This is a genomic window from Rhizobium sp. 01N48 (assembly GCF_056399145.1).
Genome location: NZ_JBFTQT010000005.1, coordinates 169,117 through 226,787 on the forward strand (window position 1 = coordinate 169,117; position 57,671 = coordinate 226,787).

Below are 57,671 nucleotides of genomic sequence, written 5' to 3' on the forward strand. Positions count from 1 at the left end.
TCGACCAGGATGGTCTCGACCGCACCGCAAATGCCCGTCCGGCGCATCTTGGCGTTGACGACGATCTCCTTGGCCATGTCTAGATCGGCGGATGCATCGACATAGATATGGCAGAGCCCTTCCAGATGCGCGAAAACGGGCACCCGGGCTTCGTTCTGCACACGCGCGACAAGGCTTTTGCCGCCGCGCGGAATAATCACGTCGATCGCTCCATCCAATCCACGCAACATGGCGCCGACGGCCGCGCGATCCGTGGTCGGAACGAGCTGGATAGCATGCTCTGGAAGCCCGGCAGCCTTCAGGCCGCGCACCATGCATTCATAGATAGCCTGCGATGAACGACGCGAATCCGAGCCGCAGCGCAGGATGACGGCGTTACCCGCCTTGACGCAGAGCGCGCCGGCATCCGCCGTCACATTCGGGCGGCTCTCAAAGATCACGCCGATCACGCCAAGCGGGGTGCGCACGCGCTCGATCTTTAGGCCGTTCGGCCGATCCCAGGCGCTGACCACCTCGCCGACAGGGTCCTTCAATGCAGCGATCGCACGAATGCCATCGGCCATCTCCGCGACGCGCTTGTCGGTGAGCGTCAGCCGGTCGATGAAGGAGGGCAGCATGTCCGAGCCCGCCGCATCCTGGAGATCCCGAGCGTTTTCAGCGAGGATCCGCTCCCTATCCGCCAGGATCGCATCAGCCATGGCATTCAGGGCGGCGTTCTTGGCGTCGGTCGAGGCGAAGGCCAACGGTCGCGCGGCAGCCTTGGCCTTGCGGCCGATGTCATTCATCAGCACGTCAATGTCAGGGCTTTGCACGACTGTATCAAGCATGGGCGGCGTCCTTCTTCTGCCTTTCCGATTTCGAATTGATTTGCGAGGTCATGACCATGTCGTCGCGATGGATCATCGCCGCTCGCCCGGCATAGCCGAGAATGGCCTCGATCTCGCTCGACTTGCGGCCGGTGATCTGGCGCGCTTCCTCGGCATCATAGCCCGCCAATCCGCGCGCGATCTCCCGGCCATTCGGCCCGATGATCGCCACCGTATCACCACGGCTGAACAGGCCGACAACCTTGCGCACACCAGCGGGCAGCAGGCTCTTGCCACCGCCCAGCGCCGTCACCGCGCCGTCATCGACATGGAGCTCGCCTGCCGGCTGCAGCTGACCGGCGATCCAGGTCTTCCGTGCAGTCACGGGCGTACCCGAAGGCGCGAACCACGACGACCGCGCGCCGTTTTCGATCGCAGACAGCGGGCTGTCGGTCTTGCCTGAAGCGATGATCATCGCGCAGCCCGAGGTCGTCGCGATCTTGCCGGCATCGATCTTGGTGCGCATGCCGCCACGCGACAGCTCGGACGCAGCGCCGCCGGCCATCGCCTCGATTTCAGGCGTGATCTCGGCGATCGTCTCCAGGAACTGCGCATCCGGATCGAGATGCGGAGGAGCGGTATAGAGACCGTCGATATCCGACAGCAGGATCAAAAGATCCGCGCCCGCCATCGTCGCGACACGCGCCGCCAGGCGGTCATTGTCGCCATAACGGATTTCGCTGGTGGCAACCGTGTCGTTCTCGTTGATGATAGGAACGGCGCCGATCTTCAGGAGCTGGTTGATCGTCGCGCGCGCATTGAGATAGCGGCGACGCTCTTCCGTATCGCCAAGCGTCAACAGGATCTGGCCGGCGACGATCCTGTCGCGCGACAAGCTCTCGGACCAATCGCGCGCAAGCGCGATCTGGCCGACCGCCGCCGCCGCCTGGCTCTCCTCGAGCTTCAACGCACCCGAGGGCAGATCGAGAACCGAGCGTCCGAGCGCGATGGCGCCCGAGGACACCACGAGCACGTCGACACCCTCGTTTTTCAACTTCGCGATATCGGCGCACATCGCGTCCAGCCAGCTCTTCTTCAGGCCGGTCTTGCGGTCGACGAGCAGCGCGGAGCCGATCTTGATAACGATGCGCCGGTAGCTACCCAGCGCCTTCTGCCTAGTCATTGGCCTCGTCCTCGTCGGCGATCACATCGCGATGACGCACCTTCAAAGCTTTGGCCGGCTTCTCGGCAATGTTGGCTTCTGCATTGGCCTCGACGATGATATCGCGCAGCGCACGCAACACCTCGGTCATGCCCATGCCCGTTGCCGCCGAGATCTGGTAGGGCGTACTGCCGCAGGCCTTGGCCAGTTCCTTGGTCTTCTTCGTCAGCGTCGCCTTGTCGAGAACGTCGATCTGCGACAGCGCCACGATCTCCGGCTTGTCACCGATCTCGTCGCTATAGGCCCTGAGCTCGTGCTTGACCGTCTTGTAGGCCTTGCCGACATTCTCTTCCTGCGCGGAAACGAGATGCAGCAGAACGCGCGTACGCTCGACATGGCCGAGGAACCGGTCGCCGATGCCGACGCCTTCATGCGCGCCTTCGATCAGGCCGGGAATGTCTGCGAGAATGAATTCGCGCTCGTCGATCGTCGCAACGCCAAGATTGGGGTGCAGCGTCGTGAACGGATAATTGGCGATCTTCGGGCGCGCGCGCGTAACGGCCGCGAGGAACGTCGACTTGCCGGCATTCGGCAGACCGACCAGACCGGCATCGGCGATCAGCTTCAGGCGCAGCCAGATCGTCTTCTCCTCGCCCTCGAGGCCAGGATTGGCCCAATCAGGCGCCTGGTTGACCGAGGTCTTGAAGTGCGCGTTGCCGAACCCGCCATTGCCACCCCGGGCGAGGCAATAGCGCTGCCCCTCTTCCGTCAGGTCGCAGATCAGCGTTTCCTGGTCTTCCTCGAAGATCTGGGTGCCGACGGGCACCTTCAGCGTCACGTGCTCGCCATTGGCGCCGGTGCGGTTGCGGCCCATGCCGTGCGTGCCGATCGTCGCCTTGAAGTGCTGCTGGAAGCGGAAATCGATCAGCGTGTTGAGACCGTTGACGGTCTCCACCCACACGTCACCACCGCGTCCGCCGTCACCGCCGTCAGGCCCGCCGAACTCGATGAACTTCTCGCGCCGGAACGACACGGCACCCGCGCCGCCGCTGCCGGATTTGATATAGACCTTTGCTTCGTCGAGAAATTTCATTTTACTTCCATCATTCGGTGTCATTGGACGCCCGTCTTGGCCTGATCGATATAGGCCGTTCAGCCGGAGGTCAAAGATTATCGTTAGGTTTGCGAGCTATAACATACAGTACGGCTTCGGTCTCGACGGCACGTACGATCTGAAACGAATCGCCGACAGTCTTGCCGGCGGCGACATCATCGCGCTCCAGGAAGTCACCCGCGGCTTCGCGCGAAACCGATATCCCGACATGGTGGCTGATCTGAGCACCCTGTTCCCCGACCATTTCTGGGTCTATGGACCTGGCTGCGATTTGCATGTCGCGGAGATCGACGGCCAATCCGCGCCGCGCGGCATGCGCATGCAGTTCGGCAACATGGTCCTCTCGCGTTGGCCGATCCTGTCGACCCGCACGCTGCTTCTGCCGCGCAGCAGGACGCTCACCAAGCTCAACCTGCAACGCAGCGCCACGGAGGCCGTTATCGACCTTCCCGGCGGTGCCGTGCGCGTCTACTCGGTCCATCTCGATCACGTCTCCAGCGACGAGCGCATCCGCCAACTCGCACACCTCAATGAGCGCATCAACGCCTTCCCCCATGAAGGCGGATCGCTGACCGGCGCCCGCGAATTCGAGATCGGGGAGCTCCCGCTGCCCGAAGATTATCTCGTCATGGGCGACTTCAACATGCTGCCGGAATCGCCCGAGTACTGCGCTTTCGCGGGCCGGAAGGACGGATATTACGGCCGCACGGCACGCGTCGGCACGCCTGTTGACGCCTTCGAAGCGCTCAGCGCCTATCAGCCCGACAGCTACAGCTGGATGGATCCCGCAAATCATGGCAAGCGCATGCATCTCGATTACGTCTTCGTCAGTTCAGGCCTTGGAAGCCGGCTAAGATCCGCACGGATTGACACCTCGGCCATGGGGTCCGATCACTTCCCCGTCTGGGTCGAGATCGACAATTGAAGAAGGCGCCCCGACGAATGTGGGGCGCCTCCAATTTTCATCAGGCGCTCTTGCTCTGCTGCAACGCGCCGGGCTTCAGCATGGTTTCGACATGCGTGACCATCGTGTTGCGGGCGAAGCTGAAGACCTCGCTGCAACCGGTCATGCGAAAGCCGATCTTTTCCTGCAGCCTCAGCGACGCCGGATTGTCGGCGAAGACACCGGAATGCACGACTGTCTCGGGCATGCGCCGCGAGAAACGCTCGAGCGTGGCGGAAACCGCCTCGCTCATATAGCCGCGCCGCCAGTAATAGCGGTTCAGCCAGTAGCCGAGATGCCAGCGACCATGACGAAGCTCGATCGACACCACGCCGATATGCGCGTCATCGCCATTGGTGATCGCCATCTGCCAGCCCGGCAGCCGGCCGGCCGTCACCGGCACCAGCCAGTCGAGCGCATCCTGCCGGTCATAGGGTGCAGGCACCCGTGCCAGCATCCGCGTTACCGCGAAATCGGACAGCGATTCCGCGATCGCATCGGCATCGCTTAACCGATGCGCCCGCAGCAAAAGCCGCTCAGTCTTGATGTCGGGCTGCGAACCGGCGGTGGCGACCTGGGGTCTTGGCCTTTCCAGGCTCAGCGCACTCATAATACGCTCCCCCAGCTTCTCAGCGACATCCAGGTCTTGCGGTCGAGCCTGTACCATTCGACCGGCACGTTGCTCCCAAGCGCCAGCGACGCGGCAAGCCCCGATCCCTGGAACTGAAAACCGCACTTTTGGATGACGCGGCGCGAGGCGATGTTCATCACCCGGCAACGAGCGTCGATCTGGTCGACATCCTCGCGGGTGCGGAACACCATGTCGACGAGCGCATGGCAGGCCTCTGTCATGAAGCCCTGGTTCCAGTAGGGCTCGCCCAGCCAGTAACCGATCTCGACGGTGCGACCATCAAGATGCGGTTCGACCCCGCAGCAACCGATAAAGGCGCCGTTTTCGGCTTTGGTAATCGCATAGACGCACTTGCCAATCTCGCCATTTTTCGTGCGTCGCACGAAGTCGGCGGCATCATTGGCCGTATACGGGTGCGGCATGCGCGACACCATTGTGGCGACTTTGGCGTTGTTGGCGAGATGGGCAAGGGCGTCGATGTCTTCTTCGTGGGGCGCGCGCATGACGAGCCTTTCCGACAGTAAGACAGGGCAATCGGTCCTTAACCGCTCAGGCCGCAGCCTCTCTTCGGGAGACCTTTGGTCTCTCCGTAACAATTCGCCTTGCATGGTTCAGTCCTCCTTGAGGGTAAAGAAAAAGGGGAGATGGGTGGTGCCCCATCTCCCCTTTTGTCTTGACTGAACCTGATACGCTCAGCCGGGTCGATGAGACACCGGCTGCTATAAAGCGCTACCGGCTTATTCCGCTGCTTCCGCTTTCGGCATCACGGATACGTATACGCGGCCGTTGGCCTTCGTACGGTAGTTCACATTGCCGGCGGTGAGAGCAAAGATCGTGTGATCCTTGCCGAGGCCGACGTTGGAACCCGGGTGCCACTGCGTACCGCGTTGACGCACGATAATGTTGCCTGCGATGACGTTCTCGCCACCGAACTTCTTCACGCCAAGGCGCTTGGATTCAGAATCGCGGCCGTTGCGCGACGAACCGCCAGCTTTTTTGTGTGCCATTGGAGTTCTCCTTTAAACCTTAAGTCCCGTGATCTTACTTAGCAGCCACGATGTCCGTGATACGGACAACGGTGTGGTGCTGGCGATGGCCGCGCGAGCGCTTCGAGTTCTGACGACGGCGCTTCTTGAAGGCGATGACCTTCTTGCCGCGGTTGTGCTCGACGACTTCGGCCTTGACGGACGCGCCCTTGACGAAGGGAGCACCGATCGCGGCATCGGCGCCTTCGCCGATTACGAGGACTTCGGTGAATTCGATCGATTCGCCAGCGGTTACTTCAAGCTTCTCGATGGTCAGCACGTCGTTTGCTGCCACACGGTACTGCTTACCGCCGGTCTTGATGACTGCGAACATTTTTTATCCTTTCATGTTCGTTCCGGCTCGACCCGCATCAAACAGGTGGCCGTCTTTTTATCAGTCGATGTTAAGCAGGGATTTCAGGGCTTTTGCCCAGGAATTCTGGCTGCCGGTGATGCCCCACGCGGGCGCGGGACGGACAAGGCGCGGACTTATCCACACCTATTGGGTTGCGCAGATACGCGAGCATAAAAAAACTGTCAAGGTAAAAGGATGACAAAAGGATGAAATGGCTTGAGATTACGACTTGCCAGCCCGCCAAACTCTCGCTATGAGACAGCCCGCGCCTAACGGCGTCAACCAGACCGCGGAGAGGTGGCAGAGTGGTTGAATGTACCGCACTCGAAATGCGGCGTGCCTGCAAGGGTACCGTGGGTTCAAATCCCACCCTCTCCGCCATTCTTCCCGACCCGAATGCACAGGTAACCATCCGTACCTAAGACATAGGTGACACCCTCGCGCCGAACGGGTTGTCAGTTGTTCGCAATGTCCTCTGTTCGCGGTCGATATTCTCGAGATCAGATCACAGGACGCTGGCGCACCAAAGGCGACGTCGTCGACCCCACGTGCTTCATCAGCTCGTAATCAAACTCGCAGCTTAGCCTGTGCGGCGCTTGTCACCGAGCAACGAGTTGAATGCCCAATGGCGCAGCGCCGCCGATGATATTGAGCAAGCGGTCGATATTGGGATGGGCGCCGGGGCGGGTTTTCGCGTCGGCGGTGTGCTCGGCGAAGAGCTCGAGGGCGTAGGTTGCGGCTTGCTTGTCGAGCATGCCGAAACATTGCTGCAGATATTGGTAGATCGCGAGCGATCCCTGCTTGCCCGGCTGGTTTTCGATCGTCGCGACAATGACGCCGGCCGGGTCGGTCAGGTCTATGCGAGCAAGGCCTTCGACTGAGGGCAGCAATTGCAGATTGTCCTTGAACGAAGCCGTGGGCTGGATCATCGCGTATTCCTTTTCGCGTGGCAGGTTGGCCCAGCGTCTAGCAGCTTCGGCTCCATATCGCCATGCCCTCAGAGAGGCCGATGCCTCGCCCGCTTACCGCTTCAGCGCGCGACCGCTGCGGCTTTGTGAAATCGCCCGCGACTGCGAACGCTGCACGAGGGCCTGCTGAACCTCGGCCTGGAAAACCATCACCTGATGGCGAACTTCCGCCTCTGGCAGGCCGAGCGATTCGAGTTCGCTCGCCAAGCGCCGGCATTCGGTCTTCCAGTATTGGACGGCATCGGCACCATGCAGGCGCTCGAGTTCGGCGGCGCTGCGATCGATGTCGCCGGCGCGCGAGGCCACAGGAAAAAGGACGATTTCACTTGTGGTCATGGCCTTCAAACTCTTGCTTGTGTTTACCGACATCGATTCGTTCCGTTGTGTTCGACACCATTCCTACCGAAGCATGGTTAACGCTTTCCCCCACCATTCGACGCGTTGTGCCGGGATGGTCGTGACTTGCTAGCGTTTGCGCGAAACCGGGGGCTTTTGATCCGCCTTAAACACGGCTACACATCTTATATGTGTCAGGTGGATGGGGGATCGATTTGGTACGGAAGATGATCGCGGGGCCGGTGGCGACGGCCATCGTTCTGTTTGCGCGCGCCATAACGGCCGTGCGCGCCATTTGGACAAGCGACGGCCCGACAACGGAAAGGTGCATCTATTTCGCCAATCATTCGAGCCATGGCGATTTCATTCTGGTCTGGGCCGTTCTGCCGCCCCGCCTGCGCCGATCCACGCGTCCGGTGGCAGGTGCGGAATACTGGCTGAAGTCGGCGATCACGCGCTTCATCGGCAGCGATGTGTTCGATGCCGTGCTAATCGAGCGCGAGCGGGATAAGCGGACCAGCGATCCGATCGAGGTGATGGCGAATGCGCTGGATGCCGGCTCGTCGCTCATTCTCTTTCCGGAGGGAACCCGCAATCTGACGGAGGCACCGCTGTTGCCGTTCAAGAGCGGGCTCTTTCATCTTGCGTCAGTGCGTCCGGATATCCGCCTCGTCCCCGTCTGGATCAACAATCTCAACCGCGTCATGCCGAAGGGCGAGATCGTTCCGATCCCCTTGATCTGCACCGTCACCTTCGGGGAGCCGATGCACATGCATACCGGCGAAGACAAGCAGGCCTTTCTCGACCGGGCGCGCACGGCCCTTCTCGATCTCTCTCCAAAACAGCCAGGCGGTAGCGAATGAACACGGCCAATTCCGACCTCCTTACGCTCGTCCTCGGTATTCTCGCGGTGCTCGTCGTCGCATCCGCAGTCGGCTATGTGCTGCAGCGCCGCCTCTCGCCCGATGGGGCCAACGCCTCGATCGAGAACCTCAACGCGCGCATCAAGGCGTGGTGGGTGATGGCGATCCTGATCGGCATCGCCTTCATGATCGGCCGGGTCGGCATCCTTGTGCTTTTCGGCTTCTGCTCGTTCGCGGCGCTGCGCGAGTTCATCACGCTGACGCACACCAAACGCGCCGATCACTGGGCGCTGGCGACCGCTTTCTTCGTCGTGCTGCCGCTACAGTATTTCCTCCTCTGGACGAAGCAATACGGCATCTTCGCGATCTTCATTCCCGTCTATGCCTTCCTGCTGATGCCGATCATCTCGGTGCTGCGTGGCGACACCGAGCGCTTTCTCGATCGGATTGCGGAGGTGCAATGGGCGCTGATGATCTGCGTCTTCTGCGCCTCCCACGTGCCGGCGCTGCTGACGCTCGATATTCCGGGCTATGAGGGCCGCAATGTGCTGCTCATCGCCTTTCTCGTCATCATCGTGCAGCTGAGCGATGTGCTCCAATATGTCTGGGGCAAGCTTTTCGGCCGCACCAAGATCGCGCCGAAGCTGTCGCCCTCCAAGACCGTAGAGGGCTTTGTCGGCGGCGTTGCCAGCGCCACGCTGATTGGCGCAGGCCTCTGGTGGATCACGCCGTTCACACCCTTCCAGGCCGGGCTGCTGGCTTTCGTCATCACCATGATGGGCTTCTTCGGCGGACTGGTGATGTCGGCGATCAAGCGCGACCGCGGCGTCAAGGATTGGGGCAACCTGATCGAGGGCCATGGCGGCCTGATCGACCGGCTCGATTCCGTCGTCTTTTCCGCACCGATCTTCTTCCATCTCGTCCGCTATTGGTGGTCGGCCACATGACGACTAGGCTGCGGCGCATCGCCGGCAACAGCATCACCCATCTCGCATTCGCCTTCTGCGCCATGGGCGGCTGGGCGATGTTTGCAAACCGGGATTACCCACCGAGCCGCTTCCTGCTTGCCGGTCTCGTCCAGGGCGCATTGTCAGCCTGCCTGACGCTGTTTCTCAAGACCGCGGTCGAGCAGCTGTCACGCCGGATGAATGGAACGCAGGCCCTCTGGGCGCCGCCGCTGATCGCCTGCCTGGCATCGAGCGCCATTCTCGCAACGATCCACGCGTTGAGCGGCACGCCCGAAATTCTGAAAACAATCGCGCTGCCGCTGGCCGTTTCGACCAGCTACGCGGCGATCTACAACTATTCACTGTACCGGAAGGGGGAGCGGACATGACCGAAACAGGTGACCGCAGGCCGCTGGCGAGCCGCGACACACACTGGGCGCGCTCGACGGCGCAATGGCTGGCGTCGAAATCAATCACGCCCAATCAGATCTCGCAGGCAAGCATGATCGCGGCAGCACTCGCCGGCGGCGCCTTCTTTTTGTCGGGACAGCAAGCGGGCTGGGCGCAGGCGCCCTTCTTCGTCGCGGCTGCGCTCTTTTGCCAGCTGCGGCTGCTCTGCAATCTCTTCGATGGCATGGTCGCGGTCGAGGGCGGGAAGGGGGCGGCCGATGGGCCATTCTGGAATGAATTCCCGGACCGGGTTGCCGATATCCTGATCCTCGTCGGGGCAGGGGCGGGCATCGGGGCGCCGGGGCTCGGCTGGGCGGCGGCGGCCTTTGCTGTGCTCACCGCCTATGTCCGCGAGCTCGGCCGCGCCACCGGCCAGCCGAGCGATTTCTCCGGCCCCATGGCCAAGCAGCACCGCATGGCAACGATAACGGGCGCCGCTATTCTATCGGTGTTTCAGCCGCTCTGGGGTGGCACCAATGAAATCTTGCTTGCCGCGCTATGGCTGATCGCGGTCGGCGCCGCATTCACAGCTCTGCGTCGCGGACGCCGGCTTGTTGCGGGCTTGAAAAGCAGCGGCAGCCGGTCGTGACTGTCTTTCCGCGCCATTTCGCCGGGCGTACCGAAATTCGCGAAACTGCGCTTGCGGAAAGTTAGCGCAGCAATAAAACAGCCGCGTCGCTTCTGTTTTCCCCGAAGCGGCCTTGGACTAGCCTCGCTTCGGCGAGGCATTTTTCTTCCTATCGCCCCCTCACCGCAAAGCCGGCTATCTATAGGCCCTCTCCGAAAACACGCTCATGCCGCTGCGCACCAGAAGCTGGTGCACGAGACGCCGGCGCATCGGATTTTCAAGCCGCGCCGCCTTGGAGCCGAGAAACTCGGTTTCGACATGTTCGAAAGCGGCGAGATCGGGAGAGGCGGCAATTGCCCTGGAATATTCGGCGTGAAATGCCCGGCGGCAGACATAGGTCTTGTATTTGGTAATACAGAAGACCGCGAACTCGCCCTGCTGCTCGCGCAGGAAATCGGCGACGCCAACCGTCACCTCCGGCCATGTCGGGTTGAACGTATCGTCGAAGGCGATGATGCCATGATCGGTCAGCGTATCCGCCGCCAGATGCGTGTCGGACATGACGTGATGCAGCATGTGCCCGCCATCGATGCTGAAGAAGCGGACCGGCCCCACTTTCGCGAAGATATCCGCAGGCTTCAGAAGCGTGCTGTCGCCCTTGATCACCAGGTCTTCCAACACAGGAAGCCCGAGCCGTCGGCCGTTTTCGACAAATTGCAGATACTGCGCACTGCCCTTCGTTGCACTGTCGAGATCGAAAAGATCGATGGCAACGATTCGCTGCTCGTCACCGCAGATGCGCCGAAAGAGGAAATAGGATCGCCCGTAATAGACGCCGATCTCCGCAATCGCCCCTTCAAAACCGGCCAGAGCCTGATGCTGGAGGATCGCCAGGAACACCAGCGCATCCGGGGGATCGATGTAACCCTCGATCGTTTGAAGATCATGAAAGATAAACTTGCGAATAGCTGCATCCATGCGCGATGTTTTTCCAGATATCTTTGAAGTCTATTGAAACAGACATAACAAGACACAAAGCATAGACCATGCATGAAAGMTAAAATAAGGCAGTATCATAGGTAGCAAGATTTCCGGCCACTACCAATGGCGCCAATGATATTGTCGATCGGGAGAACCTTGATCATGCATCGCAGGCGAATAATCCTCATTCGACCGGTCTTCGATCTCGGCTAACAAAATTCGCTAATCGCGTTGGCCAGAAGATGCGGCGAAAGCGGCGTGCAGCCCACTTCGTTCTTTTTATCGCCATGTCGTTGGCCTAACTCTGGTGCTGTCCGATTCCAAATCACAGAAGGTGGTGCATGGCAGGTGAAACAGTTCTGGTCGTTGGTGGTGCAGGCTATATCGGCTCCCACACATGTCTCGATCTCGCCAACAAGGGCTTCAAGCCCGTCGTTTACGACAACTTCTCGAACGGGCACCGCGAGTTCGTCAAATGGGGCCCAGCCGAGGAAGGCGATATCAGGGATCGCGCGCGCCTCGACGAGGTTCTGGCCAAGCACAAGCCCGCAGCCATCCTGCACTTCGCGGCCCTGATCGAGGTAGGTGAATCCGTAAAGGATCCGGTCGCCTTCTACGAAAACAACGTCATCGGCACGCTGACCTTGCTGGCAGCGGCCCAGGCGGCCGGCATCAAGGCCTTCGTCTTCTCCTCCACCTGCGCGACCTATGGTCTGCCGCAGAGCGTGCCGCTGGATGAAACTCACCGGCAGGTGCCGATCAACCCCTATGGCCAGACGAAATACATCGTCGAGCAGGCGCTTGCCGATTACGACAAGTACACCGGCTTCCGCTCGGTCGTGCTGCGTTATTTCAATGCCGCCGGCGCCGATTTCGAAGGCCGTATCGGCGAGTGGCATCAGCCGGAAACCCACGCCATCCCGCTCGCGATCGATGCAGCACTCGGACGGCGCGACGGCTTCAAGGTGTTCGGCAGCGATTACGAGACCCGCGACGGAACCTGCGTGCGCGACTATATCCACGTGCTCGATCTTGCCGACGCGCATGTCCGCGCTGTCGAGCATCTGCTGCGCGGCGGCGAATCGGTTGCGCTCAATCTCGGCACCGGCACCGGCACGACGGTCAAGGAACTGCTCGGCGCGATCGAAGACGTCTCCGCCAAGCCATTCCCCGTCGAATATGTCGGCCGCCGCGAAGGCGATTCGCACACGCTGGTCGCCAACAACGACAAGGCCCGCGAAGTGCTCGGCTGGGTGCCGCAGCATGATCTCTCCCAGATCATCCGCTCGGCCTGGAACTGGCATTCGAAATCCAACCATCACTGATTGGCCAGATCGATGACGGGCAAACCGAACATTCTGCTGATCACCGCGGACCAGTGGCGCGGTGATTGTCTCTCTGCACGCAATCACGCCTGCGTCAGGACACCGAATGTCGATGCGCTGGCGGCCGAAGGCACGCTGTTTGCCCGTCATTTTGCTGGCGCCGCGCCGTGTTCGCCGGCGCGTGCCACGCTCTATACCGGCCTCTACCAGATGAACCATCGGGTTTGCCGCAACGGCTCGCCCCTCGATGGCAGGTTCGACAATATGGCACTGGCGGCACGCCGTGCCGGCTACGAGCCGACCTTGTTCGGCTACACGGATACCGCGCCCGACCCGCGCGGCATCGATACCAACGATCCGCATCTGACCACCTATGAAGGCCTGCTGCCCGGCTTCACCGCGCGGCAACTGCTTCCGGAACATGAGAAACAATGGCTGTCCTGGCTGCGATCGCGCGGCCATGATGACGCGACGAGCCGCGATATTCACATCCCCTTGGGCGCCCGACCCGGCGAAATCTCCAACGCGCCCACCGCCTATTCGAAAGACGAGACGCAGACGGCCTTCCTGACTGGCGAGTTCATTCGCTGGCTGGGCGAACAGGATAATCCGTGGTTCGCGCACATATCCTTCCTGCGTCCGCATCCGCCATTTTCAGCGCCGACGCCTTATAACGACATGTTTTCGCCCGAGGACGGGCCCGCCTTTTCCCGTGCGGCCGATCGACAGAGCGAGGAGGCATCACACCCCTATCTCGCCTACGCGATGCCGCGAAACGACAAGGGCAGCTTCATCCACGGCGCAACCGGCCCGGTCGATGACTGGAACGCCGAGGACATCGCGGCAATCCGCGCCGTCTATTATGGCATGATCGCAGAGGTGGACGCGCAGCTGGGCCGGATCTGGGCCTCGCTTAAGGATGCCGGTGCTTGGGAAAACACGGTCATCGTCTTCACGTCGGATCATGCGGAGATGGCCGGCGATCACTGGACCTTCGGCAAGGGCGGCTTCTTTGACGGGAGCTATCACATCCCTTTGGTCATTCGCGATCCGCGATCGGGCACTCGCGGCGAAACAGTCGAGCGCTTCACCAGCGCCGCCGATATCTTTCCGACGCTGTGCGAGCGCCTGAACGTCGAGCCGGAAAACGGCTTGGACGGGCAATCGCTGCTACCCTTTACCGAGGGGGAGGGCGTCGCGAACTGGCGTGATGCGGCCTTCTGGGAGTTCGATTTCCGCGACGTCGCTCACCAGCATGCCGAGCGGCAATTCGACCTGCGATCCAACGAATGCAATCTCGCCGTCGTCAGGGACGAGAATTTCAAATATGTGCATTTCGCCGGCTTGGCACCGTTGCTCTTCGATCTCAGGAACGACCCAATGGAGCTGCGAAATATCGCGGCCGACCCAGCGCACGCCTCGACACGGCTCGCCTACGCGGAAAAGCTGCTGTCGCTGCGCGCCCGCCACCTCGACCAGACCCTGGCCTACACCGAGCTGACGGAGAAAGGGCCGGTTCGACACCGGCCCTGATTGATCGTCAGGAGAACCGCCCGAGATAATCGAGCTTGCCGACCTGCGCACCCTTGTTGCGCAGGATCGCGTGCGCCATCGAGATGTGGAAATAGAAATTCGGCAGCGCGAAGCTCAAGACGTAATCGTCGCCACGAAAGACCGTTCTGTTGCCGCCGGGAGAAATGACAACCTCGCGGGTTTCGGCACCATCGAGCGTATCCGGCGAAACGGTCGCGAGATAGGCTTCCGTTTTCGCGACGCGCGCCCTGAGATCGGCGATCGTCGTTTCGTTGTCCTCGAATTTCGGCGCGTCCGTACCCGTTAGCCGTGCAATGGCAAGCTTGGCGCTATCGGTGGCCCGCTGGTACTGGCCGGAAAACGGCAGCATGTCCGGTGCCAGCCGCGTCGCGACGAGCTCCACGGGATCGATTCCCTTCTCGCTGGCGAAGGCCTCCGCCTTGTCGAGATAGTTGGTCAAGGTTGTCAGGCCGCGCTGAAATACAGGCACTGTCAGGCGATAGATTGAAATAGACATTGCGCTCTCCGCCGGGGCCGACGATCGGCCACCGTTTCCGCGATAGCATATAGTCAGGCAGCATCTCATTTTCATCGGCCGGCGCAGCATTCTCTGTGTTTTTGGAGAGCCCCATCGAGACCGCAATGCTGCACCTAACCATGGGTTGTCGCTCCAAAATAATCTCAAAAAAGGGGTGGCGTATTCCGCCAGCTTTTCTATTCTGCGCGCTTCGCATCGCCCGCCCTGGCTCTGGGAGCTGGGCTTACAGGAACTGACATGCAATTCGTATTCGACGGCCACAACGACGTTCTCCTCCGCCTCTGGACGCATGAGCGGGAGGGCGGCGATCCCATTGCCGAGTTTGCGAACGGAACGGACGCCGGCCACATCGATGCGCCTCGCGCCAAGGCAGGCGGCCTCGCCGGCGGCCTTTGCGCCATCTACATCCCGTCGGGCGATCTGGTCTTCGCCGATCCCGACAAGGATGGCCACTACGTCACCCCGCTCGCAGCCCCTCTCGACCCATTGCCATCGCTGCGGATCGCTAATGAAATGGCCGCGATCGCACTGCGCCTCGATCGCGCCGGCGCCTGGCGTCTGTGCCGCACGGTCAAGGACATCCGCAAATGCATCGACGACGGCGTCTTCGCCGCTGTCATGCATATGGAAGGCTGCGAGGCGATCGGCACGGATCTGGCCGCTCTGGAGGTCTTCTATGCCGCGGGCCTGCGCTCGCTGGGCCCGGTCTGGAGCCGGCACAACATCTTCGGCCACGGCGTTCCTTTTGCTTTCCCGATGTCGCCGGATACCGGCCTCGGCCTGACCGATGCCGGCTTCGAGCTGCTTCGGGAGTGCAACCGCATGGGCATCATGATCGACCTCGCCCACATCACCGAAAAGGGCTTCTGGGATGTAGCGAAGACGACGGACCAGCCGCTCGTCGCCAGCCACTCGAACGTCCATGCGCTGACACCTGTTGCTCGCAACCTGACCGACAAGCAGCTCGACGCGATCAAGGAAAGCCGCGGCCTCGTCGGCCTCAACTATGCGACCGCCATGCTGCGCGACGACGCCCGCTCGGACGGCGACACGCCGCTCAGCGACATGGTTCGCCATATCGACTACCTCGTCGAGCGCATCGGCATCGATTGCGTAGCGCTCGGATCGGACTTCGATGGCGCAACCATACCGGATAAAATCGGCGACGCCTCTGGCAACCAGAAGCTGATTGATGCGCTTCGGACGGCTGGATATGGTGGCGAGGATTTGAAGAAAATGGCCAGCGAAAACTGGCTTCGGATTTTGTCTTCGGCATGGGGAGAAGAGGCTGCCTGAGACTGCTGACGTGCTTTGACTAAATTCAAAAATGAACAGGGGACGAAAAATATGATGATGACCAGATTGAACCGCAGCTTCCGCGCGCTTTCCGCCGGCGCCGCTCTCTCCATCCTGATGCTGGCCGCGCCCGCCGCCTTCGCCGAGACCCCGAAGGATACCCTCGTCGAGGGCTTCGCGATCGACGACATCATCACCATGGATCCAGGCGAAGCCTTCGAGCTCTCGACCGCCGAGATGACCAGCAACACCTACAGCCTGCTCGTGCGCCTCGACATGGCCGACACGTCTAAGGTCAAGGGCGATCTCGCCGAGAGCTGGACCGTTTCGGATGACGGCCTGACCTATACGTTCAAGCTGAAGCCCGGCATGAAGTTCGCCTCCGGCAACCCGATCACCGCCGAAGACGTTGCATGGTCCTTCGAGCGCGCCGTCAAGCTCGACAAGAGCCCCGCCTTTATCATCACCCAGTTCGGCATCACGGGCGACAACGTCACCGAAAAAGCCAAGGCGACCGACGAAAACACCTTCACCTTCACGGTCGACAAGCCTTACGCGCCAAGCTTCGTCCTGAACTGCCTCACGGCAACGGTTGCTTCCGTCGTCGACAAGAAGCTGGTTCTCGACCACGTCAAGCCGGTCACCCCGTCGGCCGACTACAAGTACGACAACGATTTCGGCAACGAGTGGCTGAAGACCGGCTACGCCGGCTCCGGCGCCTTCAAGCTGCGCGAATGGCGCGCCAACGAAGTTGTCGTGCTCGAGCGCAACGACAACTACTATGGCGAAAAGGCCAAGCTCGCCCGCGTCATCTATCGCTTCATGAAGGAAAGCTCTGCGCAGCGCCTGGCGCTCGAGGCCGGTGACATCGACATCGCCCGCAACCTGGAGCCCGGCGACCTCGACGCCGTCGCCAAGAACGCCGACCTCGCCAGCGAAAGCGCGCCGAAGGGCACCGTCTACTTCATCAGCCTCAACTCCAAGAACGAGAACCTGAAGAAGCCGGAAGTCCAGGAAGCCTTCAAGTACCTGGTTGACTACGATGCGATCGGCGCCACCCTGATCAAGGGCATCGGCGAAATCCACCAGACCTTCCTGCCGAAGGGCCAGCTCGGCGCGCTCGACGAGAACCCCTACAAGTTCGACGTCGCCAAGGCCAAGGAACTGCTCGCCAAGGCAGGCCTGAAGGACGGCTTCTCGGTCACCATCGACGTGCGCAACACGCAGCCGGTAACCGGTATCGCCGAATCCATCCAGCAGTCGGTCGCCCAGGCCGGCATCAAGATGGAGATCATCCCGGGTGACGGCAAGCAGACGCTGACCAAGTTCCGCGCCCGCACGCACGACATCTACATCGGCCAGTGGGGCTCCGACTACTTCGACCCGAACTCCAACGCCGATACCTTCACCAGCAACCCGGATAACTCCGACGCCGGCACGGTGAAGACGCTCGCATGGCGCAACACGTTTGAAGCGCCTGAACTGGACAAGGAAGCCAAGGCTGCCCTGCTCGAGCGCGACAACGACAAGCGCGCGGCGATGTATCAGGACATTCAGAAGAAGTATCTGGCCAACAGCCCGTTCGTCTTCATCTTCCAGCAGACCGAAGTCGCAGGCTACCGCAAGGGCGTATCGAACTTCAAACTCGGCCCGAGCTTCGACACCAACTATGTCGGCATGATCGGCAAGGAATGATCCGGCAGGATTGATAGATTGAGCATCGTCGAAACAAAGACGGAAGCACGGCCGAAACCCGGCCGTGCTCTTCCTTTTGCGAAGGCTGTGGGCCGTTTTCTGGTCGCCGCCGTCACCACCTATCTCGGCCTTCTGGCCGTGACCTTCTTCATCGGCCGCGTCGTGCCCATCGATCCGGTGCTCGCCATTCTCGGCGACCGCGCACCCGCCCACGTGGTTGAACGCGTGCGGCGCGAAATGGGCTTCGACCTGCCGCTCTACCAGCAGTTCTATATCTACCTCAAAGGGATCCTGGCCGGCGATTTCGGCACCTCGGTGCTGACGACCAATCCCGTCATGGTCGATATCAAGCGCGTTTTCCCGGCAACGATCGAACTCGCCACCCTCGGCACCATCATCGGCTCGGTGATCGGCGTGCCGCTCGGTGTCCTCGCCGCCGTCAAGCGCGGCAGCTTCGCCGACCAGATCGTTCGCGTCATCGGCCTGATCGGCTATTCCGTGCCGATCTTCTGGCTGTCGCTGATCTCGCTGGTGATCTTTTACGCCAAGCTACGCTGGGTCGCCTTCCCCGGCCGCATCGACATCGTTTTCGAATACAGCTTCACGCCGGTCACCGGCTTCTATCTGCTCGATAGCGCCATGCAGGGGCAGTGGGACGTCTTCTATGACGTCTTCCGCCACATCATCCTGCCCGCTTCGCTGCTCGGCTATTTCTCGCTCGCCTATATCAGCCGCATGACCCGCAGCTTCATGCTGAACGAGCTTAGCCAGGAATATGTGGTTGCCGCGCGCGCCAAGGGCCTGTCGGAAACCCGGGTGATCTGGGGCCACGCGCTGCGGAACGCTGCGGTTCCTCTGGTCACCGTCATCGCGCTCTCCTATGCCGGACTGCTCGAAGGTTCGGTATTGACCGAGACGGTCTTCTCCTGGCCCGGTATCGGCCTCTACATCACCAACTCGCTGCAGAATGCCGATATGAACGCCGTGCTTGGCGGCACGATCGTCATCGGCACCGTCTTCATCGGCATCAACCTCTTGTCTGATCTTCTTTATCGGACCCTCGATCCCAGGACCCGAACCCGATGAGCATGCAAGCAAACAACACCGCAACCAATGTCAGACCGATGACCCGCCGCGAGTGGCTGCTCTCCGACCGGCCGCAATCGCGCACCCAAGCCCGCCTCGGCCGCGCCTACGTCACCTGGCGACAGTTTACCGCCAACCGATTGGCGGTCGTTGGTCTCTTCATCATCATCGCGCTGCTCGTGATGGCGGCCTTTGCCGATGTGCTGGCCACGCACTCGCCCGTCGTCGGCGATCTCCGCAACGCCCGCCTTCTGCCGCCGGGCGCCGAGGGTTATCTTCTCGGTACCGACGACCAGGGCCGTGATATCTATTCGCGCCTGATTTACGGCTCCCGCCTGACGCTGATGGTCGTCGTCCTCGTCGCCATCATCTCGGCGCCGATCGGCCTTCTGGTCGGCACGGTGTCCGGCTATGCCGGCGGCTGGGTCGATGCCATCTTGATGCGCATCACCGATATCTTCCTCGCCTTCCCGAAGCTCGTCCTGGCGCTCGCCTTCGTCGCAGCACTCGGCCCGGGCATCCAGAACGCCATCATCGCCATCGCCATCACCTCCTGGCCGCCATACGCCCGTATCGCGCGCGCCGAGACCCTGACGGTGCGGCGCTCCGATTACATCTCGGCCGTCCGCCTCATGGGCGCATCGCCGCTGCGTATCGTCGTGCGTCATGTCATGCCGCTCTGCATCTCCTCGCTGATCGTGCGCGTCACGCTCGACATGGCGGGCATCATCCTGACGGCCGCCGGCCTTGGCTTCCTCGGCCTCGGCGCCCAGCCGCCGCTGCCGGAGTGGGGCGCGATGATCGCCTCCGGCCGCCGCTTCATCCTCGACCAATGGTGGGTCGCCGCCATGCCGGGGATCGCCATCCTCGTTGTCAGCCTCGGCTTCAACCTACTTGGAGACGGCCTACGCGACGCGCTGGACCCGAAGGAGAGCGGCCAATGAGCACGCTTCTCACCGTCAAGAACCTAAAGGTCAGCTACCCCACGCGCACCGGCGTCATCGAAGCCGTGCGCGGCGTTTCCTTCACGCTTGGCAAGGAACGCCTGGGCATCGTCGGCGAATCCGGCTCCGGCAAGTCGCAGACCGGCCGCGCCATCATGGGCCTGACGCCGCCGCACGGCATCGTCACGGCCGATACGCTCGATTTCAACGGCATCGACCTTCTGTCGGCCTCGGCCAAGGAGCGCCGGCAACTGCGCGGCAAGCGCATCGCCATGGTGCTGCAGGATCCGAAATATTCGCTGGATCCGGTCATGACAATCGGCAAGCAGATCTGCGAGACGCTGAGAACGCACGAGAAGATTGGCAAGGGCGAAGCACGCGATCGCGCGATCGCCATGCTCGAAGCCGTGCAGATCCGCGAGCCGCAGCGCGTCTTCAATCTCTATCCGCATGAAGTTTCGGGCGGCATGGGCCAGCGCGCCATGATCGCCATGATGCTGATCGCCGACCCCGAATTGCTGATCGCCGACGAGCCGACCTCGGCGCTCGACGTAACCGTGCAGCTCGACGTCCTCAGGATCATGGATCGCCTGGTAGCCGAGCGCGGCATGGGCCTGATCTTCGTGTCCCACGACCTGCGCCTCGTCTCCTCCTTCTGCGACCGCGTCATCGTCATGTATGCCGGCAAGGTCGTCGAGGAGCTGAAGGCCTCCGAACTCAAGAACGCCCAGCATCCCTATACGCAAGGACTTTTGAACTGCATGCCCCAGATCGGCGAAAACAGGCATCCATTGCCGGTGCTGGACCGCAAGCCGGAGTGGGCGGCATGACAGCAGCCCTTTCCGTCGACAATGTCACCGTCATCTACGACCATTTCCACGCGCTGAAGGATGTCAGCGTCGAGATTGCCGAGGGCCAGTCCTTCGGTCTCGTCGGTGAATCCGGCTCTGGAAAATCCACTCTGCTGCGCGCTGTCGCCGGCCTTGCTCCCGTCAAAGCCGGAACCATCAAGATCCACGGTGAGCAGCTCTCGGGTTCCAAGCGCAGCAAGGCCTTCTACCGCAAGGTCCAGATGGTGTTCCAGGACCCCTACGGTTCGCTGCATCCGCGCCAGACCATCGACCGGCTGCTGCTCGAGCCGCTGGCGATCCACGGCATTTCGGACAGCGACACACGCATCGCCCGTGCGCTCGATGAGGTCGGCCTCGGCAATGGCTTCCGGTTCCGCTATCCACATCAGCTCTCCGGCGGCCAACGCCAGCGCGTCGCCATTGCCCGCGCCCTGATCGTCGAGCCGTCGATCCTGCTGCTCGACGAGCCGACTTCGGCGCTGGACGCCTCCGTGCAGGCCGAGGTGCTGAACCTTCTGGAGCAGGTGAGGCGTGACCGGAAACTGACCTTCGTCATGGTCAGCCACGATCTCGGCGTCATCACCCACATGTGCGAAAACCTCGCCGTGATGCGAGGCGGCACCGTGGTCGAACGCCTGACAGCCGAACAGCTCGCCAAGGCCGAGGTTCACGAGGACTACACGAAAAGTTTGATGGTCGCGAGCAAGGGCTTCGTGAAAGTCTGAAGCCCAATCTTTTCAAGTAATTGAAATTTTTAACAATCGGCGGACCGTTAAGAATAACGGTCCGTTAAAACACGACCAATCGACTAGACTATTGACAGTTGCCTTGCTTCTGTCATGATTGCGTTAACGGCTGTTAGCTTTCGTGATCATGGAGATAAAGATGTTCTTTCTCGGCGGCATGACCATGGGTTACTTCGCACCTCCAGCCAAGGCTGCCAAGCGGGCAGCTCCGCTGTTCAAGATGGCAAAGCGGGACCGCAAGATCGTTGCAAAGAAGAAGAGTTCCTACAAGGATAGCGCGGTGGAGCGCTCCCTGATCTGGGCCTGGCACACCATCTGTTAGACCGTCCCTTTTAGGCCGTCCAAGGCAAGACGGATTTTCTCAGCAAGCGACATCTGGTGGAATTTTATCTCTACCATTCAGATAGACTATATAAGAAACTGAGCTCTCAATAAGAGCTGAAAATAGGCGGAGGCAACACATGGCAAACTTGGGTATGTCGCATACTCACGCGGACCACTATCGTTCCGCACGCTCCAAGAAGCCGGCAACGACGCGTGGTCGTTTGCATCTGGCAGCCAATGCGGCGCTGGTCGTGGCCGCGTTCACCTTTCTCGCAGCCGTAGTCTGCGGCGTTATCGGTTAGGGCGCCGAAAACAAACCCTTTTTCACCAGGCACGGAACCAAAAAGGCACATCATCGTTATCTGGTCAGCAACGACTAAATGGAGATGGCAATGCTTTACTACGCACTCGTATTTCTTGTTGTAGCCCTGATCGCCGGCGTTTTGGGGTTCGGCGGCATCGCAGGCGCGTCAGCATCGATTGCCCAGGTACTGTTCTTCATATTCCTGGTGCTGTTTGTTGTATCGCTTGTCGCGCGGCTCATGCGCCGCGTCTAAATCCAGCATAATCAATGAAATCCGGCGTCCAAAAGGCGCCGGATTTTTCGTGCGTTCGCCACTTGCCGAAACCTCTTGACTTGAATTGTCGCAATAGTGTCCAACTTTCCCGATTGGCTTGGCGGGGAGGCGTCGTTCAATCTCACCCACCTCTTTGCCCGGCTGGTCGCAAGATCAAATCTAAATCGATTCGCATTGCCGTTCGATTGCACCTGCCAATGTTTTCAGTGTGGCCGCAAAAGACCGGTATTGTTCATGCGGCAGTCATATTTGGCAGTGCACAAGGCAAACCCTACCGACCATAACTTTGTTTGGATCCAGAACCGAACCCATGTCTATTTCCCCCACGTCTCCGAGCCCGTCCCGCGAGTCCGAAACCAAGCAGATCGATCACAACGACTCGATCCGCGCGACCTATATGTCGATCGAAGACATCAGGGCGATGGGTGCATCCGCAGCCACGTCAGGTGTCAACTCGCTGGTCGCTTTCGCACCCTTCGACTTCTTCGCCCGGCATAAGGAGAATGAGAAGGAAATCCTGCGCGTCTACCGCACAACGGCGGCTGATGTGGAGGCCGGTGAGACGATTACCCCCGCCGCCGAGTGGCTTCTGGACAACCACTACATCGTCGAGGAAGCAATCCAGGAAGTCCGCCGAGACTTCCCCAAGCGCTTCTATCGCGAACTGCCGACGATCGATGTGAACGGCACCAAGATCCCGCGCACACTGGCGCTGGCCTGGCTCTATGTCGCGCACACGCACAGCACCATTTCGCAGGAAAGCCTGACCGCTCTGGTCGATGGATTCCAGGAACATGAGACACTGCGGATCGGCGAGCTCTGGGCGCTGCCTTCGCTGGTGCGTTACGTTCTGGTCGAAAACCTGCGCCGCATCTCGATCCGCGTCGAGCGCAGCCGCCGCATGCGCCGCCGCGCCAATGAGGCAGCCGACGAATTGGTGCGCCTGACTGATCCCGCGAAGGCAGCCGAGTATCTGAAGACGCTTGAACCGCTTGCCGAGGACAACACCTTCTCGACGCAGTTCCTCTACCGCATGCGCGACGGCTCGCAGACCTCGAGCCTCGCCATCACATGGCTGGATGAGCGCCTCGAGGCGCTCGGCCGTGACACCGAAGCGACGACGATGGCAGAACACAGCCGTCTCTCCTCCGGCAACGTCACGATGGGCAACATCATTCGCAGCCTGCGCGAGATCGACGACACCGAATGGTCGGTCTGGGTCGAGCAGGTCAGCCACGTCGACAAGCTGCTCTGGGACAATTCCGACTACGGCCTTCTCGATTCCGGCTCGCGCAACAAGTACCGCAAGCAGATCGAAAAGCTCGCCAAGCGCTCCACCATGACCGAAATGGAGATCGCGCAGCTCGCGCTCGACATGACTGATGAAGCCAAGGCGTCCGCCGACGAGCAACCCCATGAGCCGAACGTTGGCGCATTCCTGGCCGGCGCGCAGCGTCCGAAGCTGGAAGCAAGAGCGACCTACAGCCCGACGCTGGTGCAGCATTTCGTTCGCGCCGTGCGCCGATTCAACTGGCTGTCGATCGCGGTACCGGTACTGCTCCTGACCATTCTCGCGATGGTTATCGTCGGCCATTTCATGGCGAGCGCCGGCATGGCGCCGATCGCGATCATCCTGCTCTTGATCATGTTCTCGCTGCCGGCATCGGAAGGCGCGACGGGTCTATTCAACACCGTGCTCTCCTTCTTCGTCACGCCGGCGCGCCTCGTCGGCTATGAGTTCAAGGAAGGCATTCCGGAGGACGCCCGCACGCTTCTGGTCGTTCCCTGCCTGATCTCGAACCGCGACAGCGTCGACGAACTCGTCCGCAACATCGAGGTTCACTATCTCGCCAACCCGCGCGGCGAAATCTACTTCGCGCTCCTCAGCGACTGGCCGGACAGCCAGGTCGAGGAGACGGCCGCCGATCTCGAAGTTCTCGACTACGCGCGTCGCGAAGTCGCCAACCTCTCGGCGCGCTATGCCTATGACGGCAAGACCCGCTTCTATCTCCTGCACCGCCGCCGCCTCTACAATCCGTCGGAAGGCGCATGGATGGGCTGGGAGCGCAAGCGCGGCAAGCTGCACGAACTGAACCTGCTCCTGCGCGGCGACCGCGACACGACCTATCTGCCGGGCGCCAATATCGTGCCTGAAAACGTGCAGTACGTGATGACGCTCGACGCCGATACGCGCCTGATGCGCGACGCCGTAACCAAGCTCGTCGGCAAGCTCTATCACCCGACCAACCGCCCCGTGATCAACCCGGAAACCGGTCGCGTCGAAAGCGGCTATGGCGTCCTGCAGCCGCGCGTGACGCCGTCTCTGACGACGGGCAAGGACGCCTCGGTCTTCCAGCGCGTCTTCTCGATCAACCGCGGTCTGGACCCCTATGTCTTCACCGTCTCCGACGTCTATCAGGACCTCGCGGGCGAGGGCACCTTCACCGGCAAGGGCCTCTATCACGTCGATGCCTTCGAAGCGGCCCTGAAGGGACGCATCGAAGAAAACTCGGTTCTCAGCCACGACCTGCTCGAAGGCTCGATGGCGCGTTGCGCGCTTGTGACCGACCTCGAACTCGTCGAGGACTTCCCGACCCGCTACGAAGTCGAGACGTCGCGCCAGCATCGCTGGGCGCGTGGCGACTGGCAGCTGCTGCCTTACATGTTCAGCACCAAGCACGGCGTCACCGCGCTCGGCCGCTGGAAGATGTTCGACAACCTGCGCCGCTCGCTGACCCCGATCGCCTGGTTCTTCGCTTCCGTGCTCGGCTGGTACTTCATGGATCCGCTCGGCGCCCTGATCTGGCAGATCGTCCTGATCTTCTGCCTGTTCGTCGCTCCGACGCTGTCGCTGATCAACGGCATCATCCCGCGCACCAGCGATATCGTCGCGCGCGCCCACCTCTATACCGTCTGGTCCGACATCCGCGCCGCCAACGCGCAGGTGGCGCTCCGCATCGTCTTCATCGCCGACGGCGCCTGCATGATGGCTGACGCCATCGGCCGCTCGCTCTACCGCCTCTTCGTAAGCCACAAGCTGATGCTGCAGTGGAAAACCGCAGCCAGCGTCCAGGCCGGCAAGCAGGGCACGATCTGGTCCTACTACAAGGCCATGTGGCATGCACCGGTGCTGGCCGTGCTCGGCCTCGCCTTCGCCGTCGTCTCCGGCGACAAGGCTTATCTGGTCGGCATCCCCTTCGTTGCGCTCTGGATTCTCTCCCCGCTGGTCGCCTATTACGTCAGCCAGTCGGCCGAGACTGAAGATCGCCTCGAAGTTGCCGAATCCGTCTCCAACGATCTGCGCAAGATCGCGCGCCGCACCTGGCGCTATTTCGACACCTTCACCACGGCCGAACAGAACTACCTGCCGCCTGATAACGTTCAGGAGACGCCGCACGTCATCGTCGCGACCCGCACGTCTCCGACCAACATCGGCGTCTACCTCCTGTCAGTGGTCTCCGGCCGCCAATTCGGCTGGTTCTCCTTCGAGGAAACCATTGAGCGCCTGGAGCAGACGATCGCCACCATCGACAAGATGGAGAAATTCCGCGGCCACCTGTTCAACTGGTATCACACCGATACGCTGGAAACGCTTGGACCGCGCTACGTCTCCGCCGTCGACAGCGGCAACCTCGCCGGTCACCTGATCGCGATCTCGTCCGCCTGCCGCAACTGGGCCGAAGCCCCGTCGGCGCACATGCAAGGCAGCCTCGACGGCGTCGGCGACACCGCAGGCATCCTGGCCGAAGTGCTGGCCGACCTGCCGGATGATCGCAAGACCGTGCGTCCGCTGCGCCGCCGCCTGGAAGAACGCATCATCGGCTTCCAGAACGCGCTCGCCGCCGTCAAGCGCGAGCACGAATTCGCATCGATCCGCATCATCAACCTCTCGGTTCTTGCCCGCGACATCCAGAAGCTCGCCGCCAACCTCGATCACGAGGTGAAGTCGGCGCTCAGCGCCGAGGTCACCCAGTGGGCCGAGGCACTGGTGAAGGTCTGCGAAGCCCATATCTCCGACAGCACCTTCGACCTCGCCAACATAGACGCGCTGCGTCCGCGCCTGATCGCGCTCCGCGACAAGGCACGCGATCTGGCCTTCTCGATGGACTTCGGCTTCCTTTTCCGTCCAGAGCGTCGTCTTTTGTCGATCGGTTACCGCGTCGAAAGCGGCGAGCTCGATCAGGCCTGCTACGACCTTCTGGCATCGGAATGCCGCCTCACAAGTCTCTTCGGCATCGCCAAGGGCGACCTGCCGACCGAACACTGGTACCGCCTCGGCCGTCAGGTCGTGCCGGTTGGCTCGCGCGGTGCGCTGGTCTCCTGGTCCGGCTCGATGTTCGAATATCTGATGCCGCCTCTTGTCATGCAGGAGCGTGGCGGCGGTATCCTCAACCAGACCAACAATCTGGTCGTGGTCGAGCAGATGAATTATGCCCGCAAGCTGGGCATTCCGTGGGGTATCTCGGAAGCGGCCTTCAACGCCCGCGACCATAACCTCAACTACCAGTACACGAACTTCGGCGTACCGACGCTGGGCCTGAAGCGCGGTCTCGGCCACAACGCCGTCATCGCCCCCTACGCCTCGATCCTCGCCAGCCAGTACAATCCGCCGGCGGCCATCGAGAACCTCGAACGCCTGCGCAAGCTCGGCGCGCTCGGCAAATACGGCTTCCACGACGCCGTGGACTTCACGCCGACCCGCGTGCCCGAGGGCAAGACCTGCGCGGTCGTCTACAACTACTATGCCCACCACCATGGCATGTCGATCGCGGCCGTCGCCAACGTCGCCTTCAACGGCCATCTGCGCGAACTCTTCCACTCCGATCCCGTCATCGAAGCGGCAGAGCTGATGCTGCAGGAAAAGGCGCCGCGCGACATTCCCGTCATGAGCGGCAAGCACGAGTCCGACACCCCGGCCAGCATCCAGGACGACCTGCTGCGTCCGGAAATCCGCAAGATCTACGATCCGGCCGCACGCGACCGCGAACTTGTCTTCCTCTCCAACGGCCACTACTCGATGATGCTGACCGCCACCGGCGCTGGCTATTCGCGCTGGAACGGCCAGTCCGTATCCCGCTGGAAGCCCGATCCGACCGAAGATCGCTGGGGCACCTTCATCTTCCTGCGCGACACCGCCACCAACGAATGGTGGTCGGCGACGGCGGAACCGAAGAGCATCGAAGGCGAGCAGGTCAAGGTTCTCTTCGCCGATGAAAAGGCGGAATTCACCAAGACCGTCGGCGAGCTCACCAGCGAAGTCGAGGTCATCGTCGCCACCGAGCACGATGCCGAAGGCCGCCGCCTGACGCTGCTCAACACCGGCACGGAAGACCGCTTCATCGAAGTGACCTCCTATCTCGAACCGGTCTTGACCAACGACGACACCGACAACGCGCATCCGGCCTTCGCCCGCATGTTCGTGAAGACGGAGATCGGCAAGCGCGGCGACGTCATTCGCGTCGAGCGCAACAAGCGCGACGGCAACGAGCCGAATATCGCGGTCGCGCATCTGATCGTCGACAATGCCGGCGCGACGCGCCACACCGAGTTCGAAACCGACCGTCGCAAGTTCCTCGGCCGCGGCCGCAGCCTTGCAAACGCTGCCGCCTTCGACCAGGGCGCGACGCTCTCGGGCACCGACGGTTTCACGCTCGATCCGGTGCTGTCGCTGCGCCGCACCGTCCGCGTTCCTGCCGGCAAGAAGGTCAGCGTCATTTTCTGGACCATCGCGGCGCCATCGCGCAACGAGGTGGATCAGGCGGTCGATCGCTACCGTCACGCCGATGCCTTCAACCACGAGCTCGTCCAGGCCTGGACGCGCACGCAGGTGCAGATGCGCCATGTCGGCGTGACCTCGCAGCAGGCATCCGCCTTCCAGCATCTCGGCCGGCACCTCGTCTACCCCGACATGTATCTGCGTGCGGATACGGCAGCGGTTCAGGCGGGCATGCAGTCGCAGTCCTCGCTTTGGCCGCTGGCGATTTCGGGCGACTTCCCGATCTTCACCCTGCGCATCAACGACGACATGGATCTGGATATCGCAAGGGAAGCGCTGCTGGCACAGGAATACCTGCGCTCGCGCGGCGTCACCGCCGATCTCGTGATCATGAACGAGCGTGCATCCTCCTACGCACAGGACATGCAGCACGCCGTCGACCAGATGGCCGAGAACGTTCGTCGTCTCGGTCAGGCCGATGGCCTGCGCCAGCACATCTTCACGGTCCGCAAGGATCTGATGGAGGAGGCGACCTATCATGCGCTGATCTCGGCATCCCGCGTGACCTTCCATGCCAAGAACGGCAAGATCATCGATCAGATCAATCGTGCCGTGGCGCTGTTTGCGCCAACCAAGGAAGAGCAGCAGGAACTCGAGAAGGTCAACGCCACGAAGTCGCGCGCCAAGCGCACGGCGCCGGTCGCCAAGGCGCAGGTCCCGGCATTGGTTGTCGAAGAGCATGGCGATCTGAACTTCTGGAACGGTATCGGCGGCTTCTCCGGCGACGGGCGCGAATATGTCGTCCGCATCCCTGGTGGCCACGCCACCCCGCAGCCGTGGATCAACGTGATCTCGAACGACAAGTTCGGTTTCCACGTCGCGGCGGAAGGCGCTGGTTTCACGTGGAGCACCAATTCGCGTGACTACCAATTGACCCCTTGGACAAACGACGCCGTCATCAACCGCCCGGGCGAAGCGATCTATGTGATGGATCGCGACAGCGGAACCGTGATGACGCCGTTTGCTGCCCTGTCCGATCGTCAGGACATCCAGTTCGAGGCCCGCCATGGCCTCGGCTACTCGGTCTTCTCCAGCGTGCAGAACGACGTTTCTCTGGAGCTGACGCAGACAGTTGATCGCGAGCGGCCGGTAAAGCTGCAGCGCTTGCGCCTGCGCAACAACGGCAGCAGCCAGCGCAAGCTGCGTCTCTACGGCTACGTCGAGTGGGTACTCGGCAACAATCCGCAGAAGACGGCGCCGTTCATCCTCTCCGAGCATGACGCCGAGACCGGAGCCCTGTTCGCCAGCAACAACTACAGCATCGACTACTCCTCGCGCGTGGCCTTCTTCGCAGCCAGCGAGACACTGTCGGGCTACACAGCAAGCCGCCGCGAGTTCATCGGTAAGGCGGGCACCATCAAGGCTCCAGCAGCCCTGAATCCGGCTACCGTTTTGTCGAGCAACATCGATCTGGATGGTGATCCGGCAGCGGCTCTCGCAATCGACATCGATCTCGCTGCCGGCGAGGAACGCGATGTCATCCTTTATCTCGGCGATACCGCGACGAAGGAAGAAGCCCGCACGCTGATCGCCGATATCCGCAAGGCATCCTTCGACGGTGCGGTACAAGCAAATCGGGATTTCTGGCACGCCTTCACCGGCAAGCTACAGATTTCGACCCCTGATCAGGGCATGAACACCCTTATCAACACTTGGCTCCCCTACCAGAGCCTCGGTTGCCGCATCATGGCACGCACGGCCTTCTATCAGGCGAGCGGCGCATTTGGCTTCCGCGACCAGCTGCAGGATACGTTGGCCTTCGTGCTGCACGAGCCGTCGATCGCCCGCAAGCAGATCGTCAACGCCGCTTCGCGTCAGTTCCGCGAGGGTGACGTCCAGCATTGGTGGTTGCCTGGAACGGGCGCCGGCGTTCGCACGCTGATCTCCGACGACGTGGTCTGGCTGGCCTATGCCATCCACCACTATTGCACGGTGACCGGCGACAAGAGTGTTCTCGACGACGAGCTCGCCTTCATCGAGGGTCCGGCGCTTCTTCAGGGACAGCACGATTCGTTCTACCGCCCGGAAAAATCCGAGGACACGGTGAGCGTCTACGAGCATGCCGCCATCGCGCTCGATCTCGCCATCGCCCGCAAGGGAGCGAACGGCCTGCCGCTCTTCCTCGGGGGCGACTGGAACGACGGCATGAACCGCGTCGGCATCGGCGGCAAGGGCACGAGCGTCTGGCTCGGCTGGTTCCTCGCTGGCGCGCTGCGCTCCTTCAGCGCCTTCGCCGACGAACGTGGCGACACCGCCCGCGTCGAACGCTGGGGCAAGCACCTGACCGAACTCAAGGCAGCGCTTGAAACCGCTGCCTGGGACGGCGCCCACTACCGTCGCGGCACTTTCGACGACGGCAGTCTGCTCGGTTCGAAAGAAAGCCTGGAATGCCAGATCGATTCGATCGCGCAGTCCTGGAGCGTTCTCTCAGGGGAGGGCGATCCGGCCCATGCCGCCAAGGCCATGGATTCGGTCCTCGCAAAGCTCGTCGACATGGACGCGCGCATCATCCGCCTGTTCACGCCGCCCTTTGCTAACTCGGCCAAGGATCCCGGCTACATCAAGGCCTATCCGCCCGGCGTTCGCGAAAACGGTGGCCAGTACACCCATGCCGCCACCTGGGTCGTCATGGCTCTGGCCGAGCTCAATCGCGGCGACGACGCACTGCGTTGCTTCGACCTCCTGAACCCGATCAGCCACGCCAAGGACCCTGAAGCCGCCGAGCACTACCGCGTAGAACCCTATGTCATCGCCGCCGACGTCTATGGCGACGGCGCCTTGACCGGTCGTGGTGGCTGGACCTGGTACACCGGTTCCGCCGGCTGGCTCTATCGCGCCGCCGTCGAGGGCATCCTTGGAATCCGACTCAAGAACGGCCGTATCCATGTGAAGCCGTCGCTGCCGACAACGTGGGAAGGCTTCTCCGCGGAAATCGAACACGCAGGAGCTAAATACCTCATTTCGGTCTCAAAATCGTCCCATCCGAGGGGCTACGATTTGACAATCAACGGACGTCAAGTCACCGATCCCGATGAGGGATATCCGGTCGGATAACCGCACTTCTCATGCAAACCATCCGGCGATTCGTTGAGGCCAAAAGGGAAACCTTTTGGCCTCAACTGCGTTTGCAAAACGGAAGCATGGAGAGGTCAATGGTATCGACGCCCGAAAAAACGTTCGGTGCAGAACGCAGAATTGCGACTGCGGCGCCATCGAAACGAGACACGCGGCTGGACGTTCTGCGCGGTCTCGCGCTGATCACGATCTTTATCAACCACGTGCCCGGCCAGATCTTCGAGCATCTGACCACAAAGAATTACGGCTTCTCTGATGCGGCCGAAGCCTTCGTGCTGATCTCGGGCATCGCCGTGGGCATTGCCTACGGCTCGCGCTTCAAGGTCGCCACCTGGTTCGAAACGGCCAAGAAATCGACGAAGCGCGCCTTCACGCTCTATCTCGCCCACATGATCACGACATTCATGACACTCGCGCTGTTCATCGCGGGCGCCTGGCTGTTTCACCGTCCGGGCCTTCTTTGCGAAATCAATATCCTTCCAGTGCTCACCAATCCGCAGGCCGGCATTCCGTCGTTGATGGGGCTTGGCCACCAGATCGGCTACAACAACATCCTGCCGATGTACGGCGCGCTGATGCTGATGATCCCCATCATCCTCCTGCTGGAAGCCAAGAGCCCCCTGCTGGCATTGACAGTCTCTGGTTCGGTCTGGCTTTTCTCCGGGATCTACGAAATCGCGCCACACAACACGCTGCTTGAGGGCTACTGGTTCCTCAATCCGCTGTCCTGGCAGTTTCTGTTCACGATCGGCATCGTCGGCATGATGCACGTGCGCCGTGGTGGCAAGCTACCGCACCACCCGCTGCTGATGGCTTTGGCAGCCGGCTATGTCGCCTTGTCTTTTGCGTGGGTCGTCGGCCAGCTCTGGGGCATCGGCAACGCTCTGGCCTCGCTTGGCCTGCCGCCAGTCATCACCGGCTTCGACAAGACTTTCCTGTCGCTGCCGCGTCTGCTGCACGTTCTCGCGCTCACCTACTTGGTGCTCAACATCGGCGCGCTCTCCGACCTGCTGCGTCGTCCCGAGGACAATCCGCTGGTCATCTTCGGCCGCCATTCGCTGAACATCTTCGTCGCCGGCACGATCCTGGCGATGATCGGCCAGGTACTGCTTTACATCAACAACGGTGACCAGGTCGTCGGCCCGATCTTCGTGGCTCTCGGTATCGTGATCCAGTTCGTCTACGCCTATCATCTGGAGCGCAAGCGGAAGCTCGGTCGCGCCACCTCCGGCACGCGGAAGGCACCGCAGCCCGGCGCGTTGCAGACAGTCTCCGTACGCGCCGATAACGGCCGTGGCATCAATCGGAAGTGACACCGTAAGGGCCGCGCCAGCGCTATCAGCACAGCGCGGCCCCTAGCAAAAACCTTGACTCCTGTGGAAAACCTTTTAAGAGCAGCGGTGGAAAAGGAATATCCATGGTTCGCCAAGAACACGCCATTGCTGCACGCAGTGACCGGGCACGAGTTGCCGGGATGGTTATGATTTTTCCGGTTTCTTCCAAAACCAAGGCCAAAACGACGACGAAAACCGTCTGACGTCTCTGGCCTGCCGCTCTCTCCCCGGCTCGGCTGGGGACAGAAAGCCGCAATCGTTGCGCGCTTTCCCCCTCACCGAACAAGAGGAGAGATGAGAAAGAGAGCTTGAAAATGGGTTTTAAAGTTGCAGTTGCGGGAGCCACCGGAAATGTCGGCCGGGAGATGCTCAACATCCTTTCCGAACGCGGTTTTCCCGCTGACGAAGTCGTAGCGCTCGCCTCGGCGCGCTCGCAGGGTCTTGAAGTGTCCTACGGCGACAAGACGCTGAAGGTCATGAACCTCGAAAACTACGACTTCTCCGACACCGATATCTGCCTGATGTCTGCTGGCGGCGACGTATCGAAGAAGTGGTCGCCGAAGATCGGCGCGCAGGGCTGCGTCGTGATCGACAACTCCTCTGCATGGCGCTACGACCAAGACGTTCCGCTGATCGTGCCGGAAGTGAACCCTGACGCCATCGAGCAGTTCACCAAGCGCAACATCATCGCAAACCCGAATTGCTCGACCGCCCAGCTCGTCGTGGCCTTGAAGCCGCTTCACGAAGCCGCCACCATCAAGCGCGTCGTCGTCTCGACCTACCAGTCCGTTTCCGGCGCCGGCAAGGACGGCATGGACGAACTCTTCAATCAGACGCGCGCGGTCTTCGTCGCCGATCCGATCGAGAACAAGAAGTTCACCAAGCGCATCGCCTTCAACGTCATTCCGCACATCGACAGCTTCATGGAAGACGGCTATACGAAGGAAGAGTGGAAGGTCCTGGCCGAAACCAAGAAGATGCTCGATCCGAAGATCAAGGTGACCTGCACGGCCGTGCGCGTTCCGGTCTTCATCGGCCACTCGGAATCGGTCAACATCGAGTTCGAGAAGGAAATCACTGCCGATCAGGCCCGCGATATCCTGCGCGATGCGCCGGGTTGCCAGGTCATCGACAAGCACGAGAACGGCGGCTACATCACGCCTTACGAATCCGCCGGTGAAGACGCGACCTTCATCTCGCGCATCCGTGAAGACGCTACCGTCGAGAACGGCCTCAACATGTGGGTGGTTTCCGACAACCTGCGCAAGGGCGCGGCACTGAACGCGATCCAGATCGCCGAACTGCTCGTCAATCGCGGACTTGTGAAGCCCCGCAAGCAGGCGGCTTGAATATTTTCTTAACCATGTCTTGTTAAGCCCGTTACTTAAGTTAAGGCTTATTCTCAAAGGCGCGGGGTGCCGAAAGGCTTCCCCGCGCTTAATCAAAGGATGGTCGGGACAATATCGCCGATAGCGGGCTGCAGCCCGGCTGAAGGCTAGGCTGATCGGGATCGGGGTATTCGATGCGCAAGACAAGACTTTTGCTGGCAGCGGCGGCAGTGTTCGCCATGTTCCAGGCACTTCCGGCAACGGCTGAAGCGGCACCACAGTGCAGCAACACCAGCGCGGGCTTCGACCAGTGGGTGGTTGCCTTCAAGCAGGAAGCAGCAGCCAACGGCGTCAGCCGTTCCGTTCTCGACAAGGCTTTCGCCAACGTCGTTTACAACAGACCCACCATCTCCGCCGACCGTGGCCAGAAGAGCTTCAAGCTCTCTTTCGACGCCTTCATGCAGAAGCGCGGCGGCCAGGCCATCATCTCGCGCGGCAAGGGCATGAAGCGCGCCAACGCAGCGCTCTTTGCCAACATCGAACGCAAGTACGGCGTTCCGGCCGGCCCGCTGATCGCGATCTGGGGCATGGAAACCGGCTTTGGCAGCTATATGGGCACCCAGCACACCATGTCCGCAGTCTCGACGCTCGCCTTCGACTGCCGCCGCACCGCCTATTTTACTGACCAGCTCTACGCCGCGCTTCAGCTCGTCGGCGAAGGTTTCCTCAGCCCGCAGGCGCGCGGCGCCGCCCACGGCGAAATCGGTCAGACACAGTTTCTCCCGCGCAACGTCGTGCTCTACGGCGCGGATGGCGATGGCGACGGCCGGGTCGACATGGTCGGCTCACGCGCAGACGCGCTGGCCTCGACCGCGAACTTCCTGAAGGGCCACGGCTGGCGTGCGGGTGCTGGCTACCAGCCCGGCGAGCCGAACTTCGCAGCCATCTCGGGCTGGAACGCCGCAACGGTCTACCAGCAGGCGATCGCCTATATCGGCCAGCAGATCGACGCGAACTGATCCACACTTGGTGAAGAAATGAAAAAGGCGCCGCGGGAAACCGCAGCGCCTTTTTTCTTGTCCAAGCTTGTCGTATCAGACGTCAGGGCGAATGAAGTCGCGCGTCTCCGCGTCCATGACCCACAGTTCGCCGGTCGAAATATCGAACCACGCGCCGTGCAGCTGGATGTCACCAGCCTCTTCGCGCGCCTTGATCTCCGGAAATGTCCTGAGATTGTCGATCGAGTTGCGGATCGACACGCGCTCCAGCGCCGTCTGGCGTTCGCCGGGTGTCATCACGTCGTTGCTCTGGATCTGCTCGGCTGCCGGCCGCACCAGCGACATCCAGCGTCCAATGAAATCGCCAGGCGACAACGGTTCGGCATCGGGATCGAGCGCCGCGCGGATGCCACCGCAGCGACCGTGCCCCATGACGACGATATCGGTAACCTTCAGGGCCAGAACCGCGAACTCGAGCGCCGCCGAGGTCGCATGGAAATTGCTATCAGGCTCGTAGGGCGGCACCATGTTTGCGACGTTGCGGACGACGAAGAGCTCGCCGGGCCCGGAATCGAAGATAAGTTCCGGCGCCGCGCGAGAGTCCGAACAGGCAATGACCAGCGTGCTCGGGCTCTGCCCGTGCTCCGCCAACGTCCTGTACCTGTCACGAGCGTCGGCATAACGCCCGCTCATGAAGTTGCGATAGCCGTCGAGAAGTGTATCTGGAAAACGCTGCATGATCTTCGATTACAGCGTGAGCGATGCAAGATCAATATCGCAGCGCCAAATGCGTTAACGGCGCGGCCGCTAGCTCTTTCGGCGCTGCGCCGGATGCATCAGATGCCGCATCTGCACCATAGCCATCGGCGTCGACAGGCTGGAGGCGTCGTTTGCAAGCGTCAGCTCGTCGCTGCCGCGCTTCACCGCCCGAGCCAGCACCTCGTAGACGCTCGCCGTCGCCAGCTGCAACGCCTTCTCGTCTTCCATGCCGGACTGAAGTCGCGACAAGAAAAGCGCGGCAAGAAGATCGCCCAACCCGTTTGGCGGATTGTCGATCAGCCGGTGCTCGGCTAGCAGCGCGTGGCGCCCGGAGAGATAGAGGTTGCCCGTTCCGCCAGCCATCATCGGCACCGCCGAGGTCACCAGCATGCGTGCAGGCCCAAGGGCGAGTGCCGCCTCCATGATCTCGGTATTGCTCTCCAGCGGCGCGCCGGAAAGCCAGGCGAGTTCGTAGCGATTTGGGGTTGCCAACGATGCCAGCGGGATCAGATGGTCCCGGATCGCCTCGGCCGTCGCCTCGGGAACATAAAGCCCGCCGAGATCGCCCATGACGGGATCGCAAACGTAAAACAGATCGGGATTGCGCTCACGGAGCGCCGTGATCAGACGGCCGACGGAGCGGGCCTGCGCGGCATTGCCGAAATAGCCCGAAAGCACCGCCTTGACCTCGCCGATCCAGGGCGCGCGAATGAGATCGTCGATCGCCGCATCGAAATCAGCCTCCGCGAAGGTCAGCCGCGTCGAACGACCATGGCCCGGATGCCAAGGCAGAACGATGGTCGGCAGCGCCCATACCTGGTGGCCGAGCGTCTCGAGCGCGAATACCGCCGCCCGATTGCCGACCGATCCACGAACGACGTGGCTCGATATGACGATGACCGTGCCTGCTGCATTCTGCGACATGTTTATCCGATCCGGGTTCCGATCTTCAGTTGATCGTCTTTTTGCTGCGCGACTGTCAACAACTCTTCATTCGGACGTGATCAAAGTTCTGGCGACGAAAATCATATTCGGATCACTTTTTACAGAATTGACGACATGCCGGCTAAATTCGCACGAAAACTGCGATCGACGTCCCTACTTTAGCAATTTTTCTGTCAAACCTTCTGCTAACCTGCGCGCAATCGAGAAAATGGGGGACACAGTCAATGGCTGCTCGAAACAATCCGAAACGGGAAAAACAGATCGAGAGTGCGAACAAGATCGCGACGGCGATGGGCGAGCACTATCTCGCGCCGGATATCCTCTTCGGACGCGCCAGCGGCGACGACCTCGAATCCTACACGCCTGAAATGCTGGCGATTTCCGCCGTCCACTGCGCGGCCGAGCTCGCCGCCTGGACCGGCAACGCGCCGCGCGTCACCGTCACCTCGCTCGACAATGTCGAGCCAGATGGCGTGGCGGTATCGGTCCTGTCGGTGACCGATCACAACATGCCGTTCCTCTACGAATCGGTCATGGGCGAGGTGACGAGCAGCTACCGCGATCTCTTCATGGCGGTTCATCCCATTCTCGTCATGCAGCCAGGTCATCCGCCGGAACTCTATTCGCCGGATATGCCCGGCGAGCCGGCAAACCGCGTCAGCCACATCCAGCTACACCTCGCCCCGCTCACCCCGGCGCAGTCCGCCGATCTGATCGAGCGGATCGAAATCGTCCTCGAACAGGTGCGCCTGTCGGTTTCCGACTGGAAGCCGATGCTGGACAAGCTTGGCACTGCCATCGACGAACTGTCGTCTCGCAATGTCGGCCGCCGCAAGGCGGATCGCGATGAAGCGGTCGCTTTCCTGACATGGCTGCGCGACGCCAACTTCACCCTTCTGGGCATGCGCGAGTATGTCTATTCCGGCAAGGGCTCGGATGCGAAGGTCGAACGCGACAAGGGCACGGGGCTCGGCATCCTTTCCAATCCCGATGTCCTGGTGCTCCGGACCGGCCGCGATGCCGTCACCACGACGCCCGAAATCCTCGCCTTCCTCGACGGCCCGGAGTTCCTGATCGTCACCAAGGCCAACGTCAAATCCGTCGTCCACCGCCGCGCCTACATGGATTATGTCGGCGTGAAACGCTTCGATGAGAATGGCAACGTCACCGGTGAGCTGCGCATCGTCGGTCTCTTCACCTCCACGGCCTACACGTCGCTCGCAACTGATATCCCGCTGCTGCGTTCGAAGGTGGAGAAGGTGAAGGAGCATTTCGGCTTCGATCCGATGAGCCATTCCGGCCGTATGCTCGACAATACGCTGGAATCCTACCCGCGCGACGATCTCTTCCAGATCGACACCCAGCTGCTTGCCACCTTCGCCGAGCAGATCAACGATCTGACCGACAGGCCGCGCGTGCGGGTGCTGCCGCGCATCGATCACTTCGATCGTTTCGTCTCCGTCATCGTCTACGTCCCGCGCGAGGAATATGATTCGATCGTGCGCGAGAAGATCGGCACCTATCTCAAGACCATCTATGATGGCCGCGTCTCGGCCTATTACCCGGCTTTCCCCGAAGGCGGCGTCGCCCGCGTCCATTTCATCATCGGCCGCTCCGGCGGAAAGACGCCGCGTATCCCTCAGGCAAAGCTCGAAGAAGCGATCCGCGCCATCACGGCTCGCTGGGACGACCGTTTCGAAATGCTTGCCGGACCGAAGGCGCCAAAGATCAAGGTCAGCAACGCCTACCAGGATCTCTTCCCGCCGGAAGAAACCTTCGCCGACTTCGCCGACATCGTCGCCTGCGCCACGGGCGAGCAGATCCGCATCGAATTCTACACGCGCATCAAGGATGGCGTGTCGCTTCTCTGCCTCAAGATCTTCCACTTCAATGGCCAGCTCGCACTTTCCCGCCGCGTGCCGCTTCTCGAGAATCTCGGCTTCAGCGTCATCAGCGAAGGCACCTTCGACATCAACGTGACGCTCGCCGACGGCAGCGAGAAGCTGGTGGTGCTGCATGACATGGAACTTGAGGCCCAAAGCGGCGCCGAGATCGATCTGCAGCAGCATGGAGCCGCGCTGGAAGAAGCCTTCCTGTTCGCCTTTGCCGGCGTCATCGACAACGACAACTTCAATCGCCTGATCATCTCGGCAGGCCTGTCGGCCCGCGAGACAAGCGTCTTGCGCGCCTACTCGCGCTATCTCCGTCAGGCCGGCATCGCCTATTCGCAGGATTACATCGCAACGACGCTGGATAAATACCCGGCTATCTCCTCGCTCATCTTCCGCCTATTCCACGACGGCCTGGACCCGAAGCTGACCGAGAAGAACAGGATCAAAAAGGCGACCGATCTTCACGCCAAGATCGAGACCGCGCTGTCGGACGTTCCAAGCCTTGATGACGACCGTATCCTGCGCCGCTATGTCAACGTGGTCGACTCGACGCTGCGCACCAACTACTTCCAGCGCAATCCCGATGGTTCCGCAAAGGCGATGCTGGCCTTCAAGCTCGATCCGCATCTGATCGACGGCCTGCCGGCGCCGAAGCCGTTCCGCGAAATGTTCGTCTACGGTGTCGAGGTCGAGGGCGTTCACCTGCGCTTCGGCCGGGTGGCCCGCGGCGGGCTTCGCTGGTCGGATCGAGCCGAGGATTATCGCACCGAAGTGCTGGGCCTCGTAAAGGCGCAGCAGGTCAAGAACGCCGTGATCGTGCCTGTCGGCGCCAAGGGCGGCTTTTATCCGAAGAGGCTCCCTGTCGGCGGCAATCGCGACGAGATTTTCAATGCCGGGCGTGAAGCCTACAAGACCTACATCCGCACGCTGCTCTCGATCACCGACAACATTTCCGGCACCGAAATCATCCCGCCTGAAAACACGGTGCGACTTGATGGCGACGACCCCTACTTCGTCGTCGCCGCCGACAAGGGCACGGCAACCTTCTCCGACACCGCGAATGCGCTGGCACAGGAAGCCGGCTTCTGGCTCGACGACGCCTTCGCGTCGGGCGGCTCCGCCGGTTATGACCACAAGAAGATGGGCATCACCGCGCGCGGCGCCTGGGAGACTGTGAAGCGCCATTTCCGCGAGATGGACATCGACATCCAGACGACGCCGTTCACCGTCGCAGGCGTTGGCGACATGTCGGGCGACGTCTTCGGCAACGGCATGCTCTTGTCGCCGAAGATCCGGCTTCTGGCCGCCTTCGACCACCGCGACATCTTCATCGATCCCGATCCTGACATGGCAAAGACCTTGGCGGAGCGTCAGCGGCTGTTCAATCTGCCGCGCTCGAGCTGGCAGGACTTCGACAAGAACCTGCTCTCGAAGGGCGGCATGATCATCTCGCGCTCGACGAAATCGGTAACGCTGACCGCGCAGGCCGCCGCCGCGATCGGCATGGACAAGACGGTCGCGACGCCGTTTGAAGTCATGACCGCGATCCTGAAAAGCCCTGTCGACCTGCTCTGGTTCGGCGGCATCGGCACCTATGTGAAGGCGACAGCCGAAACCGATACCGACGTTGGCGACCGCGCCAACGATCCCATCCGCATCAGCGCCGACGAGGTGCGTGCCAAGGTCATCGGCGAGGGTGCCAACCTCGGCGTCACCCAGCGCGGCCGCATCGCCTATGGCCTGAAGGGCGGGCGCTGCAATTCCGATGCGATCGACAACTCGGCCGGCGTCAACACTTCGGACGTCGAAGTCAACATCAAGATCGCGCTCGCAGCCGCCATGCATGACGACCGGCTGACGCGACAGAAGCGCGACCAGCTGCTATCTTCAATGACCGACGAAGTCAGCAAGCTGGTGCTCCGCAACAACTACCTCCAGTCGCTCGCCATCTCACTGACCGAGCGCAAGGGCACCGCGAACGGCCTCGAGCTCACCCGCTTCATGGGCGTTCTGGAGACGGCCAAGCAGCTCAACCGCAAGGTCGAGACGCTCCCCGACGACACCACCATGGCCGAACGCTACGCCGCCAACAGACCGCTTACGCGGCCGGAGATCGGCGTCCTGCTATCCTACGCCAAGATCGTTCTCTTCGATGCGCTCGCGGCAAGCGATCTGCCGGATGATCCCTATTTCGAGGCGACGCTCTCGCAATATTTCCCGGCCAAGATGCGCAAGTCCAACGCCTCGGATATCGCCAATCACCGCCTGAAGCGCGAGATCGTGGCGACCGTGCTGGCCAACGAGGCCATCAACCGCGGCGGCCCGAGCTTTGCCGTCAGCATGATGGACGCGACGGCCGCATCGGCACCCGAAGTGGTGCGCGCCGCCATCATCGCCCGCGACGGCTTCGATCTCAGCCGGCTCTGGAGCGAGACCGATGCACTTGACGGTAGGATTTCCGGCCAGATGCAGAACCGCATCTACGAGGAGATCAGCCATATCTTCACCGTGCTGACGCGCCTGCTGTTGAAGATGCAGATGGCCAAGGGTGATATCGCCGAAACCATCGACAGACTTCGTGCGGCTTTCAAGAAGCTGCAGCCGGTCTTCGCCAATCAGGTCGTTCCCGAACTCGAGGCGCGCCAGACCGAGTATCAGGCCGCCGGCGTGCCGGACAAGCTTTCGGCCGAGATCGCGCATCTGATCGGCTTCGCGCTCGTGCCTGAGATCATGCAGATCGCGGAACGCACGGGCGAGCCGCTGATCCGCGCCGCCGAGAGCTATTTCGCGGTCAGCCAGACCTTCCGGATCGGCCGGCTGCTGGCAGCCGGCAGCCGTATCACCACTTCGGATCACTACGAAAACCTGGCGCTGGCGCGAAGCCTCGACCAGATAGCGACCGCGCGCCGCGATATCGTGAACTCCGCTCTCTCAAACAACGGCAAGGAAAAGCTGCCGGTGCAGGCATGGCATGCGAGCGACCGGATCAGGATCAACCGCATCGCCGAGGAACTGGCGGGTCTAAGCGAGGGTGGCGATCCGAATCTCGCCCGCATCACCGTCGCCGCCGGCCTGCTGACCGATCTTGCCAGAGACGGGACGAGGTGAGACAGTCCGCTCCCAAATCAGGAGCAGGCCGGTGAATCGCATTGACTGGACGGGAACACAGCCCCAGCGCGCCACGCGCAGGGGCATCTGGGGCTGGATGTTCTTCGACTGGGCCGCGCAGCCGTTCTTCACCGTCGTCACAACCTTCATCTTCGGCCCCTATTTCGTGGCCAGGCTGACGTCCGATCCGGTCTCCGCGCAGACGCTCTGGAGCAACATGGCGACGATCTCCTCGGTGATCATCGCGATTCTCTCGCCCATTCTCGGCTCGATCGCCGACCAGTCCGGCGGGCGAAAGCCGTGGATCGGCTTCTTCGCCGTCATCAAGATCGCCAGCCTCTGCTGCCTCTGGTTCGCGGCACCCGGTTCGCCGGTCATCTATCCCGTGATCTTCATGATCCTGGCGTCGATCGCCGCGGAATTCTCGATCGTCTTCAACGATTCCATGATGCCGCGCCTCGTCGGGAAGGACGAAGTCGGACGGCTGTCCAACACCGCCTGGGGCCTCGGCTATCTTGGCGGCATGATCGTGTTGATCGCGGTGGTGGCACTTCTTGCCGGAAGTCCGGAGACCGGCAAGACGATCCTCGGCCTCGACCCGCTCTTCGGTCTTGATCCACACACCGGCGAAGATGCGCGCATCACCGGCCCGATCTCGGCCGCGTGGTATCTGATTTTCGTCCTGCCGATGTTTCTGTTCACGCCTGACGTGAAAGGCGGCCTTCCCTTCGGCGCCGCCGTCCGCTCCGGGCTGCGTGAAGTCAGGCACACGCTGGCGGAACTGAAAGAGCGCCGCCCGCTCATGCGCTTTCTGGTCGCCCGCATGATCTACCAGGACGGCGTCAACGGCCTGCTGATCCTCGGCGGCGCCTTCGCGGCCGGCATGTTCGGCTGGGCGACCATCGAGATCGGCATCTATGGCATCATTCTCAACGTGGTGGCGATTTTCGGCTGCATCATCGCCGGACGTATCGACGCCCGCATCGGCTCGAAGGCGACGATTGTCATCAGCCTGACCATGCTGCTTCTCGCGACCTTCGGCATCGTATCCACCGAACCCGGCTATACGCTCTTCGGGCTCGTGCCGCTTCCGACGGTGGATTCGGGAGGTCTGTTCGGCACCGCGGCGGAGAAAGCCTATATCGGCTACGGCCTGCTGATCGGCCTGGCATTCGGCCCGGTGCAGGCCTCGTCGCGCTCTTATCTGGCGCGCAGCGTCAGCCTTGATGAGGCTGGCCGCTATTTCGGCATTTACGCGCTCTCGGGCCGGGCAACCAGCTTCATGGCGACGCTTCTATTTTCGATCGTGACTTATGCGACAGGCTCGTCGCATCTCGGCATGGCCACGCTCGTCCTGTTTCTGGCCGGCGGGCTGGTCCTGTTGATCCGGACGCCCTATCCGGCGGATAGGGCGTAGCCGTTTTCATCGATTTTTAGTGGCGGAAGTGGCGCATGCCGGTGAAGACCATCGCCACATTGTGCTCGTTCGCCGCGTCGATCACTTCCTGGTCGCGCATCGAGCCGCCCGGCTGAACAACAGCCGTGGCACCGGCGGCAATCGCCGACAGCAGCCCGTCGGCAAACGGGAAGAAGGCTTCAGACGCAACGGCGGAGCCCTTGGTCATCGGCTCAGCCCAGCCCATCGCCTTGGCGGCATCCTCGGCCTTCAGCGCGGCGATGCGTGCGGAATCGATGCGACTCATCTGGCCGGCGCCGATGCCTGCCGTCTGGCCGTCCTTGGCATAGACGATGGCGTTCGACTTGACGTGCTTGGCAACCGTATAGGCGAACTTGAGGTCCACCAGTTCCTGCGCCGTCGGCTGGCGATTGGTGACGACCTTGAGCTCGATATCATCGATCATGCCATTGTCACGGCTCTGCACCAGCAGGCCGCCGGCAACGGTCTTCGCCGTGATGCCGCGCGAGCGCGGGTCGGGCAGGCCGCCGGTCACGAGCAGGCGCAGGTTCTTCTTGGCGGCGATAACCGCCTTGGCTTCTTCCGTCACCTCAGGCGCGATGATGACTTCGGTGAACAGCTTGACGATCTCTTCCGCCGTCTCGGCATCGAGCAGCTGGTTGAGCGCGATGATGCCGCCGAAAGCGGACGTGCTGTCGCAGGCAAGCGCCCGGAGATAGGCGTCCTTCAGCGTCGGGCCGGTGGCGACGCCGCACGGATTGGCATGCTTGATGATGGCGCAAGCCGGACCGGTCTTCTCGGGCGAAAACTCGCCGATCAGCTCGAAGGCGCCGTCCGTATCATTGATGTTGTTGTAGGAGAGCTGCTTGCCCTGCAGAAGCGTTGCCGTGGCCACACCAGGACGGTTTTCGCCGGTCACGTAGAAGCCGGCCGTCTGGTGCGGGTTTTCGCCGTAGCGCATCTCTTCCTTCAGCACGCCGCCGATGACCCGGTGACGCGGCGTGTCGATCGACAGCGCTTCGGCGAACCAGTTGGAGATCATCGCGTCGTAGGCGGCCGTGCGCGCATATGCCTTGGCGGCGAGGCGCTGGCGGAAGGCATAGCTGGTCTGGCCGGCATCGGACGACAGCTGCTCGAGCAGCTCCGGATAGTCGGCCGGATCGGTCAGGATCGCCACATAAGCGTGGTTCTTGGCCGATGCGCGGATCATCGCCGGGCCGCCGATATCGATATTCTCGACGGTGGTCGGATAATCGCCACCCGCCGCGCGCACATCCTCGAAGGGATAGAGGTTGATGACGGCGAGATCGATGCCATCGATCCCATGCGCCTTCATCGCTTCCTGATGCTCGGCATCGTCGCGGATCGCCAGCAGTCCACCGTGAACCTTGGGATGCAGCGTCTTCACGCGGCCGTCCATGATCTCCGGAAAGCCCGTGACGTCGGAAACGTCGGTGACATCGAGGCCAGCGGCTGCGATCGCCTTGTGGGTGCCGCCGGTCGACAGCAGCCGGACGCCCTTTTCGGCAAGCGCGCGCGCGAGGTCTACGATCCCGGTCTTGTCGGACACGGATAGCAAGGCGGTCTTGACGGCAACCTTGTCGGGGGCGGGGATTTTCTTGGAAACAACGGCCATGTGGCTTCTCCGTTCGATCTTCGGGAGACATCCGGCGAGGTGCGCGGAATATGGCGCCGCGTTAGCACAGCTTTGCGCCGGCGAAAACAGCCGCTAGCTTCTGCGGGACAAAAACCACCGTATTTCCGGCTTTTCCGGATAGGCGAAGCTGATTTCCATCTGATCCGACGCGCAGATACCGGAGGCATCGGCAAAGAACACGTCCTCGGCAATCTCGACCGTATTGCCGGGCGAGGAGAACAGCCAGCTCTCACCATCCGGCGCCGTCATCAGGATGGACTCCCGGTCCATCTGCTTCAGATTGATCGATGGATGGGCGTGAAAGCGTGCCACGGCCTTGAGTTCGCCCTCACCCCTGCGCTCTTCCGAAACAGCAAGGCGGTCGAGCCCGGTCATGATCGAGCCCGTGGCGTTCAAGGTGAGCTCGCGCTCGTGCAGGACGCCGAACTCTTTCAGATAGCCGTCGTGGCTGGCCTTGACGACATCGCGGCCATCATCCGCCACCACGCGATCGACCTGAACCGTCTTCACCGGATCGGTGATCAGATGGGCCAGGAAGTCGGAAGACGCGAAACGGCTGGAGGACGTATCGTTGAGCGTCACGGTCGTGTGCGCGGCAGTGGTGCGCGCGACCTGCACATAGCGGTTGCCGGCAAATTTCGGCGAGCCCGAATTCACGATAAAGCGATGCCGGCCTGATGACATCTCGAAGGACAGGCATCCGGCATGAACAGTGCGCGAGAGGTTACCGGCAGGCGGAAGGCCGGTGTCGGCGATAACGACGGTGCGCCCGGCCGCCAGCCGCTGGTAACGCGAATGCGGCATCGCCTTGAACGGCTCGCCAGCCGTCTCATCATAGCGCAGCAGCGAAACGATCTCGTTCGCCGAGGTCGAGGTCGCGCCGTTGAAAAGAGCGAGATCGCCATCCTGATGGCGGAAGAAGCGCAGCGCCGGATACATGCGATCGATGCCGGATATCAGCTTCTGCGGCAGATCGTGGCCGAGATTGATATAGGTCTGTCGCAACGGCAGCAGATCGAGCAGAAGCTCTAGCGCGACGCGCGGATTGCGCGACACGTGCCCCCCATCCGGCAGAATCTGGCTATCAAACTCGACGTCGAGCGCTTCGGAGGATTTGCGGATCACGCTGGCCCGCACCGGCATCGCGATCGACGCCATGGCAAGCGCAAGACGCACTCGAAAACGCACCTCGCCAGGTGGCGCATAGCGCGCCATGCGGCGCAGGAAGCGGACCTGAAACGCAAGCGAGCGGACAAAGCGGCGATAGAAGCCGCGATCGGCATTCTGCAGCACCACGGGCGAATGCGACAGCCAGGCAATGACGCGCGTCGCCGTAACATCGATCTCCCAGGCAATGCCCTCCATCCGTCCGCCATGAATGGACAGCCAGCTATTGACGATGGCGCGGGCGACGTTGGAATGCAGTTCGTTCTTCTTGGAGCGCATGTGGCGCAGCCAGCCGAAGCCGTGCAGCCTGATGGCGAAGGAGCGCGAGGGGAGGCTCAGCGTAAACGGCGACTTCCCGCCCGTCTCCAGCATGCGGCCGGCAAGCGGGAAACGACCATTGATGATTTCCTCGGCGACATGCGCATCGACGGGCCTCAGATCCGTCGGCGCCACGATCAGCCGCTCGGGCACATAGACCGTGTGACGAAACAACTTGAGGCGCAGAAGCGCAGCACGGCAAAGTACCCGCCGCCAAGCCTCCCGCAGGTAAAGACCTGAAAACCGTCCGGACCGCATTTCGATTGTCTATTGACCCATATCGTTAGGATTGGATGGACAAGTCCGGAAACGGCACTGACCGTCGATGATTCTGCAACAATGCTTAACTATGCCAGTTGCTCTTCGATCAGGCAACACGGCGCAACACGGCCGCATAAAAACCGTCAAGACCCGGCGCGAAACCGGATGGTAGCTTCAGCATGTCGGGTGTCGTGCGGCATTCTCCGAGTGGGCTGATCGCTTCCTCAAGCCCCGGCCAGCGACTCGGATCAATCGCCACGCGCTCGAATTCTTTGGTGTTCTTGAGCACCCGCGCCACGACCTCTTCACCCTCGCTCGGATCAAGAGAGCAATTGGAAAACACGATCGTGCCGCCGGGGTTCAGCAGCCGTAGCGCATGGCGTAACAGGCGCTCCTGGAGCGCGGCGAGCTTTGCGATATCTTCGGGCCCCTTGGTCCAGAGCACATCGGGATGTCGGCGCGTCGTGCCAGTGGAAGAGCAGGGCGCGTCGAGCAGGATGGCGTCAAAGAGCTCGTCAGGCGTGAACTTGGTCAGATCCTGCGCCATCGTTTCCGCCGACAGCTGGAGGCGATCAAGGTTCGAACGCAGGCGCTTGATGCGGTTTTCAGATTGCTCGACGGCGGTCACCTTGCCGCCCGCCAGGATCAGCTGCGCGGTCTTGCCACCAGGTGCTGCGCAAAGATCGGCAACACGCTTGCCGGAGAGATCGCCGAACAGCTGCGCCGGAATGCTCGCCGCCGCGTCCTGCACCCACCACAATCCCTCGTCAAAACCTTCGAGAGACGGGATAGAGCCATCGAATGCGGCAAGCCGGACCCCGCCGGTCGGCAGCACTACGCCATTGAGCTTTTCCGCCCAAGCCTGTGGATCCGATTTTACCGTCAGGTCGATGGCAGCAGGCTGCAGCTGGGAATCCGAAATCGCCCGGGCTGCCTCACGGCCATAGGCCTTCTCCAGCCGTTCGAGAAACCAACCGGGCATCGAAGGGATGTCATCGATCTCACGAAGGATCTCTTCCTTCTCTCGTCCAAGACGACGCAGCACAGCATTCACCAGCTTGGCGAAGCGCCGGTTTCTCGGGTCGAGATTGGCCTGCTCGACGGCAATATCGACGGCGGCATGATCTGGAACGTCGAGATAGAGGATCTGCGCCGCCGCGATCGAGAGCACGTGCTGCAGCGAGCGCGCACCTTCCGGCAAGGGCGATTCCAGCAACGAGGAGACGGCCGCCTCGATGCGGGGCAGGTGACGGAGCGTGGTGTTCAAAATTGCGCGGACGAGACCACGGTCGTCATCGGCCAACGCCTTGTAAGCCGGATTGCCATGTTCATGGTCGAGCGCGCCGTCAAGCGAGAGCTTGCGATCAATAACGGCAGCCAGAATCTTCGAGGCCGCAGCACGCGCCTGCAGACCCGGCTTCGCGGAAGCGGACGATTCCGCCGGCGCCGACGACTTTTGTTTGCGAAATGGCTTTTTCTTACCGTCTGAACTCAAGACCAGGGACCCTTTGGCGGTTGCGAGCCACCGCGGCCAAGGCCGGCATCCGGAACTGAGCGCGATTTGCGCACGGGATTAGCAGCACGAGCCGACGGCGTCGAGTTATTCATGCCGCCTCGTGCCATTTCCTGCAGCGCCGCGATACGGTTTTCCGTATTCGGATGGGTGGAAAACAGGTTGTCCATGCCCGCACCCGTCAACGGATTGATGATGAACATGTGTGCCGTCGCCGGATTACGCTCCGCGTCGTAGTTCGGAATATTCGAGGCGCCACGGGCGATCTTGCCCAACGCCGAGGCCAGCCAAAGCGGGTTGCCGCAGATCTCCGCGCCACGCCGGTCGGCCGAATATTCGCGCGTACGGCTGATCGCCATCTGCACCAGCATGGCGGCCATCGGCGCGACGATCATTGCGAGCAGAACGCCGACGAACCCGAGTGGATTGTTGTTGTTCTCGCGGTTGCCGCCGAAGAAGAAGGCGAAATTACCGAGCATCGAGATGGCGCCGGCAAGCGTCGCCGTGATCGTCATCGTCAGCGTGTCGCGGTTTTGGACGTGCGCGAGTTCATGTGCCATCACGCCGGCAACCTCTTCCGGCGACAGCGCGCTCAACAGACCGGTCGACGCGGCTACCGCGGCATTCTCCGGATTGCGACCCGTCGCGAAAGCGTTTGGCTGCGGGCTGTCATAGAGATAGACCTTCGGCATCGGCAGACTGGCATTGTGCGAGAGATCGCGGATGATGGTGAAGAACTCCGGCGCATTCCGCTCGTCGATTTCCTGGGCACGGTAGGCCGAAAGCACCATGCGGTCGGAATTCCAGTAGGAGAAGAAGTTCATGCCGGCCGCAACAAGGAACGCGATCATCATCCCGCTGCGGCCACCAATCATGAACCCGACGACCATGAACAGTGCCGTCATGAAGGCAAGCAACATGGCAGTACGCACAAGGTTCATCATCATCTCCATTTCAGGCGAGCGTCGTTTGCGCTCAAAGGGTTTCAATCGCCGCGTCGGCGTCCTATAATCTGGTTATTCATCGGCCATTTTCAATATTTTCAAGCGGGCGTGCGTGATGCAGGAAGCGGACAACGACAATATCGAGGTTCTGGCCGAGGAAGGTACCGAGCGCCGGCGCAAGATGCTCTCGCCCGCCGCCAAGCGGGCGCTTGCCGAAGCCGAAGAGCGTCGCCGCAACGAACAGCCGAGCGATATGCCAACCGAGATCGGTGGGCGAGGGGGCGCTGATCCGGCTCGCTTCGGTGACTGGGAAATCAACGGTCGCGCAATCGACTTCTAAGTAAATATTCCTATTGACTTCGCGTGAATATCGGAATTTATTCCTGATATGTTCACGCGCGCCTTCACATCACTAGCGATCATCGCGACACTTTCGATGCCGGCTTTCGCGCGCGATGAGATCGCCGGACCAGTTTCGGCAGAAATTCTGCGGGTGATCGATGGAGACACCTTGCTGGTCGCGGCTCGTCCCTGGCCGCAGCAGACCGTGGAGGTCTATGTCCGCATTCGCGGCGTCGATACGCCAGAGATGCACTCGAAATGCGAAGCGGTCAGACGCGCGGCAATAGATGCCCGCCACGTGCTGGAAACGCTCGCCGACAGTTCACCGCAAGTGCAGCTGACCCGAATTTCCGGCGACAAGTATTTCGGCCGTATCCTGGCCGACGTCACGCTATCCGATGGACGGAATCCGGCTCAGTATATGCTGGGCGAGGGTATCGCTGTTGCCTATGACGGCGGTCGGAAGCCGAAAACACCGTGCCCCGATCAAGATTAAGGCCGCTCCGGTTTCCCAAAGCGGCCTCTCATTAGCAGGCAGCCGATACTAAGCAGTCGCCTTGTTCTGCCTGTTGGCGATCAGATCATCGACCACAGCCGGATCAGCAAGCGTCGACGTATCGCCCAGTGAGCCAAAATCGTCCTCGGCGATCTTGCGCAAGATKCGGCGCATGATCTTGCCCGAMCGGGTCTTCGGCAGCCCAGGCGAAAACTGGATTTTGTCGGGAGCGGCAATCGGGCCGATCTCGTTGCGGACATGCTTGATCAGCTGCTGGCGCAGCTCGTCCGAACCCTCGTTGCCGGCCATCAGCGTGACGTAGCAATAGATGCCCTGACCCTTGATCGCATGCGGATAGCCGACAACCGCCGCCTCGGACACGAGGCTGTGCGACACCAGCGCCGATTCGACCTCGGCCGTGCCGAGACGATGGCCGGAGACATTAAGCACGTCATCGACGCGACCGGTAATCCAGTAATAGCCATCCTCATCCCGCCGGCAGCCGTCGCCGGTGAAGTACTTGCCCTTGTAGGTCGAGAAGTAGGTCTGAATGAAGCGCTCATGGTCGCCATAGACCGTGCGCATCTGCCCCGGCCAGCTGTCCGTGATGCAGAGATTTCCGTCCGCTGCGCCCTCCAGCACGTTGCCTTCATTGTCCACCAGCTGCGGCTTTACGCCGAAGAACGGCTTGGTCGCCGATCCCGGCTTCAGATCGGTCGCGCCAGGCAGCGGCGTGATCATGTGGCCACCCGTCTCCGTCTGCCACCAGGTATCGATGACAGGGCAACGCTTGTCGCCGACGACATTATAGTACCATTCCCAGGCTTCGGGATTGATGGGCTCGCCCACGGTGCCGAGCAGACGCAGGCTGGACCGCGACGAACGTGTCACGAAATGATCGCCGGCGCCCATCAGCGAGCGGATGGCCGTCGGCGCGGTGTAGAAGATATTGACCTTGTGCTTGTCGATAACCTCCCAGAAGCGGCCCTGATCCGGAAAGTTTGGAACACCCTCGAACATCAGCGTCGTCGCGCAGTTCGCAAGCGGGCCGTAGACGATATAGGAGTGGCCGGTCACCCAGCCGACGTCGGCCGTGCACCAGTAGATATCGCCTGGATGATAGTCGAACACATATTCGTGCGTCATCGCCGCGTAGACGAGGTAGCCGCCGGTCGTGTGCAGCACACCCTTCGGCTTGCCGGTAGAACCCGACGTATAGAGAATGAAAAGCGGATCTTCCGCCTTCATCTTGGCGGGCGGGCACTCCGGCTTCACCGTCGCCATTTCCTGGTGATACCAGAGGTCGCGGCCCGGCGCCCAACCTGTCTTGCCGCCCGTCCGGCGAACCACAAGAACCTTCTCGACGATCACATGTTGGCGTGCGGCGATATGGATCGCCGTGTCGGTGTTTTCCTTGAGCGGCACCGGCTTGCCGCCGCGCACGCCCTCATCGCAGGTGATGACGAAGGTTGATTCGCAGTCGACAATCCGCCCCGCCAGTGCTTCCGGCGAAAAGCCGCCAAAGACGATCGAATGCACGGCGCCGATGCGGGCACAGGCAAGCATCGCATAGGCCGCCTCGGGGATCATCGGCATATAGATGGTGACGCGATCGCCCTTCTTGACGCCATGCTTCTTCAGCACGTTCGCCATTCGGCAAACATGCTCGTAGAGTTCGTTATAGGTGATCTTCTTGTCGATGTAGGGGTTGTCGCCCTCGAAGATGATCGCGACCTGATTACCGTTGGTTTTCAGGTGCCTGTCGATACAGTTGTAAGAGACGTTTGTCTGGCCGTCTTCGAACCACTTGATCTTCACATTGCCGGTGAAAGAGGTGTTCTTCACCTTCGTATAAGGCTTGAACCAGTCGATCCGCTTACCATGCTTGCCCCAGAACTTATCCGGGTTCTCGACGCTCTCCTCGTACCATTGCTCGTACTTGGCCTTGTCGATCAGCGCATGGTTCTGAACCGGCTTTTGCACCGGGTAGATCTTCTCCGACATCGATTTCCTCCTCACTCGGACGCCGGCGGCAGAAGTACGCCACAGGCGGTTTTGTGCATTCATAACAGGTCAGATCGACCCGGCAATTAGACAAAGGTCATTTCATTCGTGATCAATTGCAATTATGCGTCACTCCGGTTATATAGCGGCATAATTTCCCGGACATAGTGGTGACAACCCACGGACCGCGACACCGGCGCGGACGACAGAAGGACTATATCCATGGCTCAACAACTGCTTATGCCGAAGGCGACCGCTATTTGGCTCGTCGACAACACAGCTCTGTCTTTCGACCAGATCGCTCAGTTCTGCAAATTGCACCCTCTGGAAGTGAAGGCGATCGCGGACGGCGAAGCTGCGCAGGGCATCAAGGGCCTGGATCCGATCTCCACCGGTCAGCTGTCGCGCGACGAAATCGAGCGCGCCGAGAAGAACCCGGCCCACAAGCTGAAGCTTTCCGAGCCGAAGGTTCGCGTTCCGGAATCCAAGCGTCGTGGCCCGCGCTACACGCCGGTCTCCAAGCGCCAGGACCGCCCGAACGCCATCCTGTGGCTGGTTCGCAATCACCCGGAACTGAAGGACGCCCAGATTTCGCGTCTCGTCGGCACGACCAAGTCAACCATCGAACAGATCCGCGAGCGCACCCACTGGAACGCCGCCAACCTGACGCCGATGGATCCGGTTACGCTCGGCCTCTGCAGCCAGATCGACCTCGACATGGAAGTCGAAAAGGCCGCCAAGGGCCGTCCGTTGCCGACCGCCGCCGAACTCGGCGAAACGCTGCAGTCCGCGCACGAAACCGAACGCCTGGCTCCGAGCTACGAGCGTGAGGAAGAGAAGGAAATCGACGCCGACGCCGTCTTCGCGAAGCTGAAGTCGCTGAAGTCCTCGACGCCGGATGAAGACGAAGACGATCGCTACTAAGCGGTTGGATAGATTGATGAAACCCCGCTTCGGCGGGGTTTTTTATTGCCGGTTCGCTATGGCGCCACAGCGCGGATCGCAAATGTTTCCCGTGAAACATTCACGCCGACTACTAGAGCAAGCGACGATGATCAGCGGGTGCCGAAAATGGCGGACCCGACCCGGACGCTGGTGGCACCGAAGGCGACCGCTGTCTCGTAATCGCCCGACATGCCCATGGAGAGCTTCTCCACACCGCAGGCCTTTGCCAGTTTCGCCAGCAGCGCGAAATGCGGTCCCGGATTTTCATCCGCCGGCGGAATGCACATCAGCCCTTCGATGGAAAGTCCAAGCTCATCACGGCAGAGCGCCACGAACGCCGCTGTATCGTCAGGCGCAATGCCCGCCTTCTGCGGCTCGAGGCCGGTGTTGACCTGCACATAGAGGCGAGGGGCCTTGCCCTGGCGCTTCATTTCATCGGCCAGCGCGCGCGCGATCTTCTCGCGATCGACCGTCTCGATGACATCGAAGAGCGCGACCGCTTCACCGGCCTTGTTCGACTGCAGCGGTCCGATCAGATGCAGCTCGACACCAGCCGTCTCGCTCTTCAGCTCCGGCCACTTGCCCTGGCTCTCCTGCACGCGGTTTTCACCGAACACGCGCTGACCAGCCTCGATGGCCGGGCGGATTTGATCCGCATCGAATGTCTTGGACACGGCCACGAGCTGCACCGAGCCTTCCGCTCTGCCCGTTTCGCGGGCCGCCGCGGCAATCCGGCCGCGAACCTCTTCCAGTCGCTCTTGAAGTTCCATGTTGCGCCTCGGTCCATCATAGAAAACAATGAAAATGCACTAAACACCCGATCTTGGCTTGCCAAGGTCCGAAGCCTCGAAATTATCGCAGCTAGGCGCCGATTGGCACCAAACCACGTCGGCAAAACTTGACGCTACGGTGGTTTCATGGTGAAGGTCACCACCAACTTCCCTTGATTTTCCGGAAATACGAATACCATGGCTACCGAACGTTATAATCCGCGCGATGCCGAGCCTCGCTGGCAGAAAAAATGGAACGAAGCGAAGGTCTTCGAGACCGACAACGCTGATCCGCGCGAGAAATACTACGTGCTGGAGATGTTCCCGTATCCGTCTGGCCGCATCCACATGGGCCATGTTCGTAACTATGCGATGGGCGACGTCGTCGCGCGCTACAAGCGCGCCCGCGGCTTCAACGTGCTGCATCCCATGGGTTGGGACGCGTTCGGCATGCCGGCTGAAAACGCCGCCATGGAGCGCAACGTTCATCCCGCGGCCTGGACCTACCAGAATATCGCCTCGATGAAGTCGCAGCTGAAGGCGATGGGCCTGTCGCTCGACTGGAGCCGCGAATTTGCGACCTGCGATGTCGAATATTACCAGCACCAGCAGCACATGTTCGTGGACTTCCTGGAAAAGGGTCTCGTCTACCGCAAGCAGTCGAAGGTCAACTGGGACCCTGTTGATAACACCGTTCTCGCCAACGAGCAGGTTATCGACGGTCGTGGCTGGCGCTCCGGCGCGCTTGTCGAGCAGCGCGAGCTGACTCAGTGGTTCTTCAAGATCACCGACTTCAGCCAGGATCTGCTGGACGCCTTGGATGGTCTCGATCAGTGGCCTGAGAAGGTCCGCCTGATGCAGAAGAACTGGATCGGCCGTTCCGAGGGTATGACGATCCGCTGGGAAATCGTCGACGAAACCGCGCCTGCTGGCGAGACCGAGGTAACGGTCTACACCACGCGCCCGGACACGCTGTTTGGCGCCTCCTTCCTCGCCATCTCCGCCGATCACCCGTTGGCCAAGGATGCGGCGGCCAAGAACGCCGAAATCGATGCCTTCTGTGAGGACGTCCGCCGCGCCGGCACATCGCTGGCAGCGCTCGAGACCGCCGAAAAGCGGGGCATCGACACGGGCATTCGTGTCCGCCATCCGCTGGACCCCTCCTGGGAGTTGCCCGTCTACATCGCCAATTTCGTGCTGATGGACTACGGCACGGGCGCCATCTTCGGCTGCCCGGCAGGCGATCAGCGCGATCTCGATTTCGCCCGCAAATATGGCCTTCCGGTCATACCCGTTGTCATGCCGCGTGACGGTGACGTCGCGACCTTCGCTGTCGGCGATACCGCCTATGATGGCGACGGCATCATGATCAACTCCCGCTTCCTGGACGGCAAGTCGACGGACGAAGCCTTCAATATCGTCGCCGACCGTCTGTCGTCCGCGTCTCTGGGCAATGCCCCTCAGGGCGAACGCAAGGTCAATTTCCGCCTGCGCGACTGGGGCATCTCCCGCCAGCGCTACTGGGGTTGCCCGATCCCTGTTATCCACTGCCAGGATTGCGGTGTCGTGCCGGTGCCGAAGAAGGATCTCCCGGTCAAGCTGCCCGAGGATGTCACCTTTGACCAGCCGGGCAATCCCCTCGACCGGCACCCCACATGGCGCCATGTCGCCTGCCCGCATTGCGGCAAGGATGCTCGTCGCGAAACCGACACGATGGACACCTTCGTCGATTCCAGCTGGTACTTCACCCGCTTCACGGCGCCTTGGGAGAGCAAGCCGACGGATTTCGCGGCCGCCAACCGCTGGCTGCCAGTCGATCAGTATATCGGCGGTATCGAGCATGCGATCCTGCATCTGCTCTATTCGCGCTTCTTTACCCGCGCCATGCGCGAAACCGGCCATGTCGATGTGAAGGAGCCGTTCAAGGGCCTGTTCACGCAGGGCATGGTGGTGCACGAGACCTATAGCCGCGGCTCCGGCATGAGCCGCGAATGGGTAGCGCCGGCCGATATCAAGATCGAGGAACTGGACGGAAAACGCCGTGCGTTTCTCCTCTCGAACAATGAAGAGATCGCCATCGGCTCGATCGAGAAGATGTCGAAATCGAAGAAGAACGTCGTCGATCCCGATGACATCATTGCTTCCTACGGCGCCGACACGGCACGCTTCTTCGTTCTGTCCGACTCCCCGCCCGAGCGCGATGTGATCTGGTCGGAAGCAGGCGTCGAAGGCGCCCACCGCTTCACCCAGCGCCTGTGGCGCCTGATCTCGGAAGCTGCCGAAGCTCTGAGCGATGTGTCCGCGACTCCGGCTAAGGATGGCGAGGCCCTTGCCATCTCCCAGCTGGCGCACAAGACGCTGAAGGCCGTCCAGAACGACTACGACAAGCTGTGGTTCAACAAGGCCGTGGCGCGCATCTATGAGCTCGTGAACGCCATTGCCGGCCCGCTGACCACCGTTGCATCAGGCAAAGCTGATGCTGCCTACCGTGCTGCCGTGCGCGATGCCTCCGAAATCCTCGTGCAGCTCGTGGCGCCGATGACGCCGCATCTGGCGGAAGAATGCTGGTCTGTGCTCGGTCACGACACGCTGCTCTCCCAGACAGCCTGGCCGACATACGATGACGCTCTTGTGGTCGAAAACGACGTCGTCCTGCCGGTGCAGATCAACGGCAAGAAGCGCGCCGAATTGACAATCTCTCGCGACGCAGATCAAACTACGGTCAGCGATGCCGCGCTTGCGTTGGAGGATGTCAAGCGCGTGCTCAACGGCCAGGCGCCGAAGAAAATTATCGTGGTTCCGCAAAGGATTGTGAACATTGTCGTTTAATATCGCTTCCAGGCTGGCCAGCCGCGCGGGGATTGCCGCGGTGCTGGCAACCACGGTTCTTCTCGCCTCGTGCCAGGTCCGGCCGCTCTACTCCGAAACGTCAGGCGTTGCTGGCAAGTTGTCATCCATCGCCTTCTCAGAGGCAAATTCGCGCGTCGAGCAGGAAGTTCGCAATCGTCTGATCTTCCTCGCTTCTCGCGGCGCCGGCGAGCCGGACAAGGCCGATTACAAGGTCGAGATGAACGCACGATCGAGTGTGATCGACACCTTGCTGGTCGCATCCTCCGATGAATCTCGCGCGGGCCGTACGACCGTCAGCGTCGACTATACGCTGAAGTCTAACAAGGACGGCCACGTAATCCGTGCTGGCCACCAGTCGGCTACCGCTCTCATCGACTTCCCGGCCCAGGAATTTGCCAAGCAGCGCGCCGTTCGCGACTCAGAAGACCGCGCAGCACGCCAGGTCGCTGAGTTTGTGGCAGCTGATATCGCCGCGGCGCTTGGCCGCTGAGGAGCGGCTGAGTGGCGGAGATAAAATCGCACGAGTTCGAGGGATTTCTTGAGAAATCTGCCCGCCACTACCAGCTATTCGTCATCTATGGCCCGGATCGCGGGCTGGTGTCCGAGCGCGCCAGCCTGCTCGCCGGCAAGACCGGCGTCGATCTAACTGACCCATTTTCCCTCATCAAACTCGACATTGGCGACCTACAGAAAGACCAGGGACGTCTGCTCGACGAGGCAGGAGCAATCGGCCTATTCGGCGGTCAAAAGCTGATCTGGATCCGCGGCGCCGCAAACGAGAAGTACCTCGTTGACGGTCTTCAGGTCTTGGCGCAGAAGCCTCCCGAGGCGACTTTCATCATCATTGAGGCCGGCGATCTCAAGAAGGGATCGCTCCTACGCAAGGCAAGCGAAGCCGCCCGCAGCGTCGCGACCATCCCTTGCTACGCAGACGACGCGCGGGCGCTGAATAGCCTGATAGACGCCGAACTCGCGGGCGCCAATCTTCGCATCACCACCGCAGCGCGCCAGGCGCTGCTCGAGCTGATAGGCGGCGACCGCATAGCGTCGCGCAACGAGGTCAGGAAGCTTGCGCTCTACTGCCTCAATCTTGAAGTCATCGAGGAACATCACGTCACGGAGATCATCGGTGACGCCAGCGCCATATCTGTCGACGATGCCGTCGATGCCATCCTGACCGGCAATTCGGGAAACTTCCTGCATGCCATGCAGAAGATCACGGCGTCGAAAACGTCCGTCTTCCTGGTAATACAGGCATGCTTGCGGCAATTCCAATTGATGGATGCCATGCGTGCGGAAATGGAAGAGAAGCGCACGCCTGCGTCGCAGGTGATGCAGACGCTCGGGCGCCATCTTCATTTCAAGCGCAAGCCGATCATCGAGCAGGCTCTGAGGACATGGTCGGCCGACGCACTGGCCCGTGAAACAAGCCGCCTACAAGCGGCCATCCTCCAGACAAGGCGTCGCGCCTCGCTAGAGGACACGATCGCCATGCAGACACTTCTATCGACCACGCTCCAGTCTGGTCGAAAATAGACCGGATCAGCGCCGCTCCAGCAGACGGCAGATTTCTTCCAATTGATCCAATGACTTATAAGAAATCCGGATCTGCCCGCCATTCGCCTTGTGGTTGATGACGACATCTAATCCAAGAGTATCGGAGAGCGTACGCTCAAGCGCGATCGTATCGGAATCCTTCTGGTCCCG

The 57,671-nt window shown here is 61.4% G+C and carries 48 protein-coding genes and 1 tRNA gene (2 of these 49 only partly in view); 29 read left to right on the forward strand and 20 right to left on the reverse strand.

The window, feature by feature from the left end:
• The 3 genes in view from AC1DOG_RS12600 to obgE are tightly spaced (each overlapping or abutting the next) and all read right to left on the reverse strand, a layout consistent with a single transcriptional unit that may run on beyond the window.
• Window positions 1-827, reverse strand: partial view of a glutamate-5-semialdehyde dehydrogenase gene (locus AC1DOG_RS12600; RefSeq protein ID WP_477928397.1) — the 5' portion only. 457 nt of this gene lie to the left of the window's left edge; the window shows 827 of its 1,284 coding nt (coding positions 1-827); its start codon is at window positions 825-827; the stop codon falls past the left edge of the window.
• Window positions 820-1,989, reverse strand: a complete 1,170-nt coding sequence (gene proB, locus AC1DOG_RS12605; RefSeq protein ID WP_477928399.1) for a glutamate 5-kinase — start codon at window positions 1,987-1,989, stop codon at window positions 820-822. Before proB ends, AC1DOG_RS12600 begins: the two co-directional genes overlap by 8 nt.
• Window positions 1,982-3,061: a GTPase ObgE gene (gene obgE / locus AC1DOG_RS12610; RefSeq protein ID WP_018901066.1), complete on the reverse strand. Its 1,080-nt coding sequence runs from the start codon at window positions 3,059-3,061 to the stop codon at window positions 1,982-1,984. The genes proB and obgE overlap by 8 nt, the downstream gene beginning before the upstream one ends.
• A 79-nt stretch (window positions 3,062-3,140) precedes the next feature.
• Between obgE and AC1DOG_RS12615 the strand changes: the two genes are divergently transcribed.
• Entirely contained in the window at window positions 3,141-4,007 is an 867-nt protein-coding gene (locus AC1DOG_RS12615) for an endonuclease/exonuclease/phosphatase family protein (protein ID WP_477928534.1), read from the forward strand.
• A 40-nt stretch (window positions 4,008-4,047) separates the two neighbouring features.
• Here AC1DOG_RS12615 and AC1DOG_RS12620 read toward each other — a convergent pair whose 3' ends face one another.
• The 4 genes from AC1DOG_RS12620 to rplU form a co-directional block, all read right to left on the reverse strand.
• On the reverse strand, window positions 4,048-4,635 hold the full coding sequence (locus tag AC1DOG_RS12620; RefSeq protein WP_477928402.1) for a GNAT family N-acetyltransferase: 588 nt from the start codon (window positions 4,633-4,635) through the stop codon (window positions 4,048-4,050).
• Window positions 4,632-5,264, reverse strand: a complete 633-nt coding sequence (locus AC1DOG_RS12625; RefSeq protein WP_113009310.1) for a GNAT family N-acetyltransferase — start codon at window positions 5,262-5,264, stop codon at window positions 4,632-4,634. The genes AC1DOG_RS12620 and AC1DOG_RS12625 overlap by 4 nt, the downstream gene beginning before the upstream one ends.
• 129 nt (window positions 5,265-5,393) lie before the next feature.
• A complete protein-coding gene (gene rpmA, locus AC1DOG_RS12630) occupies window positions 5,394-5,663 on the reverse strand; it encodes a 50S ribosomal protein L27 (RefSeq protein ID WP_112429549.1) in 270 nt (89 codons plus the stop codon).
• A gap of 34 nt (window positions 5,664-5,697) precedes the next feature.
• Window positions 5,698-6,015: a 50S ribosomal protein L21 gene (gene rplU / locus AC1DOG_RS12635; RefSeq protein ID WP_018901071.1), complete on the reverse strand. Its 318-nt coding sequence runs from the start codon at window positions 6,013-6,015 to the stop codon at window positions 5,698-5,700.
• Between the two features lie 312 nt (window positions 6,016-6,327).
• Here rplU and AC1DOG_RS12640 point away from each other — a divergent pair.
• Window positions 6,328-6,417: transfer RNA gene (locus tag AC1DOG_RS12640), tRNA-Ser, on the forward strand.
• Window positions 6,418-6,635: 218 nt separating this feature from the next.
• Here the strand turns inward: AC1DOG_RS12640 and AC1DOG_RS12645 are convergent.
• A complete protein-coding gene (locus AC1DOG_RS12645) occupies window positions 6,636-6,965 on the reverse strand; it encodes a DUF2322 family protein (RefSeq protein ID WP_477928404.1) in 330 nt (109 codons plus the stop codon).
• 93 nt (window positions 6,966-7,058) lie between these two features.
• Window positions 7,059-7,373 (reverse strand): DUF6074 family protein, encoded by a 315-nt coding sequence (locus AC1DOG_RS12650; protein WP_018901073.1) that lies wholly within the window; start codon window positions 7,371-7,373, stop codon window positions 7,059-7,061.
• A 194-nt stretch (window positions 7,374-7,567) separates the two neighbouring features.
• Between AC1DOG_RS12650 and AC1DOG_RS12655 the strand changes: the two genes are divergently transcribed.
• The 4 genes from AC1DOG_RS12655 to AC1DOG_RS12670 are packed head-to-tail and all read left to right on the forward strand — an operon-like array spanning window position 7,568 to window position 10,189.
• Window positions 7,568-8,203 carry a lysophospholipid acyltransferase family protein gene (locus AC1DOG_RS12655; RefSeq protein ID WP_477928536.1) on the forward strand — a complete coding sequence of 212 codons (636 nt, stop codon included), beginning with the start codon at window positions 7,568-7,570 and terminating at the stop codon, window positions 8,201-8,203.
• Complete coding sequence (locus AC1DOG_RS12660) at window positions 8,200-9,150, forward strand: phosphatidate cytidylyltransferase (protein ID WP_477928405.1); 951 nt, start codon at window positions 8,200-8,202, stop codon at window positions 9,148-9,150. Before AC1DOG_RS12655 ends, AC1DOG_RS12660 begins: the two co-directional genes overlap by 4 nt.
• Window positions 9,147-9,539, forward strand: a complete 393-nt coding sequence (locus AC1DOG_RS12665; RefSeq protein ID WP_477928407.1) for a hypothetical protein — start codon at window positions 9,147-9,149, stop codon at window positions 9,537-9,539. Before AC1DOG_RS12660 ends, AC1DOG_RS12665 begins: the two co-directional genes overlap by 4 nt.
• Window positions 9,536-10,189 (forward strand): CDP-alcohol phosphatidyltransferase family protein, encoded by a 654-nt coding sequence (locus AC1DOG_RS12670; RefSeq protein WP_477928409.1) that lies wholly within the window; start codon window positions 9,536-9,538, stop codon window positions 10,187-10,189. Before AC1DOG_RS12665 ends, AC1DOG_RS12670 begins: the two co-directional genes overlap by 4 nt.
• 174 nt (window positions 10,190-10,363) lie before the next feature.
• Here AC1DOG_RS12670 and AC1DOG_RS12675 read toward each other — a convergent pair whose 3' ends face one another.
• Window positions 10,364-11,146 (reverse strand): class I SAM-dependent methyltransferase, encoded by a 783-nt coding sequence (locus AC1DOG_RS12675; RefSeq protein ID WP_111562706.1) that lies wholly within the window; start codon window positions 11,144-11,146, stop codon window positions 10,364-10,366.
• Between the two features lie 344 nt (window positions 11,147-11,490).
• On the opposite strand from AC1DOG_RS12675, the gene galE reads away from it, so the two are divergent.
• Window positions 11,491-12,474, forward strand: a complete 984-nt coding sequence (gene galE, locus AC1DOG_RS12680) for a UDP-glucose 4-epimerase GalE (protein WP_018901079.1) — start codon at window positions 11,491-11,493, stop codon at window positions 12,472-12,474.
• A 12-nt stretch (window positions 12,475-12,486) separates the two neighbouring features.
• Window positions 12,487-14,007, forward strand: coding sequence for an alkaline phosphatase family protein (locus AC1DOG_RS12685; RefSeq protein ID WP_477928412.1), 1,521 nt, complete (start codon window positions 12,487-12,489; stop codon window positions 14,005-14,007).
• Window positions 14,008-14,014: 7 nt separating this feature from the next.
• Here AC1DOG_RS12685 and AC1DOG_RS12690 read toward each other — a convergent pair whose 3' ends face one another.
• Window positions 14,015-14,524 (reverse strand): DUF1993 domain-containing protein, encoded by a 510-nt coding sequence (locus tag AC1DOG_RS12690; RefSeq protein WP_477928414.1) that lies wholly within the window; start codon window positions 14,522-14,524, stop codon window positions 14,015-14,017.
• Between the two features lie 258 nt (window positions 14,525-14,782).
• Here AC1DOG_RS12690 and AC1DOG_RS12695 point away from each other — a divergent pair, with 258 nt between their 5' ends.
• The 13 genes from AC1DOG_RS12695 (at window position 14,783) to AC1DOG_RS12755 (ending at window position 34,597) form a co-directional block, all read left to right on the forward strand.
• A complete protein-coding gene (locus AC1DOG_RS12695) occupies window positions 14,783-15,841 on the forward strand; it encodes a dipeptidase (protein ID WP_477928416.1) in 1,059 nt (352 codons plus the stop codon).
• A 51-nt stretch (window positions 15,842-15,892) separates the two neighbouring features.
• Window positions 15,893-17,536, forward strand: a complete 1,644-nt coding sequence (locus tag AC1DOG_RS12700) for an ABC transporter substrate-binding protein (RefSeq protein WP_477928418.1) — start codon at window positions 15,893-15,895, stop codon at window positions 17,534-17,536.
• A gap of 18 nt (window positions 17,537-17,554) precedes the next feature.
• A complete protein-coding gene (locus AC1DOG_RS12705; protein WP_018901084.1) occupies window positions 17,555-18,622 on the forward strand; it encodes an ABC transporter permease in 1,068 nt (355 codons plus the stop codon).
• Window positions 18,619-19,566, forward strand: coding sequence for an ABC transporter permease (locus tag AC1DOG_RS12710; protein ID WP_289730388.1), 948 nt, complete (start codon window positions 18,619-18,621; stop codon window positions 19,564-19,566). The genes AC1DOG_RS12705 and AC1DOG_RS12710 overlap by 4 nt, the downstream gene beginning before the upstream one ends.
• Window positions 19,563-20,396, forward strand: coding sequence for an ABC transporter ATP-binding protein (locus AC1DOG_RS12715; RefSeq protein ID WP_477928421.1), 834 nt, complete (start codon window positions 19,563-19,565; stop codon window positions 20,394-20,396). The genes AC1DOG_RS12710 and AC1DOG_RS12715 overlap by 4 nt, the downstream gene beginning before the upstream one ends.
• Window positions 20,393-21,142, forward strand: coding sequence for an ABC transporter ATP-binding protein (locus AC1DOG_RS12720; RefSeq protein WP_477928423.1), 750 nt, complete (start codon window positions 20,393-20,395; stop codon window positions 21,140-21,142). The genes AC1DOG_RS12715 and AC1DOG_RS12720 overlap by 4 nt, the downstream gene beginning before the upstream one ends.
• A gap of 160 nt (window positions 21,143-21,302) precedes the next feature.
• Window positions 21,303-21,485: a hypothetical protein gene (locus AC1DOG_RS12725; protein ID WP_477928425.1), complete on the forward strand. Its 183-nt coding sequence runs from the start codon at window positions 21,303-21,305 to the stop codon at window positions 21,483-21,485.
• A 139-nt stretch (window positions 21,486-21,624) separates the two neighbouring features.
• On the forward strand, window positions 21,625-21,789 hold the full coding sequence (locus tag AC1DOG_RS12730) for a hypothetical protein (protein ID WP_181459267.1): 165 nt from the start codon (window positions 21,625-21,627) through the stop codon (window positions 21,787-21,789).
• A 90-nt stretch (window positions 21,790-21,879) separates the two neighbouring features.
• Complete coding sequence (locus AC1DOG_RS12735; protein ID WP_018901089.1) at window positions 21,880-22,044, forward strand: DUF1328 domain-containing protein; 165 nt, start codon at window positions 21,880-21,882, stop codon at window positions 22,042-22,044.
• 331 nt (window positions 22,045-22,375) lie between these two features.
• Window positions 22,376-30,895, forward strand: coding sequence for a glycoside hydrolase family 94 protein (locus tag AC1DOG_RS12740; RefSeq protein ID WP_477928427.1), 8,520 nt, complete (start codon window positions 22,376-22,378; stop codon window positions 30,893-30,895).
• Window positions 30,896-30,993: 98 nt separating this feature from the next.
• Window positions 30,994-32,229, forward strand: a complete 1,236-nt coding sequence (locus AC1DOG_RS12745) for an OpgC family protein (RefSeq protein WP_477928429.1) — start codon at window positions 30,994-30,996, stop codon at window positions 32,227-32,229.
• Between the two features lie 335 nt (window positions 32,230-32,564).
• A complete protein-coding gene (locus AC1DOG_RS12750; protein WP_026283462.1) occupies window positions 32,565-33,599 on the forward strand; it encodes an aspartate-semialdehyde dehydrogenase in 1,035 nt (344 codons plus the stop codon).
• 173 nt (window positions 33,600-33,772) lie between these two features.
• On the forward strand, window positions 33,773-34,597 hold the full coding sequence (locus tag AC1DOG_RS12755; protein ID WP_477928431.1) for a lytic murein transglycosylase: 825 nt from the start codon (window positions 33,773-33,775) through the stop codon (window positions 34,595-34,597).
• Between the two features lie 75 nt (window positions 34,598-34,672).
• On the opposite strand, the gene AC1DOG_RS12760 is transcribed toward AC1DOG_RS12755, so the two are convergent.
• Together AC1DOG_RS12760 and pdxY are read right to left on the reverse strand one after the other, a co-directional pair.
• Window positions 34,673-35,314 (reverse strand): carbonic anhydrase, encoded by a 642-nt coding sequence (locus tag AC1DOG_RS12760; protein ID WP_018901094.1) that lies wholly within the window; start codon window positions 35,312-35,314, stop codon window positions 34,673-34,675.
• A gap of 69 nt (window positions 35,315-35,383) precedes the next feature.
• On the reverse strand, window positions 35,384-36,259 hold the full coding sequence (gene pdxY / locus AC1DOG_RS12765) for a pyridoxal kinase PdxY (protein ID WP_018901095.1): 876 nt from the start codon (window positions 36,257-36,259) through the stop codon (window positions 35,384-35,386).
• 245 nt (window positions 36,260-36,504) lie between these two features.
• On the opposite strand from pdxY, the gene AC1DOG_RS12770 reads away from it, so the two are divergent.
• Both AC1DOG_RS12770 and AC1DOG_RS12775 read left to right on the forward strand, forming a co-directional pair.
• Window positions 36,505-41,280, forward strand: a complete 4,776-nt coding sequence (locus tag AC1DOG_RS12770) for an NAD-glutamate dehydrogenase (RefSeq protein ID WP_477928434.1) — start codon at window positions 36,505-36,507, stop codon at window positions 41,278-41,280.
• A gap of 31 nt (window positions 41,281-41,311) precedes the next feature.
• Window positions 41,312-42,697: an MFS transporter gene (locus tag AC1DOG_RS12775; RefSeq protein ID WP_477928436.1), complete on the forward strand. Its 1,386-nt coding sequence runs from the start codon at window positions 41,312-41,314 to the stop codon at window positions 42,695-42,697.
• Window positions 42,698-42,713: 16 nt separating this feature from the next.
• On the opposite strand, the gene purH is transcribed toward AC1DOG_RS12775, so the two are convergent.
• From purH to htpX, 4 genes are all read right to left on the reverse strand, one after another.
• Complete coding sequence (gene purH / locus AC1DOG_RS12780) at window positions 42,714-44,333, reverse strand: bifunctional phosphoribosylaminoimidazolecarboxamide formyltransferase/IMP cyclohydrolase (protein ID WP_477928438.1); 1,620 nt, start codon at window positions 44,331-44,333, stop codon at window positions 42,714-42,716.
• A 93-nt stretch (window positions 44,334-44,426) separates the two neighbouring features.
• Window positions 44,427-46,097: a heparinase II/III family protein gene (locus AC1DOG_RS12785; RefSeq protein WP_477928440.1), complete on the reverse strand. Its 1,671-nt coding sequence runs from the start codon at window positions 46,095-46,097 to the stop codon at window positions 44,427-44,429.
• 109 nt (window positions 46,098-46,206) lie between these two features.
• Entirely contained in the window at window positions 46,207-47,601 is a 1,395-nt protein-coding gene (locus tag AC1DOG_RS12790) for an RsmB/NOP family class I SAM-dependent RNA methyltransferase (RefSeq protein WP_477928538.1), read from the reverse strand.
• Window positions 47,592-48,554 (reverse strand): zinc metalloprotease HtpX, encoded by a 963-nt coding sequence (gene htpX, locus AC1DOG_RS12795; RefSeq protein ID WP_477928442.1) that lies wholly within the window; start codon window positions 48,552-48,554, stop codon window positions 47,592-47,594. The genes AC1DOG_RS12790 and htpX overlap by 10 nt, the downstream gene beginning before the upstream one ends.
• A 118-nt stretch (window positions 48,555-48,672) precedes the next feature.
• On the opposite strand from htpX, the gene AC1DOG_RS12800 reads away from it, so the two are divergent.
• Complete coding sequence (locus tag AC1DOG_RS12800; protein ID WP_477928444.1) at window positions 48,673-48,897, forward strand: DUF1674 domain-containing protein; 225 nt, start codon at window positions 48,673-48,675, stop codon at window positions 48,895-48,897.
• A gap of 48 nt (window positions 48,898-48,945) precedes the next feature.
• Window positions 48,946-49,395: a thermonuclease family protein gene (locus AC1DOG_RS12805; protein WP_477928446.1), complete on the forward strand. Its 450-nt coding sequence runs from the start codon at window positions 48,946-48,948 to the stop codon at window positions 49,393-49,395.
• Between the two features lie 48 nt (window positions 49,396-49,443).
• On the opposite strand, the gene acs is transcribed toward AC1DOG_RS12805, so the two are convergent.
• Entirely contained in the window at window positions 49,444-51,399 is a 1,956-nt protein-coding gene (acs, locus tag AC1DOG_RS12810; protein ID WP_477928448.1) for an acetate--CoA ligase, read from the reverse strand.
• Between the two features lie 222 nt (window positions 51,400-51,621).
• Between acs and AC1DOG_RS12815 the strand changes: the two genes are divergently transcribed.
• On the forward strand, window positions 51,622-52,323 hold the full coding sequence (locus AC1DOG_RS12815) for a DUF1013 domain-containing protein (protein ID WP_026283466.1): 702 nt from the start codon (window positions 51,622-51,624) through the stop codon (window positions 52,321-52,323).
• A 131-nt stretch (window positions 52,324-52,454) separates the two neighbouring features.
• Here the strand turns inward: AC1DOG_RS12815 and AC1DOG_RS12820 are convergent, their stop codons facing one another.
• Entirely contained in the window at window positions 52,455-53,114 is a 660-nt protein-coding gene (locus AC1DOG_RS12820; RefSeq protein WP_477928450.1) for a YggS family pyridoxal phosphate-dependent enzyme, read from the reverse strand.
• Between the two features lie 198 nt (window positions 53,115-53,312).
• Here AC1DOG_RS12820 and leuS point away from each other — a divergent pair, with 198 nt between their 5' ends.
• Genes leuS through holA form a run of 3 tightly spaced genes read left to right on the forward strand, consistent with a single transcriptional unit; the run spans window position 53,313 to window position 57,500 of the window.
• Window positions 53,313-55,943: a leucine--tRNA ligase gene (gene leuS / locus AC1DOG_RS12825; RefSeq protein WP_477928452.1), complete on the forward strand. Its 2,631-nt coding sequence runs from the start codon at window positions 53,313-53,315 to the stop codon at window positions 55,941-55,943.
• Window positions 55,933-56,454, forward strand: a complete 522-nt coding sequence (locus AC1DOG_RS12830) for a hypothetical protein (protein WP_477928454.1) — start codon at window positions 55,933-55,935, stop codon at window positions 56,452-56,454. The genes leuS and AC1DOG_RS12830 overlap by 11 nt, the downstream gene beginning before the upstream one ends.
• Before the next feature lie 11 nt (window positions 56,455-56,465).
• Window positions 56,466-57,500 carry a DNA polymerase III subunit delta gene (holA, locus tag AC1DOG_RS12835; protein ID WP_477928456.1) on the forward strand — a complete coding sequence of 345 codons (1,035 nt, stop codon included), beginning with the start codon at window positions 56,466-56,468 and terminating at the stop codon, window positions 57,498-57,500.
• A gap of 6 nt (window positions 57,501-57,506) precedes the next feature.
• Here the strand turns inward: holA and AC1DOG_RS12840 are convergent, their stop codons facing one another.
• On the reverse strand, window positions 57,507-57,671 hold the 3' end of the coding sequence (locus AC1DOG_RS12840) for a ParB/RepB/Spo0J family partition protein (RefSeq protein ID WP_018901110.1). 720 nt of this gene lie beyond the right edge of the window; only the last 165 of its 885 coding nucleotides appear in the window; the start codon falls outside the window, past its right edge; its stop codon occupies window positions 57,507-57,509.

What these genes read in the sequence shown, in the direction of transcription:
- AC1DOG_RS12715 (WP_477928421.1), top strand. Translation starts at nt 19,563, where the DNA reads ATGAGCACGCTTCTCACCGTCAAGAACCTAAAGGTCAGCTACCCCACG.
- htpX (WP_477928442.1), bottom strand. Translation starts at nt 48,554, where the DNA reads ATGAACCTTGTGCGTACTGCCATGTTGCTTGCCTTCATGACGGCACTG.
- AC1DOG_RS12785 (WP_477928440.1), bottom strand. Translation starts at nt 46,097, where the DNA reads ATGCGGTCCGGACGGTTTTCAGGTCTTTACCTGCGGGAGGCTTGGCGG.
- AC1DOG_RS12700 (WP_477928418.1), top strand. Translation starts at nt 15,893, where the DNA reads ATGATGATGACCAGATTGAACCGCAGCTTCCGCGCGCTTTCCGCCGGC.
- proB (WP_477928399.1), bottom strand. Translation starts at nt 1,989, where the DNA reads ATGACTAGGCAGAAGGCGCTGGGTAGCTACCGGCGCATCGTTATCAAG.
- AC1DOG_RS12655 (WP_477928536.1), top strand. Translation starts at nt 7,568, where the DNA reads ATGATCGCGGGGCCGGTGGCGACGGCCATCGTTCTGTTTGCGCGCGCC.
- AC1DOG_RS12710 (WP_289730388.1), top strand. Translation starts at nt 18,619, where the DNA reads ATGAGCATGCAAGCAAACAACACCGCAACCAATGTCAGACCGATGACC.
- AC1DOG_RS12745 (WP_477928429.1), top strand. Translation starts at nt 30,994, where the DNA reads ATGGTATCGACGCCCGAAAAAACGTTCGGTGCAGAACGCAGAATTGCG.
- AC1DOG_RS12725 (WP_477928425.1), top strand. Translation starts at nt 21,303, where the DNA reads ATGTTCTTTCTCGGCGGCATGACCATGGGTTACTTCGCACCTCCAGCC.
- AC1DOG_RS12645 (WP_477928404.1), bottom strand. Translation starts at nt 6,965, where the DNA reads ATGATCCAGCCCACGGCTTCGTTCAAGGACAATCTGCAATTGCTGCCC.
- rplU (WP_018901071.1), bottom strand. Translation starts at nt 6,015, where the DNA reads ATGTTCGCAGTCATCAAGACCGGCGGTAAGCAGTACCGTGTGGCAGCA.
- AC1DOG_RS12620 (WP_477928402.1), bottom strand. Translation starts at nt 4,635, where the DNA reads ATGAGTGCGCTGAGCCTGGAAAGGCCAAGACCCCAGGTCGCCACCGCC.
- AC1DOG_RS12815 (WP_026283466.1), top strand. Translation starts at nt 51,622, where the DNA reads ATGGCTCAACAACTGCTTATGCCGAAGGCGACCGCTATTTGGCTCGTC.
- AC1DOG_RS12770 (WP_477928434.1), top strand. Translation starts at nt 36,505, where the DNA reads ATGGCTGCTCGAAACAATCCGAAACGGGAAAAACAGATCGAGAGTGCG.
- AC1DOG_RS12720 (WP_477928423.1), top strand. Translation starts at nt 20,393, where the DNA reads ATGACAGCAGCCCTTTCCGTCGACAATGTCACCGTCATCTACGACCAT.
- galE (WP_018901079.1), top strand. Translation starts at nt 11,491, where the DNA reads ATGGCAGGTGAAACAGTTCTGGTCGTTGGTGGTGCAGGCTATATCGGC.
- AC1DOG_RS12695 (WP_477928416.1), top strand. Translation starts at nt 14,783, where the DNA reads ATGCAATTCGTATTCGACGGCCACAACGACGTTCTCCTCCGCCTCTGG.
- AC1DOG_RS12760 (WP_018901094.1), bottom strand. Translation starts at nt 35,314, where the DNA reads ATGCAGCGTTTTCCAGATACACTTCTCGACGGCTATCGCAACTTCATG.
- purH (WP_477928438.1), bottom strand. Translation starts at nt 44,333, where the DNA reads ATGGCCGTTGTTTCCAAGAAAATCCCCGCCCCCGACAAGGTTGCCGTC.
- AC1DOG_RS12755 (WP_477928431.1), top strand. Translation starts at nt 33,773, where the DNA reads ATGCGCAAGACAAGACTTTTGCTGGCAGCGGCGGCAGTGTTCGCCATG.
- AC1DOG_RS12650 (WP_018901073.1), bottom strand. Translation starts at nt 7,373, where the DNA reads ATGTCGGTAAACACAAGCAAGAGTTTGAAGGCCATGACCACAAGTGAA.
- AC1DOG_RS12805 (WP_477928446.1), top strand. Translation starts at nt 48,946, where the DNA reads ATGTTCACGCGCGCCTTCACATCACTAGCGATCATCGCGACACTTTCG.
- AC1DOG_RS12820 (WP_477928450.1), bottom strand. Translation starts at nt 53,114, where the DNA reads ATGGAACTTCAAGAGCGACTGGAAGAGGTTCGCGGCCGGATTGCCGCG.
- AC1DOG_RS12670 (WP_477928409.1), top strand. Translation starts at nt 9,536, where the DNA reads ATGACCGAAACAGGTGACCGCAGGCCGCTGGCGAGCCGCGACACACAC.
- AC1DOG_RS12690 (WP_477928414.1), bottom strand. Translation starts at nt 14,524, where the DNA reads ATGTCTATTTCAATCTATCGCCTGACAGTGCCTGTATTTCAGCGCGGC.
- AC1DOG_RS12625 (WP_113009310.1), bottom strand. Translation starts at nt 5,264, where the DNA reads ATGCAAGGCGAATTGTTACGGAGAGACCAAAGGTCTCCCGAAGAGAGG.
- AC1DOG_RS12660 (WP_477928405.1), top strand. Translation starts at nt 8,200, where the DNA reads ATGAACACGGCCAATTCCGACCTCCTTACGCTCGTCCTCGGTATTCTC.
- leuS (WP_477928452.1), top strand. Translation starts at nt 53,313, where the DNA reads ATGGCTACCGAACGTTATAATCCGCGCGATGCCGAGCCTCGCTGGCAG.
- AC1DOG_RS12685 (WP_477928412.1), top strand. Translation starts at nt 12,487, where the DNA reads ATGACGGGCAAACCGAACATTCTGCTGATCACCGCGGACCAGTGGCGC.
- AC1DOG_RS12730 (WP_181459267.1), top strand. Translation starts at nt 21,625, where the DNA reads ATGGCAAACTTGGGTATGTCGCATACTCACGCGGACCACTATCGTTCC.
- pdxY (WP_018901095.1), bottom strand. Translation starts at nt 36,259, where the DNA reads ATGTCGCAGAATGCAGCAGGCACGGTCATCGTCATATCGAGCCACGTC.
- AC1DOG_RS12750 (WP_026283462.1), top strand. Translation starts at nt 32,565, where the DNA reads ATGGGTTTTAAAGTTGCAGTTGCGGGAGCCACCGGAAATGTCGGCCGG.
- AC1DOG_RS12665 (WP_477928407.1), top strand. Translation starts at nt 9,147, where the DNA reads ATGACGACTAGGCTGCGGCGCATCGCCGGCAACAGCATCACCCATCTC.
- AC1DOG_RS12735 (WP_018901089.1), top strand. Translation starts at nt 21,880, where the DNA reads ATGCTTTACTACGCACTCGTATTTCTTGTTGTAGCCCTGATCGCCGGC.
- AC1DOG_RS12800 (WP_477928444.1), top strand. Translation starts at nt 48,673, where the DNA reads ATGCAGGAAGCGGACAACGACAATATCGAGGTTCTGGCCGAGGAAGGT.
- AC1DOG_RS12675 (WP_111562706.1), bottom strand. Translation starts at nt 11,146, where the DNA reads ATGGATGCAGCTATTCGCAAGTTTATCTTTCATGATCTTCAAACGATC.
- obgE (WP_018901066.1), bottom strand. Translation starts at nt 3,061, where the DNA reads ATGAAATTTCTCGACGAAGCAAAGGTCTATATCAAATCCGGCAGCGGC.
- rpmA (WP_112429549.1), bottom strand. Translation starts at nt 5,663, where the DNA reads ATGGCACACAAAAAAGCTGGCGGTTCGTCGCGCAACGGCCGCGATTCT.
- AC1DOG_RS12740 (WP_477928427.1), top strand. Translation starts at nt 22,376, where the DNA reads ATGTCTATTTCCCCCACGTCTCCGAGCCCGTCCCGCGAGTCCGAAACC.